43 protein-coding genes and 1 pseudogene (1 of these 44 cut by a window edge) are annotated in these 57,671 nt (G+C 62.8%); 8 read left to right on the top strand and 36 right to left on the bottom strand.

Translation table 11 applies throughout. From position 1 onward, the window contains the following. Positions 1-3,935, bottom strand: partial view of a GH36-type glycosyl hydrolase domain-containing protein gene (locus J2857_RS26880; protein WP_210013148.1) — the start only. It extends 4,570 nt beyond the left edge of the window; the window shows 3,935 of its 8,505 coding nt (coding positions 1-3,935); its start codon is at positions 3,933-3,935; its stop codon lies off the left edge, out of view. A gap of 222 nt (positions 3,936-4,157) precedes the next feature. Between J2857_RS26880 and J2857_RS26875 the strand changes: the two genes are divergently transcribed. Continuing rightward, positions 4,158-4,364 (top strand): hypothetical protein, encoded by a 207-nt coding sequence (locus J2857_RS26875; protein ID WP_210013147.1) that lies wholly within the window; start codon positions 4,158-4,160, stop codon positions 4,362-4,364. 3 nt (positions 4,365-4,367) lie between these two features. Then, positions 4,368-5,531 carry a M20 aminoacylase family protein gene (locus tag J2857_RS26870; protein ID WP_245363919.1) on the top strand — a complete coding sequence of 388 codons (1,164 nt, stop codon included), beginning with the start codon at positions 4,368-4,370 and terminating at the stop codon, positions 5,529-5,531. A gap of 99 nt (positions 5,532-5,630) precedes the next feature. On the opposite strand, the gene J2857_RS26865 is transcribed toward J2857_RS26870, so the two are convergent. The 6 genes from J2857_RS26865 to J2857_RS26840 all read right to left on the bottom strand — a co-directional run bounded on the left by J2857_RS26865 (position 5,631) and on the right by J2857_RS26840 (position 12,364). After that, a complete protein-coding gene (locus J2857_RS26865; protein WP_210013146.1) occupies positions 5,631-5,768 on the bottom strand; it encodes a hypothetical protein in 138 nt (45 codons plus the stop codon). A 179-nt stretch (positions 5,769-5,947) separates the two neighbouring features. Next, on the bottom strand, positions 5,948-6,922 hold the full coding sequence (locus tag J2857_RS26860; RefSeq protein WP_210013145.1) for a threonine ammonia-lyase: 975 nt from the start codon (positions 6,920-6,922) through the stop codon (positions 5,948-5,950). An 89-nt stretch (positions 6,923-7,011) separates the two neighbouring features. Next, a complete protein-coding gene (locus J2857_RS26855) occupies positions 7,012-7,842 on the bottom strand; it encodes an endonuclease/exonuclease/phosphatase family protein (protein ID WP_210013144.1) in 831 nt (276 codons plus the stop codon). A 63-nt stretch (positions 7,843-7,905) separates the two neighbouring features. Beyond that, positions 7,906-9,366 carry a cardiolipin synthase gene (gene cls, locus J2857_RS26850; RefSeq protein WP_210013143.1) on the bottom strand — a complete coding sequence of 487 codons (1,461 nt, stop codon included), beginning with the start codon at positions 9,364-9,366 and terminating at the stop codon, positions 7,906-7,908. 75 nt (positions 9,367-9,441) lie between these two features. Next, complete coding sequence (locus J2857_RS26845; protein WP_210013142.1) at positions 9,442-10,797, bottom strand: aspartate aminotransferase family protein; 1,356 nt, start codon at positions 10,795-10,797, stop codon at positions 9,442-9,444. A gap of 133 nt (positions 10,798-10,930) precedes the next feature. Next, positions 10,931-12,364, bottom strand: coding sequence for a M20 family metallopeptidase (locus J2857_RS26840; protein WP_245363914.1), 1,434 nt, complete (start codon positions 12,362-12,364; stop codon positions 10,931-10,933). 528 nt (positions 12,365-12,892) lie between these two features. On the opposite strand from J2857_RS26840, the gene J2857_RS26835 reads away from it, so the two are divergent. The 5 genes from J2857_RS26835 (at position 12,893) to J2857_RS26815 (ending at position 18,305) form a co-directional block, all read left to right on the top strand. Next, entirely contained in the window at positions 12,893-14,488 is a 1,596-nt protein-coding gene (locus J2857_RS26835) for an ABC transporter substrate-binding protein (RefSeq protein ID WP_210013141.1), read from the top strand. Positions 14,489-14,645: 157 nt separating this feature from the next. Then, positions 14,646-15,650 (top strand): ABC transporter permease subunit, encoded by a 1,005-nt coding sequence (locus tag J2857_RS26830; protein WP_210013140.1) that lies wholly within the window; start codon positions 14,646-14,648, stop codon positions 15,648-15,650. A 26-nt stretch (positions 15,651-15,676) separates the two neighbouring features. Next, positions 15,677-16,594, top strand: a complete 918-nt coding sequence (locus tag J2857_RS26825; protein WP_210013139.1) for an ABC transporter permease subunit — start codon at positions 15,677-15,679, stop codon at positions 16,592-16,594. A gap of 2 nt (positions 16,595-16,596) precedes the next feature. Continuing rightward, complete coding sequence (locus J2857_RS26820; RefSeq protein ID WP_084683129.1) at positions 16,597-17,454, top strand: ABC transporter ATP-binding protein; 858 nt, start codon at positions 16,597-16,599, stop codon at positions 17,452-17,454. Further along, entirely contained in the window at positions 17,451-18,305 is an 855-nt protein-coding gene (locus tag J2857_RS26815) for a dipeptide ABC transporter ATP-binding protein (RefSeq protein ID WP_373426838.1), read from the top strand. Before J2857_RS26820 ends, J2857_RS26815 begins: the two co-directional genes overlap by 4 nt. Positions 18,306-19,183: 878 nt before the next feature. On the opposite strand, the gene pbpC is transcribed toward J2857_RS26815, so the two are convergent. From pbpC to J2857_RS26760, 12 genes and pseudogenes are all read right to left on the bottom strand, one after another. Further along, a complete protein-coding gene (gene pbpC / locus J2857_RS26810; protein ID WP_210013138.1) occupies positions 19,184-21,265 on the bottom strand; it encodes a penicillin-binding protein 1C in 2,082 nt (693 codons plus the stop codon). 16 nt (positions 21,266-21,281) lie between these two features. Further along, a complete protein-coding gene (locus tag J2857_RS26805) occupies positions 21,282-26,729 on the bottom strand; it encodes an alpha-2-macroglobulin family protein (RefSeq protein ID WP_210013137.1) in 5,448 nt (1,815 codons plus the stop codon). Positions 26,730-26,866: 137 nt separating this feature from the next. Beyond that, entirely contained in the window at positions 26,867-27,616 is a 750-nt protein-coding gene (locus J2857_RS26800) for an SDR family NAD(P)-dependent oxidoreductase (protein ID WP_210013136.1), read from the bottom strand. A gap of 2 nt (positions 27,617-27,618) precedes the next feature. Next, positions 27,619-28,098 carry a PCC domain-containing protein gene (locus J2857_RS31145; RefSeq protein WP_245363940.1) on the bottom strand — a complete coding sequence of 160 codons (480 nt, stop codon included), beginning with the start codon at positions 28,096-28,098 and terminating at the stop codon, positions 27,619-27,621. 396 nt (positions 28,099-28,494) lie between these two features. Then, positions 28,495-30,123, bottom strand: a pseudogene (locus tag J2857_RS31140) (acyl-CoA synthetase); the annotation flags it as partial. Then, a complete protein-coding gene (locus tag J2857_RS26790) occupies positions 30,120-31,289 on the bottom strand; it encodes an acetyl-CoA acetyltransferase (RefSeq protein ID WP_210013134.1) in 1,170 nt (389 codons plus the stop codon). The pseudogene J2857_RS31140 and the gene J2857_RS26790, both read right to left, overlap by 4 nt. 16 nt (positions 31,290-31,305) lie before the next feature. Then, positions 31,306-32,187: an IclR family transcriptional regulator gene (locus tag J2857_RS26785; RefSeq protein WP_210013133.1), complete on the bottom strand. Its 882-nt coding sequence runs from the start codon at positions 32,185-32,187 to the stop codon at positions 31,306-31,308. 35 nt (positions 32,188-32,222) lie between these two features. Then, a complete protein-coding gene (locus tag J2857_RS26780) occupies positions 32,223-33,242 on the bottom strand; it encodes a TRAP transporter substrate-binding protein (protein WP_210013132.1) in 1,020 nt (339 codons plus the stop codon). A gap of 49 nt (positions 33,243-33,291) precedes the next feature. Beyond that, positions 33,292-35,148 carry a TRAP transporter large permease subunit gene (locus J2857_RS26775; RefSeq protein WP_210013387.1) on the bottom strand — a complete coding sequence of 619 codons (1,857 nt, stop codon included), beginning with the start codon at positions 35,146-35,148 and terminating at the stop codon, positions 33,292-33,294. Between the two features lie 326 nt (positions 35,149-35,474). Then, positions 35,475-36,278, bottom strand: coding sequence for an SDR family NAD(P)-dependent oxidoreductase (locus J2857_RS26770; RefSeq protein ID WP_210013131.1), 804 nt, complete (start codon positions 36,276-36,278; stop codon positions 35,475-35,477). 163 nt (positions 36,279-36,441) lie between these two features. Then, positions 36,442-37,011 (bottom strand): DUF2239 family protein, encoded by a 570-nt coding sequence (locus J2857_RS26765; protein ID WP_210013130.1) that lies wholly within the window; start codon positions 37,009-37,011, stop codon positions 36,442-36,444. A gap of 59 nt (positions 37,012-37,070) precedes the next feature. Beyond that, the gene (locus J2857_RS26760) at positions 37,071-38,150 is read right to left on the bottom strand and encodes an acyltransferase family protein (RefSeq protein WP_210013129.1); all 1,080 of its coding nucleotides are present in this window, start codon (positions 38,148-38,150) and stop codon (positions 37,071-37,073) included. Positions 38,151-38,344: 194 nt separating this feature from the next. Between J2857_RS26760 and J2857_RS26755 the strand changes: the two genes are divergently transcribed. Next, entirely contained in the window at positions 38,345-39,148 is an 804-nt protein-coding gene (locus J2857_RS26755) for an MBL fold metallo-hydrolase (protein ID WP_210013128.1), read from the top strand. A gap of 54 nt (positions 39,149-39,202) precedes the next feature. On the opposite strand, the gene J2857_RS26750 is transcribed toward J2857_RS26755, so the two are convergent. The 17 genes from J2857_RS26750 to J2857_RS26670 form a co-directional block, all read right to left on the bottom strand. After that, positions 39,203-40,216, bottom strand: coding sequence for an amidohydrolase family protein (locus J2857_RS26750; protein WP_038546876.1), 1,014 nt, complete (start codon positions 40,214-40,216; stop codon positions 39,203-39,205). Between the two features lie 173 nt (positions 40,217-40,389). Continuing rightward, positions 40,390-41,169, bottom strand: coding sequence for an IclR family transcriptional regulator (locus J2857_RS26745; protein ID WP_210013127.1), 780 nt, complete (start codon positions 41,167-41,169; stop codon positions 40,390-40,392). A 94-nt stretch (positions 41,170-41,263) separates the two neighbouring features. After that, a complete protein-coding gene (locus J2857_RS26740) occupies positions 41,264-42,514 on the bottom strand; it encodes a LysR substrate-binding domain-containing protein (protein ID WP_210013126.1) in 1,251 nt (416 codons plus the stop codon). 80 nt (positions 42,515-42,594) lie between these two features. After that, complete coding sequence (locus J2857_RS26735; protein WP_210013125.1) at positions 42,595-43,518, bottom strand: methylenetetrahydrofolate reductase; 924 nt, start codon at positions 43,516-43,518, stop codon at positions 42,595-42,597. 91 nt (positions 43,519-43,609) lie between these two features. Continuing rightward, on the bottom strand, positions 43,610-45,022 hold the full coding sequence (ligM, locus tag J2857_RS26730; RefSeq protein WP_210013124.1) for a vanillate/3-O-methylgallate O-demethylase: 1,413 nt from the start codon (positions 45,020-45,022) through the stop codon (positions 43,610-43,612). 161 nt (positions 45,023-45,183) lie between these two features. Then, positions 45,184-45,918 (bottom strand): GntR family transcriptional regulator, encoded by a 735-nt coding sequence (locus tag J2857_RS26725; protein ID WP_370689391.1) that lies wholly within the window; start codon positions 45,916-45,918, stop codon positions 45,184-45,186. A gap of 177 nt (positions 45,919-46,095) precedes the next feature. Then, positions 46,096-46,968, bottom strand: coding sequence for an NAD(P)-dependent oxidoreductase (locus J2857_RS26720; RefSeq protein ID WP_210013123.1), 873 nt, complete (start codon positions 46,966-46,968; stop codon positions 46,096-46,098). A gap of 15 nt (positions 46,969-46,983) precedes the next feature. Then, positions 46,984-48,039, bottom strand: a complete 1,056-nt coding sequence (locus J2857_RS26715) for a 4-oxalomesaconate tautomerase (RefSeq protein WP_210013122.1) — start codon at positions 48,037-48,039, stop codon at positions 46,984-46,986. A gap of 54 nt (positions 48,040-48,093) precedes the next feature. Next, the gene (locus J2857_RS26710) at positions 48,094-48,765 is read right to left on the bottom strand and encodes a 4-carboxy-4-hydroxy-2-oxoadipate aldolase/oxaloacetate decarboxylase (protein ID WP_210013121.1); all 672 of its coding nucleotides are present in this window, start codon (positions 48,763-48,765) and stop codon (positions 48,094-48,096) included. Positions 48,766-48,780: 15 nt separating this feature from the next. Next, on the bottom strand, positions 48,781-49,509 hold the full coding sequence (locus J2857_RS26705) for a PIG-L deacetylase family protein (RefSeq protein ID WP_210013120.1): 729 nt from the start codon (positions 49,507-49,509) through the stop codon (positions 48,781-48,783). A 15-nt stretch (positions 49,510-49,524) separates the two neighbouring features. Continuing rightward, on the bottom strand, positions 49,525-50,481 hold the full coding sequence (locus J2857_RS26700; protein WP_210013119.1) for a VOC family protein: 957 nt from the start codon (positions 50,479-50,481) through the stop codon (positions 49,525-49,527). A gap of 280 nt (positions 50,482-50,761) precedes the next feature. Then, the gene (locus J2857_RS26695) at positions 50,762-51,418 is read right to left on the bottom strand and encodes a TerC family protein (RefSeq protein WP_210013118.1); all 657 of its coding nucleotides are present in this window, start codon (positions 51,416-51,418) and stop codon (positions 50,762-50,764) included. Positions 51,419-51,779: 361 nt separating this feature from the next. After that, complete coding sequence (locus J2857_RS26690; RefSeq protein ID WP_210013117.1) at positions 51,780-52,661, bottom strand: ABC transporter permease; 882 nt, start codon at positions 52,659-52,661, stop codon at positions 51,780-51,782. Positions 52,662-52,673: 12 nt separating this feature from the next. Next, on the bottom strand, positions 52,674-53,600 hold the full coding sequence (locus J2857_RS26685) for an ABC transporter permease (protein WP_210013116.1): 927 nt from the start codon (positions 53,598-53,600) through the stop codon (positions 52,674-52,676). Positions 53,601-53,610: 10 nt separating this feature from the next. Next, the gene (locus J2857_RS26680) at positions 53,611-54,594 is read right to left on the bottom strand and encodes an ABC transporter ATP-binding protein (protein ID WP_210013115.1); all 984 of its coding nucleotides are present in this window, start codon (positions 54,592-54,594) and stop codon (positions 53,611-53,613) included. After that, complete coding sequence (locus J2857_RS26675) at positions 54,591-55,604, bottom strand: ABC transporter ATP-binding protein (RefSeq protein WP_210013114.1); 1,014 nt, start codon at positions 55,602-55,604, stop codon at positions 54,591-54,593. Before J2857_RS26675 ends, J2857_RS26680 begins: the two co-directional genes overlap by 4 nt. Positions 55,605-55,714: 110 nt before the next feature. Next, positions 55,715-57,352, bottom strand: a complete 1,638-nt coding sequence (locus J2857_RS26670) for an ABC transporter substrate-binding protein (protein ID WP_210013113.1) — start codon at positions 57,350-57,352, stop codon at positions 55,715-55,717. Positions 57,353-57,671: the final 319 nt, after the last annotated feature.

The following is a 57,671-nucleotide window of genomic DNA, read 5'->3' as shown; positions in this document are numbered from 1 at the left end:
CCCTTGGCAATCCCGAACAGGCTGGTCAGACGCGCTTCGGATGCGAGCAGGTCATAGCAGGCTTCGTCGATCTCGTTGGTTTCGACACGATAGCCGATCGACAGAAGGCGGCGCTCCTTGCGGAACAGGAAGCTGAAATCCATCGCGAAGGCGAGGCGACGGGTTCGGTCGCGCAACACGCCGAGCCGCTCCCGCAGCGATTCGATATTGGCATTGTCGAAGACGCTGTCGGCGATATGCGCCTCGCAGGCGGCGACGAGAGACGCGGACCAGCGGGTAACTTCGTCGCTCTGCGCCGAACGGACTTCCTGGTCGAGGTTGACCGCGAGCTTCTGGATGTCGCGGGCAAGCACGGCGAGGTTGATGATCCGGATCGATGCGAATTCATGCTCGCGCTTGACCGCGGCAAGCGCATTGCCGAAGCCGATGATACGCTCTTCGAGACGGCGACGCAGCGGGCGCACGGTCTTGCGGTCGTCCGGCAGGGCCTTCAACGTCTCGGCCAGAATACCGGAGACGTCGCCGAGGCCGTCGAGATTGCCCTGGAGATGCGCGGAAGGGGCTTCCGCCCAGATACGCAAGGCCGACGAGATGGCGATCAGATGCCCGGCGAAATTGCCGCTGTCGACCGACGAGACGTAGCGCGGCATCAGCGGCTTCAGCGTATCGGTATGGTACCAGTTGAACATGTGGCCGCGGAACTTGTCGGCTCGTTCAACTGCCGAAATCGTCTGTTCGATGCGCTCGATCGTGTCGGTGAAGCTGATCCAGCCGAAATGCCGCGCCGAGATCGTCGACAGCAGATAGACGCCGATATTGGTGGGCGACGTGCGCTTGGCGATGACCGGGTTCGGCTTCTCCTGGAAATTGTCCGGCGGCAGGTAGTTCTGTTCCTCGGTCACGAAGGTCTCGAAATACCGCCAGGTGCGGCGGGCGATCTTGCGCAGTTCGACGGACACGGGCTCCGGCACGAACAGCCGGTCTTCGGTCTCGGCCGACTGGCTGACATACCAGGCGACGAGCGGCGAGAAGATCCACAGCACGGCGAACGGAATACCGACCAGGAATGCGTTGTCGCCCGGCATGGCCGCCAGGATGATGCTGAGCACGGCGATCGCCGGCGCGTGCCACATCGTCTTGTAGTAATCCTGCGGGCTCCCTTGCGCGCTCGACTGGATCGAGGCGGCGGTGCGCCATTCCAGCATCAGCTTCCGGCTGAAGAACAGGCGGTAGAGGGACCGGGAGATCGCATCCGTCATGATGCAGGCGGAATCCGCAATGAAGACGACGCGCAGCGCGACCTGTGCGTTGGCGGAACGCATGTCCGACCAGACGGAATAGAAATGCGCTCCCGGGACGATGTCGGTAGAGCCCGGCAGCAGGCCGGTGACCAGGCTGAGGGTCGGGGCGACGAACAGCGAGAAGATCAGCAGGATCTGCCAGACGAGAGCGCCGAGCGGATCCATGAAGTACCAGCCGAGCACGGAAGCGAAGAACCAGGCGATCGGGGTCAGCGACCGGCGCAGGTTGTCGATCATCTTCCAGCGGCCGAGCGCAGTCACACCGCGCTTCGGATCGAGGATGTAAGGCAGCAGCTGCCAGTCGCCGCGGGCCCAGCGATGCTGGCGCGAGACTTCGACCTCGTAGCGGACCGGAAAGTCCTCGACCAGCTCGACGTCGGTGACGAGCGCGCAGCGTGCGAACGAACCTTCGAGAAGGTCGTGGGAGAGGACCGAATTCTCGTCGATCCGACCTTTCAGCGATGCCTCGAAGGCATCGACGTGATAAAGGCCCTTGCCGGTGAAGCTGCCTTCGCCAGTCAGGTCCTGGTAGACGTCGGAAACGGTGAAGACATAAGGGTCGAGACCGCGGCCGACCGAGAAGACGCGCTGGAAGACCGAGGCTTCCTTGCCGGTCGTCAGCGACGGCGTCACGCGCGGCTGCATCAGCCCATAGCCATGGATGACGCGATTGGTTTTCGGGTCGAGCACCGGCTGGTTGATCGGGTGGTGCATCTTGCCGACGAGCTTGGTCACCGCGTCGCGCATCAGGCGCGTATCGGCATCGAGCGTCATGACGTACTGGACGTTGGCCGGCACGGTGTTGGCGCCCGTAAGATAGCTGGTATCGCGATCGCCGCGCAGCAGCATGTTGAGCTCATGCAGCTTGCCGCGCTTGCGCTCCCAGCCCATCCATGCGCCTTCGTTCGGATTGAACAGACGGCGGCGATGCAGCAGATAGAAGCGCGCCTTGCCGTCATCTCCATACTTGGCGTTGAGCGCCGCGATCTCGCGCTTCGCGTAATCGAGAATTTCGAGGTCGGTATCGGTTTCCTCGAACTTGCTGTCGCGCCAGTCGCTGAGCAGCGAGAAATAGATCTCGCCGTGCGGATTGGCGAGATAGTGGACTTCGAGGTTTCGGATGAGCTCGTCCACCGTGTCCCGGTCGGTGATCAGGCAGGGGACAGCGACCAGCGTCCTGGCCGCTTCCGGAATGCCTTCCTTGAATTCGTAGCCGACCAGCCGGGCCGGCCGCACCACATAGGTCACCAGCGTGTTGAACAGGCCGGTCGCGCCTTCGGAAGCCGGCAGCGCGAACATCAGCAGGAAGCAGAAGACGACCGGCAGCGGAATATCCGCCTGCACCAGGAACCAGCCGGCAATCGCCATGGCGAGCACCGTAATGAGGATCACCGGGCCGGCGATGGCAAACCAGTTGAGGCGGCGGACGAGGCGAACAAACCGCTGGACGAACAGCAGATTGTAACCGACTGCCGCTTCCAGCTCGCGGCGGCGGCGGCCGACGACGAAGGCACCGACATTGGTCTCGCGCGGATCGGCATTTTCTTCGGCCGACGCCTTTTCGGCGAGCTGGATGGCCGCCTCAGCAACCTCGGCCTCGCTCTTGCGGGAGCGGCGGGCAATCTGCTCGATACGGTTGCGATAGGCGTTGCGCGAGCCGAAATCGAGCGCCTGATAATCGGTGCGCTCGCGGAAGATCTTGTCGATCTGCGAGACGTCTTCGAACCAGACGCTCCACTCCGTATCGTCGATCTCGCGCAGGCTCTTGATGATGTTGCCCATCGTCACGTTGCCGGACGAAAGGCGGTTCTGCTCTGCCAGCATCACCTCTTCGACGTCGGTGCCCGCCTGTTCGAGACGCTGCTCCAGCCAGGCGACGGCAAAACCCGAGGTCTGCGAGGCGTTGCGAAGGCGATAGAGGAACTGCGCCGTGAACGTATTGTCGTTCGTCAGGTTCTCGATGCCCCTCAGGACATCGGCACTCGCCTCCTCGTTATTGAGGCGGATGATCTCGTCGGCCGTCTCGTTGGCGCGGCGGCGCATGTTGCGCGAGCGATCGACACGGGTGGCGATGCGGCGCAGGTTCTCGATCAGCACGAAACGGATGAACGAGGGCAGCGCCCAGAGTTCGCCGATCTCGAGCGGTTCCTTGACCTGGAAGCCCTGGACCATGGAGGCCAGCGCCTCGCGGGAAACACTGCTGTGCGTATGGGCGACATAGAGCCAGGCGAGCACCAGCACACGCGGCAGTTCCTGGCCGCCAACCGTCATCGTGGGCAACTGGCGGAAGAACTTTTTCGGGAAGTCGCGGCGGACTTCCTGGATCGCCTCTTCGACGATGTAATAGTTGTCGAGCAGCCATTCGGCGGCGGGCGTGATCGACGCGCCCGCATCGACATCGGTCGCCGTCGCCCGGTAGACCCGCAGGATCTCTTTCTCGTTCTCCTGGTGCCGCTTGAAGAATTCGAACTCCAGGCCGCCCGGCAGGCTGGGCGTGCCCTCCTTGCCGAGTTTCTCGCCGCATTCCCTCAATGCATCGATGTTGAAATAGGTCGAGCGGATCGAGTCGTTGTGATCGATCTGCTTGGCTTCGGTTTCGCGCGAGGAAGCTGACGGCGTAGTGTGAAATGACATGGATACGGGCTTCTGGTGAAAACTCTAAGGGTTTGTCGGCCTCGCCTTACTCGGCCTGCATCGGAAGCGCCAGTCATCATTTGGATTATGGTGACCGGCCGGATGCAAACCCGCGAGGATGGGAAATAGAGAGCAGTCCGGATATTGCAAACGACTGACGGGAATCTATTGCTCACTTCCTGCGGATTGACACATGTTCCGGCTCTAGCGAGGATAGCCTGAATGGAACCTGAACGGAAGCAGCCCATTGATAATGCGACGAATTTCGCCCTTGCACGACAGGCCCGCCTGAACGTCTTGCGGCAGCTGATCCGAGGGAATTTAAACGCCGAGGGTTACCTTCCAAAGGCGGCGCTGCTATTTATCTCAGACACAAGGGCGATCTCGTCGTGCCCCGCAACCAATCCAATCGAACTTTCGGTGTTTTGAGCAATGACGATCCAGTTTTCCAATGACATGGCCGACGTGGTGGCCACCCGCCGTTACCTTCATCAATATCCGGAACTCGGCCTCTCGGAGTTCAACACATCCGATTTCATCGCCAGCCAGCTTGCCGACCTCGGATATGAAGTCACCCGCGGCCTCGGCCAGACGGGTGTGGTCGCCACCCTGAGGAACGGCACCAGCAGCCGGTCGATCGGCATCCGGGCCGATATGGACGCGCTGCCGATCGAGGAGGAAACCGGTGCGGAATATGCGAGCAAGAACAAGGGGCTGATGCATGCCTGCGGCCATGACGGCCACACGGCCATGCTGCTGGGCGCCGCCAGGATCCTTGCCCGGAGGAAGAATTTCGACGGCACGATCCACCTGATCTTCCAGCCGGCGGAGGAAAATTTCGGCGGCGCCAGGCTGATGATCGAGGACGGTCTCTTCGAGCGTTTCCCGTGCAATGCCGTCTTCGGTCTGCACAACGATCCCAGCCTGCCCTTCGGCCAGATCGGCGTGAAGGAAGGCCCGATGATGGCGGCCGTCGATGAATGCCGCATCACCGTCAATGGCCGCGGCGGCCATGGCGCGGAGCCGCAGGATACGTCGGACCCGATCGTCTGCGGCGCGAGCATCATCATGGCGCTGCAGACGATCGCCTCGCGCAACATTCATCCGCTCGACCAGATGGTGATCACCGTCGGCGCCTTCCACGCCGGCATGGCGAGCAACGTCATCCCCGAGCGGGCGGAAATGCTGCTCACCATCCGCTCCTTCGATCCCGGCGTCCGTGACGAGCTGGAAAGGCGCATCCGGTTGGTCGCCGAAGGCCAGGCCGCGAGCTACGGCATGAGCGTCACGCTCGATTACAAGCGCGGTTACGAGGCGACAATCAACCACAAGGCGGAAACGGATTTCGTCCGCGACCTCGCCAGGCGGGTGATCGGCGAGGACAAGGTGATCGACCTGCCCCGTCCGTCCATGGGTGCCGAGGATTTCGCCTATATGCTGGCGGAGCGGCCGGGCACCTATTTCCTGCTCGGCACCAGGCGCACCGACAACGACCCGCCGCTGCACCACCCCCGCTTCGACTTCAACGACGACGCGCTGCCGATCGGAACGAGTTTCTGGGTGGAGCTTGCCGAAGCCTATCTCCCGCCGAGATAGGCCTTTAAACGAAAACACCTCCCGGACGGCGAAGCGCGGGAGGTGCTTTCGGTCTTGGGAGGACCAAGCCCGAATTTGAAAAGGCGAAGCCCGAAGGCCTCAGGGGAAAAGGCCGAGTGTCACGGCGCCGACGAAGATGAAGGCTGCCGTTACCAGGGCCGTATTCGCCGCCCATTGCCATTTGCCCGCAAAGCCGCGAGCTGGGAAAGACCGTGTCTGATGCTCGATATGACGCATGGATGTCTCCCGGGTTCTGGTTCCGCCCTTTTCGAGCGCTATCCCTATGCTAGCTTATCTCTACCAACCCGATAGAGATAATGTTCCAAGCATCCACCAGTTCCGTAGAAAATCCTTTTTTCTTAACGGCGGTTTCGGGCAGTTAACGGTTTATTATGCCTCAGGGTCTTCAGAGCACCTCAGGCGCCAAAACGATCCAGCGCCATGCGGAAAATGTCCGGGTCGATATTGCCGCCCGAGCAGACCGCAATCACCGTATCGCCCAGCGTTTCGCCATGGAAAAGAGCGGCCGCCAATGCCACCGCGCCGCCGGGTTCCACGACGATCTTCAGCCGGCTGAATGCGAGCGCCACCGCATGCAACGCTTCGTCGTCGCTCACCACAAGGCCGGTACCGCAGAGCTTCGACATGATCGGGAAGGTGATGTTTCCCGGCTGCGGCGTGACGATCGCATCGCAGAGCGAACCGCCCTGGGTCGCGTTGCGCTCGATCTTTCCGGAAGCCAGCGAACGCGTCACGTCGTCAAAACCTTCCGGCTCGCAAGGATGCACCAGAAACCCCGGGGCCTTGGCGTTCAATGCCAGCGCGACGCCGGAAATGAAGCCGCCGCCACCCGTCGGCACCAGCACGTCGGCCTTCTCGATGCCTTCCTCCCTGGCCTGTTCGGCGATTTCGAGACCGGTCGTGCCCTGGCCGGCGATCACCAGCGGCTCGTCGAACGGCTTGATCAGCGTCAGGCCTCGCTCCTGCGACAGCCGAGCGCCGATCACATCGCGATCCTCGTTGAGGCGGTCATAGAGCACGACTTCTGCGCCATAGGCGCGGGTATTCTCGATTTTGATGCGCGGCGCATCGGACGGCATGATGATCACGCTCGGAATGCCGTGCATCCTGGCAGCCAGCGCCACACCCTGGGCATGGTTGCCCGATGAGAAGGCGATGACGCCCTTGGTCCGGACATCGGGCGACAGCGCCGAGATTGCCGACCAGGCACCGCGAAACTTGAACGAACCGGTGTGCTGCAGGCATTCCGGCTTCACGAAGATGCGCCGCCCGGCGATGTCGTCGAGGAAGGGCGAAGACAGCAGCGGGGTGCGGCGCGCGTGACCATCGAGACGGGCGCGGGCGGCTTCGATCATGGCGATATCGGTCATGCGGGGAATTCCGTTCGGAAACAAAAGGGCGGATGGAGCCGCAAACCTATCGACGCTTTCCGCTTCGGTAAAGGCCGGAAAAAGCAGGCTTACCCGACTTCCGCACGTTGAGAAAACGGCAAGGAACCGAGCTTCACCACGGCCTTGATGGGCAGATGGTCGGAAGCGAGCCGCGCAAGCGGACTGTCATGGGTTTCCACCGTATCGATCAGCCCGGGCTGGTTCGCCATGATGCGGTCGAGCGCCAGAACAGGCAGGCGCGACGGGAAACTCGGCACAGCGGCCGGCAGGCCGAAAACGGTCGCGAGCGTGTTCAGGGAAGAGCGGTCGCCAAGCCGCCATTCGTTGAGATCACCCATCAGCACGGTCGGCTGCTCGTCACGCGAACGCAGAATGTCGAGGATCATGCGGGCTTGCTGCTGCCGCGAACGGTTGAGCAGGCCGAGATGGGCGGCGATGATCCGGAATGCGCTGCCGTCCTTGAGCTCCAGTTCGGTGATCAGAGCACCACGCGGCTCGAGCCCCGGCAGCTTGACCTGATGAACGTCGCGCACCAGGCCTTCGCGAAAGAGGATCACATTGCCGTGCCAGCCATGCGCCTTGGCAACACCGGAAACGGGCACCGGGAAAAGCCCCGTCTCCCGCTCCATCCAGGCGAGGTCGAGCAGGCCACGCCGCTCGCCGAACCGGGAATCCGCTTCCTGCAGCGCGATCACATCGGCGCCGATCTCACGGATCACGTGGCTGGTGCGGGCGGGATCGAACCTGCCGTCGATACCCACGCATTTGTGCACGTTATAGGAGGCGATCAGCATGCCCTGCCCGCGTTCGCGCCCCTCATGCGTTCCGGCACCGCGGTTCCTTCGAGCCCGGATGGAAGCCAGAATGCTTTTCGGAAGATTGGGACGTTTTTCCCGCATGGTTCTTTTGACTATTCGCCGATCAATGAAATTTATAGGGCAAGCGGCCCATCTATCCAGCAACTAGAGATAGGGAGAGCCCAGCCAGAACACGCGCTCGATGAGCCGCACGAGGAAGGGCCTTGCCATCAACCCGTCGAGCGTCACTTCGGTTGCGGAAGAAATTGCCAGATCTATCCTTCGTTCCAAAGCTTGCGCGAAAGGGCAATCCAGAACTTCGAGATCGACCTCGAAATTGAGCCGGAGCGAGCGCGGATCAAGGTTCGACGAGCCGACATAAGCCCAGCACCCGTCGATCACCAGAAGCTTGGAATGGTTGAACGGGCCGGATGCCCGCCAGATCCGGCAGTAGTTCTTCAGCATCTGGTCGAACTGCGCCGTCATCGCCCGGTCGACCAGAACCAGATTGTTGGCGGTCGGCACGACGATATCGACCTCCACCCCGCGCCGCGCGGCGGTGACGAGCGCGGTGATCAGTTCGCGGTCCGGCAGGAAATAGGGCGACACGATCCGGATCGAGGAGCGCGCCACGGAAAACGCGCCCATCAGCATCTTGTGGTTCGTCTCGACGCTGCGGTCGGGCCCTGAGGAGACGGCACGCATGACGACCGGCGAACCGGCCTCCGTCTCCGGCGGCTGCAGCGCCCAGGCCTCGCCGTCCAGCGCCTCGTCGGCCGAAAATCGCCAGTCCGCCGCAGCAATCGCAAAGAGGTCGGCGATGATTGGCCCGGTCACCTTGAAATGTGTGTCGAACGAGCATTTGTCGCCGCTGATTTCGCTCGAGAAACCTTCGCGGATGTTCATGCCGCCGGTAAATGCCACCAGGCCATCGATAACCAGGATCTTCCGGTGGGTGCGCAGGTTCGCATAAGGCAACCGCAGGCCCATGATGACGTTGCCGTTGAAGACGTCGACAGTGACGCCCCCGTCCCTGAGCATGCCCAGCACGCTCGGCACGGAGTACCGGGCGCCAACCGCATCGATCAGCACGCGCACTTCGACGCCGCGCTTGACCGCGGCGATCAACGCATCCGCGAACCGGCTGCCGATCCGGTCCCGGTCGAAGATATAGGTTTCGAGGATGAGGCTGCGCTGCGCTTCGCCGATCGCCTTCAGCATCGCCCTGTAGGCCTCGTCACCGGTATCGAGCGCGACGATCGTATTGCCGGTGGTCAGCCGGTGGCGCGTCACCCGGTCGCCCAGCGTCTTCATCGCCCGAAACCGATGCCCGAATTCCCCGATGACCATGTCGTTGGTCGCGTCGTAGGAAACCACATGCGCACGGATTTCTCCCTGCAGCAACGCCCGCCGATCACTGATGACGGCGCGGCGGATACGGTTTATCCCCGCCACAAGGTAAAGCAGCGCGCCGATGATCGGAGACAGAACGATGACGCCGACCCAGCCGATCGCCGAGCGGACCTCTTCCTTGGTCATCGCCGCGTGAATCGCAGCGGCAGCCCCCATCAGGACCGACAAAACGAAAAGGATATGCGGCCAATAGGGTTCGATGAGATCCAGCATGGCGAGCAATATAGGCGCGCTTCGCTCAAGCGCAATCGGAGCCGCACCAATAGGTTAGCGCAGCTCCGGGATGTTTCAGACAGCCAGTTGCTTCTCGAAGACCTCGAGTGAAGCTTCGAACGTGTCGAAGATCGTGTCGATCTGTTGCTCATTGATGATCATCGGCGGGCAGAGCGCCAGCGAGTCGCCGATCGCCCGCGAGATCAGGCCTTTTTCGAGCATGATCGCCAGCAACTTGGGGCCGAGCTGGCCGGCTGCGAAACCGTCTCGCGGCTTCAGCTCAAGGGCGCCGATCAGGCCGACGCCGCGTGCTTCGATCGCCAGCGGATGGCTTTCCAGCGCCTTCAGCCGGCTCTGGAACTTCGGTGCCAGCGTCCGCACATTGCCGACGAGGTCGCGTTCTTCGATGATCGCCAGGTTTTCGAGCGCAACCGCTGCAGCGACGGGATGGCCAGCGGCGGTCACGCCATGGCCGAACGTGCCGATCTTCGCCGATTCATCGGCAAGCGGGCCATAGACGTTTTCGTTGATGAGCAGCGCCGAGATCGGCTGGTAGGATGACGAAATCTGCTTCGACAGCGTCATGATATCCGGCTGCAGTGCATAGGTCGTGGTGCCGAACATCTCGCCGGTGCGTCCGAAACCGCAGATCACCTCGTCGGCGATCAGCAGGATGTCGTATTTCTTCAGCACCTTCTGGATCGCATCCCAGTAACCGGCCGGCGGAACGATGACGCCGCCCGCCCCCATGACCGGCTCGCCGATGAAGGCGGCGACCGTTTCCGGGCCTTCCTTGAGGATCAGGTCTTCGAGATCCTTGGCGCAACGCTCGACGAAAGCCGCCTCCGTCTCGTTTTCCTGCTTGAAGGCGCGGTAATGCGGGCAGGTCGTGTGGAAGATGCCGGCGAGCGGCAGGTCGAAGGAACGGTGGTTGTTCGGCAGGCCGGTCAGGCTGGCGCTGGCGATCGTCACGCCGTGATAGCCCTTGATGCGCGAGATGATCTTCTTCTTTTCCGGCTTGCCGAGCGCGTTCGAACGGTACCAGACCATCTTGATGGCGGTGTCGTTGGCTTCGGATCCCGAATTGGTGAAATACGCCTTCGACATCGGCACCGGCGCCATCTGGATCAGCTTTTCGGCAAGATCGATCGACGGGCCGTGGCTGCGGAGCGTAAAGGTATGGTAATACGGAAGCTTCGCCATCTGCCTGGCGGCCGCTTCGACGAGCCGGCTTTCGCCGAACCCGACGCCGACGCTCCAGAGCCCGGCCATGCCCTCGATATATTTGTTGCCGTTCACGTCATAGACATAGATGCCCTCGCCGCGGTCGATCACCAGCGATCCGTCGCGCTCAAGCGCGCGGGCATTGGTGTAGGAGTGGAGCTGGTAAGCCTTGTCCCGGGCTTCGATGGAATTGGGCTGAATAGTCACGAAGGACCTCCTGTGAGACACGCAACGGCGTTTAAATTTCATAGGCGGAAACGGCGATATTGGACAGCCCAAATCGCCGTTTTCAGAGAAGCCGACCGTTCAAAATAGTTGACGCGTCGATCAGTTTATTTGGTCATTTCAGCGTCATCGCAGCGACCGGAGGCTCGGCGCCTGCAGGAATGGGGCTCTTGTAGTCCTGTCCCTTGCGGCGCTTCCTGAGATCAGCCCAGGCCGCCTCGCGAAGCTGATCGCTTGTCATGGCGGCAAGCCCGGTCGCGGCCATCGCCTTGGCGACGGAAACCATGCCCTTGTGGGCGAGCGGGCTCTTGCCCTGTGCCACCACCTGCCAGGTATGGAGCTGGGTACCCACGGCAAGCGTCGCGCCATAGGCCTGCACGGTCGGCACCACCCAGCTGACATCGCCGACATCCGTCGAGCCGCCCATTTGGCGGTTCTCGGTGTGGGCCGGCAGGATGAAGTCGGCAAGCGGGATATCCCGCTGCTCCAAGCGCTCCTGGTTCCAGCTCGCCGCAATGTCTTCCGGCGTCAGCGTGGCACGGATCTTTTCCGCGAACTCGACATCCGCCGCGTCGAACGGCGGCGGACCCATGCTGTCCCAGACGTCCTGCATGACGTCCATCAGCGGGGTGTTGACGACCAGATTGGAAACACCTGCCAGGATCGTGCTCTCGACCTTGGTCTCCGTCATCAGCGCCGCACCTTCGGCAACCTTCTTGACCCGCTCGATCAGGGCAAAAAGCCCCGGCAGGTCCGCCGAGCGGACGACGTAGCGCACCTTGGCATGCGCCTGCACGACATTCGGCGAGATGCCGCCGCTATCCAGGACCGCATAGTGGATACGGCTCTCGGACGGCATGTGCTCGCGCATATAATTGACACCGACGCTCATCAGTTCGACGGCATCGAGCGCGCTGCGCCCAAGTTCCGGCACGGCGGATGCATGCGCCGCGCGGCCCGTGAACGTGAAGTCGATGCGGCAGTTGGCAAGCGAGGTTTCCCGCTGCACGCCGGCGAAATTGCTCGGGTGCCAGCTGATCGCGATATCGACGTCCTCGAAGGCCCCGGCCCGCACCATGAACGCCTTGGCGGCCCCGCCTTCTTCCGCCGGGCAACCGTAATAACGCACGCGGCCGGGCGTGCCGGTTTTTTCCAGCCAGTCCTTGAGCGCGGTCGCGGCAAGCAGCGACGCCGAACCGAGAAGGTTATGGCCGCAGCCATGGCCGTTGGCGCCGGGGATCATCGGGTCATGCTGGGTATGGCCGGCCTTCTGGCTGAGTCCCGCCAGCGCGTCGTATTCACCGAGGAAGGCGATCACCGGGCCGCCCTCGCCCGCCTCGCCGATCAGCGCGGTCGGAATGCCGGCGACGTTTTCGGTGATCTCGAAGCCCTGCGCCTCCAGCATCTCGCGATGCGCGGCAGCCGAAAGCGTCTCCATGTAGCAGGTTTCCGGCGTCTCCCAGACGCGGTCCGCAAGTTCGGTAAAAACCTCTTTCTTGCGGTCGATGAAATCCCAAACGAGCGGGAGATTGGAATTGCCTGTCGTCATGAAACCGTTGCCTCGATACATCTATGCTGGTCGGAAGGCCCGAACCGTACCCCATTCTGAGCCGATGGCAATGCGGCATTGCAGCGGAAATCGGCACTACGGGAAGATTGGACGGAAGGAATGGGGATGTGACCAGAGCGCGAATCTTCGCATCTCGACAACGGGATCATAATCGCTATGCTCGCGCCCCACGGCCCGCAGGCAAATCTACAGCACGAGCCGAAAACAATAAAAATAACCGGGATTTTGCCGATTTTGTGGAAAATTTTCTAAAAATAAAGCGGGCGTGAAATCCGATACGGCGCAACGCCGTTGATCGGGATCGGCAACAATGGGAGATGCGCGGCTGAAGGCCGGAGCGGACCCGCCAGGAGAAACGCATTTGAAGGCCGGCCGCAGCGAAATATCGCCGGCCAGGAGGTGAACACAGGAATACCGGTCCTTGGGCGCTATATGGCGCACCATTCCAGCTGAAGACATCAACCGGGCACGGCACATAAGCCGGCCACAGGTCATTGGGAGATCCATATGAAATACAAACTCGCCCTTGCCGCAGCGCTGCTGTCGGCAACATTCTTTGCAAGCGCCGCCAGCGCCAAGACCTTCGTATATTGCTCGGAAGGTTCTCCGGAAGGCTTCGACCCCGGCATCTATACCGCCGGCACGACCTTCGACGCTTCGGCGCATCCGATCTACAACCGCCTGCTCGAGTTCAAGCCGGGCACGACCCAGCCGGAAGCAGCGCTTGCCCAGAGCTGGGAGATTTCCGCTGACGGCACCGTCTACACCTTCAAGCTGCGTCCGAACGTCAAGTTCCAGACGACCGACTTCTTCAAGCCGACCCGCAACCTGAACGCCGACGACGTCGTCTTCTCGCTCGGCCGCCAGATCGACGAGAAGAACGCCTGGAACAAGTACATTTCCGGCGCGTCCTGGGAATATGCCGAGGGCATGGGCTTTCCGAAGCTGATCAAGTCGATCGAGAAGGTCGATGACCTGACCGTCAAGGTCACGCTCAACCGTCCGGAAGCACCGTTCCTCGCCAACGTCGCCATGCCGTTCGCCTCGATCCTGTCGAAGGAATATGCCGACAGCCTCGACAAGGCCGGCAAGAAGGAACAACTGAACCAGATGCCGGTCGGCACCGGTCCGTTCACCTTCGTCGGCTACCAGCAGGACGCCGTCATCCGCTACAAGAAGAATGCCGATTTCTGGGGCCCGGCTCCGAAGATCGACGACCTCGTCTTCGCGATCACCACCGATGCCGCCGTCCGTTACCAGAAGCTGAAGGCCGGCGAATGCCACCTGATGCCCTATCCGAACGCCGCCGACGTGAAGGCCATGAAGGCTGATCCGAACCTCCAGGTTCTGGAGCAGGAAGGCCTGAACGTCGCCTACCTCGCCTACAACACGACCAAGGCTCCGTTCGACAAGGTCGAAGTCCGCAAGGCGCTGAACAAGGCGATCAACAAGAAGGCGATCGTCGATGCCGTCTTCCAGGGCATGGCGACACCGGCCGTCAACCCGATCCCGCCGACCATGTGGTCCTACAGCAAGGCCACCCAGGACGACACCTACGACCTCGAGGCGGCCAAGAAGATGCTCGCCGATGCAGGCGTCAAGGACCTCTCCATGAAGGTCTGGGCGATGCCGGTATCGCGTCCCTACATGCTGAACGCCCGCCGTGCTGCCGAAATCATCCAGGACGATTTCGCCAAGATCGGCGTCAAGGTCGAGATCGTCTCCTTCGAATGGGCCGAATACCTGCAGCGTTCGAAGGACAAGAACCGTGACGGCGCCGCCATCATGGGCTGGACCGGCGACAACGGCGACCCGGACAACTTCCTTGATACGCTGCTCGGCTGCGACGCCGTCGGCGGCAACAACCGCGCCCAGTGGTGCAACAAGGAATTCGACGAACTGGTGAAGAAGGCCAAGATCACCTCCGACCAGGCCGAGCGCACCAAGCTCTACGAACAGGCTCAGCTCGTCTTCAAGAAGGACGCTCCCTGGGCAACCATCGATCACTCTCTCGCAGTCGTTCCGATGCGCAAGGGCGTGACCGGCTTTACCCAGAGCCCGCTCGGCGACTTCACCTTCGAAGCGGTCGATATCGCGCAGTAATTTCTGCTTCACGACGATTTTGCCGCGGGACGCGTTGCGTTTCCCGCGGCATTTTCTTATGAGACGCCAAAATTTGGCGAAGACGCCACGATTGCCGCCTTCATGGCTTGACAGATCCATGAATCGGCCACGAACCAAAAACCACTAAAGGTTTCGAATGTTTGGCTTCCTTTTGCGGCGTATCGCCGTGTTGATCCCGACTTTCATCGGGGTCTCGATCATTGCATTTTCATTTATCCGACTTCTGCCGGGTGATCCGGTTGCACTTCTTTCCGGCGAACGCGTCATGTCGCCGGAGCGCCATGCCCAGATCAGTGCCCAGCTCGGCATGGACCGGCCGCTGGTCATCCAGTATTTCGATTACCTCGGCGGCGTGCTGACCGGTGATTTCGGCTCGTCGATCGTCTCCAAGAAGCCGATCCTCGACCAGTTCTGGGCGCTTTTCCCGGCGACCGTCGAACTGTCCTTCTGTGCCATCGTCATCGCCATCGCGCTCGGCATTCCGGCCGGCGTGATCGCGGCGATCAAGCGCGGCTCGATCTTCGACCAGGGGCTGATGGGCATCGCGCTCGTCGGTTATTCGATGCCGATCTTCTGGTGGGGCCTGCTGCTGATCATCCTCTTCTCCGGCACCCTGCAATGGTTCCCGGTTTCCGGCCGCATCTCGCTGATGTTCTTCTTCCCGCCGGTCACCGGTTTCATGCTGATCGACTCTCTTCTGTCGGGGCAGAAGGGCGCCTTCGCCTCGGCGATCAGCCATCTGGCGCTTCCCTCGATCGTGCTTGCGACCATTCCGCTCGCGGTCATCGCCCGCCAGACGCGTTCCGCCATGCTGGAAGTGCTCTCGGAAGACTACGTCCGCACCGCCCGCGCCAAGGGCCTCTCGCCCTTCCGCGTCGTCGGCATCCATGCGCTGCGCAACGCCATGATCCCGGTCATCACCACAATCGGCCTGCAGATCGGCGTCATGCTCGCCGGCGCCATCCTCACCGAGACGATCTTCTCCTGGCCGGGCATCGGCAAGTGGATGGTCGACAGCGTCTTTCGCCGCGACTACGCGGTCATCCAGGGCGGCCTGCTCCTGATCGCGGCCATCATCATGTTCGTCAATCTCGTCGTTGATCTGCTCTACGGCCTGATCAACCCCAGAATCCGACACTGATCCGGCACCAAGAAGGAGAAAATCCCATGGCCGATACCACTGTTAGCAAGATCGCCGAACCGGTTTCCAGCGCCGCGATGCGCCGCCAGATGCTCCGCGAGTTCTGGTTCTACTTTTCCGAAAATCGCGGCGCCGTTCTGGGCCTCATTATTTTCGTCGCCCTCGTCATCGTGGCGATCTTCGCGTCGTTCATCGCCCCGCATTCGCCGTTCGAGCAGTATCGCGATTTCGCCCTGCTTCCGCCGGCCTGGGCCGAGGGCGGCAACCCGTCCTATCTGCTCGGCACTGATCCTGTCGGCCGCGATATCCTGTCCCGCCTGATCTATGGCGCGCAGTATTCGCTGTTCATCGGCGTCTTCGTGACGACGCTGTCGCTCACCGGCGGCATCATCGTCGGCCTGATCGCCGGTTATTACCGCGGCTGGATCGATACGGTCATCATGCGCCTGATGGATATCATCCTCGCCTTCCCGTCGCTGCTGCTCGCCCTCGTGCTCGTCGCGATCCTGGGCCCAAGCCTCACCAACGGCATGATCGCCATCGCGCTCACCCTGCAGCCGCATTTCGTGCGCCTCACCCGCGCCGCCGTGATGGCCGAGAAGAGCCGCGACTACGTGACCGCAGCAAGGCTCGCCGGGGCCGGTCCCATCCGCCTGATGTTCCGCACCATCCTGCCGAACTGCACCGCACCACTGATCGTCCAGGCGACGCTCTCCTTCTCGAACGCCATCCTCGATGCAGCCGCCCTCGGCTTCCTCGGCATGGGCGCTCAGCCGCCGGCACCGGAATGGGGCACGATGCTTGCCGAAGCGCGTGAATTCATCCTGCGCGCCTGGTGGGTCGTCACCTTCCCCGGCGTTGCCATTCTCGTCACCGTCCTTGCCATCAACCTGATGGGCGACGGCCTGCGCGATGCGCTCGACCCGAAACTGAAGAGGTCCTGATCATGGCGCTCTTGCAAATCGACAATCTCACCGTCGAATTCGAAACCGCGACCGGCTGGTTCCGCGCCGTCGACGGCGTCTCCATCTCGGTCGAAAAGGCCGAGGTCCTGGCCATCGTCGGCGAATCCGGCTCCGGCAAGTCCGTCGCCATGCTGGCCGTCATGGGCCTTCTCCCCTGGACTGCCAAGATCACGGCCGACCGCATGCTCTTCGAGGGCCGCGACATCCAGAACATCAGCCCGGCCGAGCGCCGCAAGCTGATCGGCAAGGATATCGCGATGATCTTCCAGGAGCCGGTCGCCAGCCTCAACCCGTGCTTCACGGTCGGCTTCCAGATCGAGGAAGTGCTGAGCATCCATCTCGGCCTCGACGCAAAAGCCCGCCGCGCCCGCGCCATCGAACTGTTCAGCCAGGTCGGCCTGCCCAACCCGGAAGAGCGGCTGAACCACTTTCCGCACCAGATGTCCGGCGGCCAGTGCCAGCGCGTGATGATCGCCATTGCGATCGCCTGCAATCCGAAGCTCTTGATCGCCGACGAACCGACCACCGCACTCGACGTGACGATCCAGAAGCAGATCCTCGACCTCATCATGGCGCTGCAGGCGAAAAACGGCATGGGCCTGATCATGATCACCCATGATATGGGCGTCGTCGCCGAGACCGCCGACCGCGTCGTCGTGCAGTACAAGGGCCGCAAGATGGAGGAGGCCGACGTGCTCTCCCTCTTCGAAAGCCCGAAGAGCAACTACACCAAGGCGCTGCTGGCGGCGCTGCCGGAAAACGCCACCGGCGACCGCCTCACCACCGTTTCCGCCTTCTTCGACGGCAATCCGGAACCCGCACCGGGGGTAAGCGCATGAGCGAGACCATGACCGACAACACCATGCTCGAAGTGCGCAACATCAAGCGCGATTACGAACTGCCGGGCGGCCTCTTCAAGCCGAAGAAGATCATCCATGCGGTGAAGGGCGTTTCCTTCAAGCTGGAACGCGGCAAGACGCTGGCGATCGTCGGCGAGAGCGGCTGCGGCAAGTCCACCCTTGCCCGCATGCTGACCTTCATCGACGAACCGACCGGCGGCGATTTGCTGATCGACAACAAGAAGGTCGACACCCGCCCCGGCCACCTGACCCAGGAGATGCGCCAGAAGGTGCAGATCGTCTTCCAGAACCCCTATGGTTCGCTCAATCCGCGCCAGAAGATCGGCGACGTGCTCGGTGAGCCGCTCGCGATCAATACCGACATGTCGGCTGCCGAACGCCGCGATCGCGCCAGCGAAATGCTGACGAAGGTCGGCCTCGGCCCGGAACACTACAACCGCTATCCGCACATGTTCTCCGGCGGCCAGCGCCAGCGCATCGCGATTGCCCGCGCGCTAATGATGAACCCGAAACTGCTGGTCCTCGACGAACCGGTTTCCGCCCTCGACCTTTCGGTCCAGGCCCAGGTGCTGAACCTGCTCGCCGACCTGCAGGACGAGTTCAACCTCACCTACGTCTTCATCAGCCACGACCTGTCGGTGGTGCGCTACATCGCCGACGAGGTGATGGTGATGTATTTCGGCGAAGCGGTGGAATACGGCACCCGGGAAGAAGTCTTCTCGGACCCGAAGCACGACTATACCCGTACGCTTTTCAAGGCGACGCCGAAGGCCGACATCGAGTCCATCCGCGCCCGCATCGCGAAGAAGAAGGCCGCAGCGGCGGCCTAAAACCTCCTTCGAAGCGGCCGCATCAGGCTTTCCGAAAAGCCGATTTTCGGGTGCGGTCGTGAGGCAATTTGAGAGAGGCCGTGCCGTGAGGCACCCCCTCTGCCTTGCCGGGCATCTCCCCCTCAAGGGGGGAGATTGAAGGAGGCATGCTCAGCGGTCTCCCTCTAGTTTGTAAGGGCAGGAAGGGACCTCGGCAATCTCAAGACTTTTGGTCGGGTAAGACCTCGCTCCCAGCCGATCTCCCTCCTTGAGGGAGATGTCCGGCAGGACAAAGGGGGTATCGCGGGCACGCCTTTCAATGCTGTCTTCGGTTTTGCCCCGTGGACAATCCATCGCCTCCGCCCAGCATCTTCAATGACTTAACCACGTCATCATTCACGGCCTCCCATCCCATGCCTACAATCCCCCCGCTTCCGTCGCCGGAGTGTTTCGCGAGACGTTCGCGGGCGGGCGGAGGCCGGCGCCCTTATTGGATCCGTAACGTGCGGGGAAGGTGAGGGAGGTGAAAGCCATGGCGGCGATGTCTTCGGATGAAGCTGCCTATCAAGCCTCCCCCTGGCCGCCGGGCCGGGTTCGGATTGGCCGTGCAAGTGGCAAGGTTTCCCGAAAGGAAGCCGCGAACAAAGCCACGCAGTGGGGCGAGGTGATCACCTGTAGGGGCCGGAAGCCCCGACAAGACGCCGAAGGCCACGCGAATGCGGAGCCACTTAACTAAAATCTATTGAGGTTCCGCATTCGTGTGGGCTCTCCGATCTTTGAAAAGCCACGGCAGGAGACTGCGCGGGCTCCAGAGTGTTGGCCGAAGGCCGGAAATCAAAGTGTTTGATTCCGGAACCGGACGCACTGGATCATCCCGCCGGCTTCACCGAATCCCGATCTTACTCGACGAAAACCCGAACGCTGGCGGCGCGGCCGGCGGCGTCGATCACCGTCAGCGTCGAATAACCGGCGCCGTCCGGCGTCCATTCACTGGTGCGGCGACGGGATAGTTCGCTGAGCGGTTTGCCGTTGGCCAGCCAGCGGAAGGGCGCCCGGCCTCCCTGCAGTTTCAGGACCAGCGGCGAGATGTCTCCCGATTGCGCCCCGAGATCGAGGCGGGCGCCTTCCGGCGGATAGACGATCTGCGGCGCCGGCTCGCGCGTCGAGGCGGAAAACAGCCCGCTCGCCGTCATCGAGAAACGCCGTTGGCTGATCGGCAGCTCTGTCTGCGCAATGCGGACCGCGCCCGATGGCGCCGATGGCAGCGGCGTGATCGGCACGCCGGATTTCGAAAAGGCCTCGAACAGGATCGGCGCCGCCGTCTGATAGCCCGCAATGCCCGGCACTGCGCCATTGTCCGGCCGGCCGACCCAGACGCCCAGCACATAACGCCCGTCGAACCCGACCGACCACGCATCGCGATAGCCGTAGCTCGTGCCGGTCTTGTAGGCGATGCCGAGCCTTCGGCTGCCCTGCGGCGGCAGCACGTCCGAGAGAATGTCTGCGACGTTCCATACCGCCTGCGGCTCGAGCAGCGGCTCGCCGTCGATCATGCCGGGCTGGTCCTCGATACCGTTGCCGATCCGCATCGGATTGCCGCGATTGGCGAGCGCCGCATAGGCCTGCACCAGATCCTTGAGCGTGATGCCGACGCCGCCGAGGCCGATCGCCAGACCCGGTGCCTCGTTGGCCGGCAGGACAGGTCGTACATCCGCCCGGCGGAACCGGATCATCAGCCGCGAGGGGCCGACCGCATCCAGCAACCGCACCGCGGGCACGTTAAGCGACAGTTGCAGCGCCTGCCGGACGCTGACATCGCCCTGATAGGTCATGTCGAAATTTTTCGGCCGGTAACCGAAGAAATCCGCCGGCCGGTCTTCGATGATCGTTTCCTGGGACACCAGCCCCTGCTCGAAGGCGAGCCCGTAGATGAACGGCTTGAGCGTCGAGCCCGGTGAACGGTTGACCCGCGTCATGTCCACCCAGCCCGACCGGCTCGCATCGAAATAATCGGCAGAGCCGACCTCGCCGACGATCGCACCTGTGGTGATGTCCGCCATCACCATGGCAACCGAAACCTTGGGGCTGAGCTTCACCGAAGCTTCCCTCGCGACTTGCTCCAGTCCCTGCTGGATGCTGCGTTTCAAGGTCGTCTTGTGCTGCTCGATCTTCGGCTGCTTGCGGATCGCCGCTTCGGCGAGATGCGCAGCGTAGGCGGGCAATTGCAGCCGGCGCGTCGGAATGCCATCGCCCACCGCCCGCTCCGCCTCGCCGTCGCCGGTGACGGCCGCCACGGCCGAACGCATCAGCACCCGCTCCCGCGCCGCCTTGGCTATCTTGAAATGCCGGTCCGGCCGCCGGCCTTCCGGCGATTGCGGCAGGGCGACGAGAAGGGCAGCTTCCGCCACCGTCAGCCGCCGCGGCTCCTTGCCGAAATAGGCAAGGCTTGCAGCCCGCACGCCCTCGAGATTGCCGCCATAGGGCGCATGCGTCAGGTAGAGCTCGAGGATTTCCGTCTTGGACAGGCGCCTTTCGATCTGGATGGCTCGGACGACCTGGCGGAGCTTTGCCGTCAGAGAGCGGCTCTCGCGGGGCTCGATCAACCGCGCCACCTGCATCGACAGTGTCGAGGCGCCCGAGACGACGTGGCCGTTGGTGACGAGTTGCACCACGGCACGACCAAGCGCCCACGGATCGACGCCGGCATGCTCGTAGAAACGCTGGTCCTCATAGGCGACCAGCATTTTCAGGAACCGCGGATCGACATTTTTGATCGTCGTGCGAAGCCGCCAGCGGCCTTCGGGCGTCGCAAAGGCGCGCAGGAGTTCGCCATCCGCATCCAGCACTTCGGCGGAAACCACTCGCGCCTTTTCGAGCGGCGGCGGATAGGCCCTATCGGCGGCGTCGAGGCCGACGATCAGCCCCGCCGCAGTGACGAGGCCGACAGCCAGACCGATCGAAAGTTTCCCCCTGAGCTTCATCGGAACGAGCTGCCGCTTACTGGGCGGCCAGCACCTCCATCTTGCCGGTTGCGGTACGAGCCGAGAACTGCGGACGATACATGTCCTCGACCTGGGCAGCCGGATGATCGTAGACGCCGGGCGTCACGGCGCGGACCACATAGGCAAGCGTGATCTCGCGGTTGTCGCCGGCGCTCCGGTCGAAAGCCGCGACGAAACGGTCGTTGCGGAACTCGGTATGGGCTGCCTGCACCTCCTCGATCCAGTCGAAGTTGGTGAGGCTCGCGCTGTTGACGATGCTCGGATTGTCGATCTCGAATCCGGCCGGCAGAAGGTCGGTGACGACGATACGCGACGGCCAGCTGTTGCTCTCAGTGATGCTGATCACCGCCACATAACGCTGGTTCTGCTGCGCTTCGCTGACATTCGTCTCCTCGCCATCCATCGAATAATAGGTCCGGGTGATCTGGAAACCGTCGCCGCCGGCGGGCAGCGGTTGGGCAGGTGCCGCGACCGTCGTGATCGAGGCCGACAGCGGATCGGCGCTGTTGTTCTTGACGGTCAGCGGATGGCCGATCAGCGCATCACCGGCCATCTGCGACATCAGCGTGCCGCGATGATCGGCGCCGTTGACCTGCAGGCGCAGACCGTCGTCGCCGTTCTGCAGCGCGCGGGCGGCCAGCAGCATCCAAGTCTGTTCCTGGGTGCTGGTATATTTCTTCTGCCCCCATTCCTTGGCGACGATGGTGGCGAGCGCCGGAACGATCGGCGGCACCGGCCGGCTTTCGGCGGCAAGCGCCAGAACCGCGGCACCATCACGCAGCGACGAGCCGTAATCCGAACGCGACAGGCTCACCCGGCGGATCTGCGCATCTTCCGACATCTGCAGCGAGGCCGCAAAAATATTCCGGGACCGCTGCGCATCGCCGTAGAGCGCCAGCGCTGCAGCGATATGCGCCTTGGCGAGCGGCGTCGGGAAATCGTTCAGCATCGTATCGGCGTAATAGCGCAGGTCGCTGATCGCGGCCTTGCGGTTGCGGGCGAGCACATAGAGCGCATAGGCGATCTCGTTGCCCTGGTCCTTGACGTTGTTGGTGAAGCCGAGCGAGTTCTGCAGGCTGTCGAGGGCCTGGACGAGTGCCTGTTCCGGCACGTTGTAACCCTGCTCGCGGGCACGGCTGAGGAAGTCGCTCACGTAGGAATCGAGCCACAGATCGCCGCCGCCCGGACCCCAGAGACCGAAACTGCCGGCCGAGGACTGGTAGGACAGCACGCGATAGATCGCATCCTGCACCCGCTTCTTGACCTCCGTATCATCGGCCAGACCGTTCTGCACCGCCATCTGGCTGAGATAGAGAAGCGGCAGGGCGCGGCTGGTGGTCTGCTCGGCGCAGCCATAGGGATACCGGCTGAGGCTCATCAGCAGTGCCGGGATGTCGAAGGCGGTCGAGCGGCTGACATTCACGCTGATCGAGGCGCCCGGCAGGATGCTGTCGGCGAGCAGGTTGGAATCGACCGTAACGCTGGCGCCCGGCTTCAGCTCGACGAGCCGCTGCTGGGTGATCGGCATTGCGGCCGGTCGCACCGGAATATCGAGCACCTGGTCCAGCGACATGCCGGAGGCATTCGAAAGGCGGATCAAGATCGACCCGTCGCCCGGCTCGACACCGCGCAGCGCAAGCGTGACATCCGACTTGCCACCGGCGGCGAGCGTGATCTTTCCGGTCCCCTTCTGATCGACGGCGACCGGTCTGTTGGTGGTGACGGCCAGCTGGTAGTCGCCGGCCGGCGCATCGGTATTGGCGATATCGAGCCTCAGATTGGTCTGGTCGCCGGGGGCGAGGAAGCGCGGCAGGCTGGCGGTGATTACCACCGGATCGCGGATCACCACGTCCTTGACGCCATGCCCGACGCCGGTCTTCGACCAGGCTACCGCCATGACGCGCGCCGTGCCGTTGAACTGCGGAATGTCGAAGGAGACATTCGCCTTGCCCTGTTCATCGAGCTTCACCGGACCGGAGAAGAAGGCGATCAGCTTTTCCTTGGGCGGACTGCTCTGCAACGCCGTGCTGCCGCCGTCGCCGCCGGTGCGCAGCCGCCCGGTCGCGCCGAGCGAACCGTCGATCAGACGGCCATAGAGATCGCGGATTTCGAGGCCGAGGCGGCGCTGGCCGAAATACCAGTCGTCCGGCGCCGGAGGCTGGTAACGCGTCAGATTGAGGATGCCGACATCCACCGCAGCGACAGTGACATAAGCGTCCTCATTGGCGCCTGCTCCGGCGACCTGCAGCGAGATGTTGAGCGGCTGGCGCGGCAGCGTCTTTTCCGGCGCCGTGATCGATACCTGCAGATCGCGATTTTCCGGATCGACCTTCAGCCAGGTGACGCCGATGGCGCGCATCGGCATGCGGCTTTCCTGCGCCTGGCCGGGACGATAAAGCGTCGCCGTGACATAGGAACCGGCGCCCCAGGCGGCGGTGACCGGGATTTCCACTTCGCCACCACTGGCGCCGATGCTTGCGGTCTTGACCGCAATCAGGCTCTCGGAACCGGACGTGATCATCAGCTCGCCGGCGTAACGCGACGACACCTTGAGCTTGGCCGTCTCGCCGATCTTGTAGCTCTGCTTGTCGAGCGCGATTTCCAGCGCGTCCGGGGTTTCGGTCGAGGTCGCGGTCACGAACCAGCCGGCATCGAATTCGACGCTGGAGGTGGGGCCGCCGATTTCGGCGGTTTCGACCTCGAGCCGGTAGCGGCCCCACTTGACCGGAACGGAAACCTTGCCGCCATCCGCCGTGACATTCACCGTGCCGTTGGCAGCCTGGCTGGTGCGGGTCACCGGCTCATACCGCCAGGACGAACCGTCACGGTACCACTGGTAATCGCGGTCGATCTTGATCAGCTTCCAGGGCAGGTTCTGTACCGCCTGCTTTTTGCCGGCCTCGTCCACCATGATCACGGTGAAATTACCGACCGAGTTCTCGCCGAGATCGCCGGAAAATTCCGGTTTGATGCCAATCCGCGCGCCTTCTGCCTTCACCGGCAGGGTGATCGAACGCTCGATGGCACGGCCGCCCGCCTCCTGCATGCGCACGACGATATCGGCATTCACCAGCTGCGTCGTCGAAGGCGCCTCAGTAACGGTCGCGTCGAAGGTCGCCTTGCCGTCGTCGTCGAGCGGTTCGAGCTCCTCAAGCGGAATGCGCACCGCTTCGCTCGCCTCTTCATCGACGAGGCCGAACTGATAGCCCGGGAAGGCCGGATTTTCGCGCGTCGTCTTCAGCGCGATCTCGCCCTCCAGATTGAGGCCGGCCGCCGGCGCTCCATAGAGATAACGGCCATCGATATTGACCGCCACCGGCTCCCCGACCGCGATTTCCTTGGCGTCGCTGGTCATGTCGAATTCGATGCGATCCGGCACGAAATCATCGACGAGGAAGGTCTTTTCTCCGATCGCCGAACCCTTGGGATCGGTAAAGATCTGCATCGTCCATGTGCCGCGCATCGAGGTGGCCAGCAGCGGCAGGTCGAGCGTGTAACCGCCGAGCGAACCGTTGTTGACCATCCGCCGATCCTCGACGCCATCCGGCCGTAAGAAAACGAAGGTGAGCGGCAGGTTCTCGATCGCCGTCGCGTCGATATTGCGGGCGAGCGCCGAGGCATGCACGGTTTCGCCGGGGCGGTAGATGCCGCGTTCGGTCCAGGGCAGGATGTCGATCGCGCCTGGCGCCGGACGGCCCGTGACGCCGCGGTCAGACAGATCGAAACCGGCACGGGCCATGTCGAGGAAGACATAGTCCTGGCCGTTGTTCTGGGCGGCCAGCACGGCCGGTACCATGGCCGCCGTGCCACGCATCAGGCCTGCGGTGAACACCGCGCGGCCATCCGCATCGGTCTTCGCCGTGCCGAGGATTTCGTTGTTCTTGGCGAGAAGCTGCAGATCGACGCCTGCCATCGGCTTGGCGCTGCCGAGCGAACGGGCAAAGACGTTGAGACCGTCCGTGCCGGCATAGGTGGTGAGCCCGATATCCGAAACGACGAACCATTGCGTCGCCTTGGTATCCCATTCCTGGCTCGTGGCGTTGGCGGCAGCCGCGGTCAGCATGTAGACGCCGGGCTTGCGGGTCGGCAGCGCCTCGTCGACCGGGAAGCTCGTCACCACGTCCTTGTTGAGATCCTGGGCAATATCGATCGTGCCCTGCCAGACCAGTTCCCCGCTCTGCTCCTCGATCTGGGTGGCATTATAACCGTCCATCTGGGTCAGGAACTGCGAATTGGCGAGCAGCGGGGCGATGCTGCGGTCACCGACGCGGTAGAGCTTCAGATTGGCCTTCTCGGTGTTGACCGAGACGATCGGGATGCCGCGGCGCGCAGTCGACGGCAGTACGAAACTGTCGCCGGTGAAACGCACGCTCGCCGAACGGTCCTTGACGTAGATGTCGATATCGACCTGTGCAACAAGCGGCTCGTCCACGGAAGACGGCAGGCCACGGCGCAGCGACAGCTTGTAGCGCTGCCCATGGGTGAGGCCTTCGACGCAGATCTGGTTGTCCTTGGCTTCCATCGCCTTCGGCGCCTGGCCGTTGAGCACGACAAAGGGCGCGTAATCGACGCCGATCTTCACCAGCGGTTCGGAGAACTGCACGCAGACGCGCGGGTTGGCGCTGTCGGCATCGACCGTGTTGCCGGTCATGCGGAAGCCCTGGCGCTCGCGCAGGTCGTTATAGGCAGCCTGCACGGTGCGGGCGTTCACCAGCGCGAGGCTCGCCTTGTAGGCATTGAGCGCGGCACGATAATTCTGCTGCTTCGCAAGCGCTGCAGCAAGCACCGCCAGCGCATCCGCGCGGGTCTGCGTCGTGCGCGAAAGCTGGTAGCCATTGACCGCGGCAAGTGTGCCTTCGCCATCGGCGGTGCCGTTGTTCTTCGCGGTCCCGGCAGCGCGGGCAAGCTCGATCCACAGCGCACCGTCGTCGGGGATGATCGAGAGCGCGCCTTTGAAATTGTAGATCGCCGTATCGACATTGCCGGCCAGCAGCTGTCCCTGGGCGATCGTCTTGAGGTTCTCGACGCCGTAACCCTTCTGATTGTCGCCGAGCGTCAGGCCGTCCTTCTGATCGCGCGCCTGCTGAAGAACCTCTTCCGAGAGGAAGGAGAGTTTCGGCGGCGCGCCGATATCGGGCTCCACCGCCGTTACGACGATCTTGCCGGCAGTCGCGCCCGGGAACGGGTTGAGCTGGCTGTAATCCGACTTGAGAAAGCACCACTTGGCTTTCTCGTTATAGGTGAAAGCCTTGCAGGCGTTGTCGCCGATGCAAGCCGCCTCGCACTGGGGCTGACTGACATTCTTCACGGTTCGCAGATCGAAACCGAGATAATCGCTGTTCGGAGTGCTTTCGATCCGCCGGTCGGCCGCAGTCAGCGGCGAGACGAAAGCGAATGCGGAAACGATGAGAGCGAGAAAGCCGAAAAACGCGCGCCTAGACATTGAAAGTCCCCCCGTGGCTGCAGTCGGAAGTTGGCAGTTTTCTAATCTATCCCGTGACTTGTCAACGAGCCTCGACGCGCCCAGCCGCCTATTTTCGTGAAGAGATTGTCATATGACGAACGTCGTGCCGGAACGGTTCAGGCCATTAGCCCGGCAGCGGTGAATCCGCCGTCAACGGCGAGAATCTGGCCGGTCACATAGGAGGACTGCCGCTCGTCCACGAGGAAGGCTATGGCCGCGGCGATCTCCTCCGGCCGGCCGTAGCGACGCATCGGGACGGTGCGGTTCCACTCCTCGCGCGTCACGGCCGTATGGTTCTCCTTGACCATCGGCGTCTCGATCGGTCCAGGCGCAATGGCGTTGACGCGGATCAGGTCGTCGGCCAGCTCGACTGCCATGATTTTGGTGAGCGTGACCAGTGCGCCCTTCGAGGCGCCATAGGCGGAGCGGCCGAGATTGCCCTTGATGCCGGAGACCGAAGCGATATGGACGATCGAGCCGCCACCGTTTTCCCGCATGATCGGGGCGAGCGCCTGCGACAGCGCGAACGCGCCGACGACATTGACCTCATACATCCGCCGGAGCTGATCGGTCGTGGTATCGGCGAAGCGGACATTCGAACCGATTCCCGCGCTGTTGACCAATGCCTGCAGCGGGCTCTGGAGGGTTTGGCAGCGACGGCCAAGTTCGGCGATCGCTTTTTCGTCGGTGATATCGAGGAGGACGGTGGTGAGCAGACCGGCCCGATTGCCGAGCCGTTCCACCAGCCGCTCGAGCGCTGCGGCGTCGCGGTCGGCCGCCAGCACATGCCAGCCGGCTTCGATCAGAAGCTCCGTCGTCGAAAGGCCGATACCCGATCCCGCACCCGTGACGACGACGCTTCGCATGTTCAGCTCTCCTGGTTTTCGATGATGACCAGTTCGAACGTGACGCCGACCGGATTGTCGCCGCGCGCCAGCCGGCCGTGATAGATCGCGCCGTCCGTATCGACGACCGCGGCGTCGATCGAGGCTCGGAGCCCGTCCGACGTGTTTTCCAGCACGCCGTTCTCGATGGCGATCTCCGTCGCGAGGCAGACCACGCGACGCCCGTCCTCGAAGACGGGCTCGTTGATGCTGCCGATGCCGTAGATGCGGGCACTCTCGATGCCGTGGTCCCGGCAGACGTCTTCGATCGCTATCCCGACATCCTCGTTCGGGCGAACCCGCAGCAGGATGCCGTTGCCCTCGCCGCTCTCGCCCTTGGCGGAAAACAGCGTGAAATTCGTTTCCGGATCGGGGATCGACGAGAAGGTCGCAGTGGCGCTGCCATAACCTCTGGCTGCGATCGGCCGGCTGACGATACTGTCGAAGGGCAGCACATGCCCCATGCACAGGGCGCCTTCCCCCGTATCCCAGATGCCGTGGCAATGCAGGAACGGCGCACCGTCCCGTTCGCCGACCATTGCGGTCGCGGTCTGGAATCTGCCGCCCGCTTCCGGCGCGAACGTGGCGCTGTACCAGGCGGCATGGTCCTCGTCCGGCGAGAAGGCCGGCAGGACATAACGGAACGGATCGCAGGCGCCGCCCTCGACAGTGAGGAAACCGCCCTTGCAGCCTGCCTCCGCGAAGATGCGCGCCACCTCGGCCATGAAAATCTCGCCGGGCCGCAGCACACCCTCGACCGGCTTCAACGCGGTCCGCACCGCCTCGCGCCTGATCGGCGCGACAGGCCCCGGATGCCTGAGCTGGCGCAATGCCGGCAGATCATTAGCCGGCTTATTGTCGAGCTCGCCGCGCGCCTGCAGCTCTTCGCGGATCATCTTCTTGGTGATCTTGCCATAGGCGGATTTCGGCAGCGCGTCCCAGAAGAGGAAGCGCTTCGGCATCTTGTAGCGGGACATCCTGCCGTCGATGAAGGCAAACAGGTCCTTCTCGGTCACCGCCGAACCGGGCTTGGCGACGCAGACGGCCACGCCGACTTCGCCCCAGAGCGGATCCGGCACGCCGAGCACCGCCACCTCGCTGATGGCCGGGTGGGTGAGAAGCTTCTCCTCGATCTCGCGCGGATAGACGTTCGAGCCGCCGGAAATATACATGTCGGAGGCGCGGCCGGTGATGTAGAGAAAACCCTCCGCATCCATGTGGCCGAGGTCGCCGGTGCGGAACCAGCCGCTGCGGAACGCCTTCTCGTTGGCCTCCGGATTGTCGTAATAGCCCGCGAAGACCGCCGGGCCGATGCAGCAGATCTCGCCAGTCTCGTAAGGCCCGACCTCCTCGCCCGCATCGTTCTGGATCGACACCTGCATGCCGGTGCGTTCCATGCCGCAGGTACCGATCCTGGCCGCCTCGCCGTCCTCGGTCGAATGCAAGGCCGGTGGCAGGACCGTGATCGCACCGGTCACTTCGCCGAGCCCGAAATATTGCACGATCACCGGACCGAGGCTCTTCAGCGCCCGCTTCTGGTCCTCGCGATACATCGGCGCGCCGGCATAGATGACGTAGCGCAGCGAGGAATGGTCGTATTTTTCGGCAGCCGGATGCTCGACGAGCAGCTTCAGAATGGTCGGCACCGTGAACATGGTCGAGACGCGCCACTTTTCGATCAGCGCCCAGGCGGCATCGATATCGAATTTTTCGGTCGGCAGCAGGATGGTCTTCACTCCATGAGCCACCTGGGTAAGCTGATGCACGCCCGCGCCATGCGAGAGCGGCGCGACGACCAGCGCCGCATCGGCCGATGTCACGCCTGGCATCAGGTCGCAGAGATGGTTGTTGATCACGAAAGCCATCTGGCCGTGGGTCAGCACCGCCGCCTTCGGGCGGCCCGTCGTGCCCGACGTGAAGAAGAACCAGCAGGGATCGTCGCGCTCGACCCGCGCCTCGACCGGCTTCCTGCCTCGAAACTCCTCGACAACGGCATCATAGGACGGCCCGAAATCCGCTTCTCCGATGGCAAGGACGAAACCGACCGCCGGGGTGCTCTCCCGCACCACCCACGCATGATCGGGGCACGAGGCGTTGCAGATCAGGCCGGTCGCGCCGCTCGCCTTGGCGAGATAGGCGACCTCTTCCGGCGTCTGCCGAAAATTGGTCGGCACCCAGACGGCGCCGATCCGAAAACAGGCGAACATGCTCTCGAACATCTGGTTGCAGTTCTGCGACTGGACCAGGATGCGGTCGCCCTTCGTGACCCCGAAACGCTGCTGCAGCGCCGCAGCCATGGCGTCGATGCGCGTCTCGAACTCTTCCCAGGTCCACGTCTTTTCGGCCCAGACCAGCGCGACGCCCTGCGGTTCGCGACGCATCGCCTGCGTCACGAAACGGGCAAGGTTCATCACCCGCGTCGAACGGGGGCTTAGGCCACCCTTCGGCTCAGTCCGATCGCCGACGCCAACCGAGGTCGTCGCATTCATTTCGTCCGCTCCAGGATCGACACGTAGTTGGCGACGGCAGCGCCGCCCATGTTGAAGACGCCGGCCATCGTCGTCTTCGGCAGCTGCATCTCGCCCGCCTCTTCGCAGAGCTGCATCGCCGCCATCACATGCATGGAGACGCCGGTCGCGCCGATCGGATGACCCTTGGATTTCAGCCCGCCGGACGGGTTGACCGGCAGCCGGCCATCCTTGCGGGTGATGCCTTCGCGGATGACGCGATACCCCTCGCCGGGTTCGGCGAGCCCCATCGCCTCGTATTCGATAAGTTCGGCGATCGTGAAGCAGTCGTGGGTTTCGACGAAGCTCAGATCGTCGAGCGACGCACCCGCCTCCGCCAGCGATTTCTGCCAGGCCATGCGCGCGCCCTCGAAAGCGATCGGATCGCGCCGCGACATGGCAAGGATATCGTTGACATGATTGTGCGCCCTGAAGGCGACGGCGCGCTTCATGCCGGCCGCGACTTCCGGCGAGGCGATCACGATCGCGGCCGCACCATCGGACACCAGCGAGCAGTCGGTGCGACGCAGCGGGGCGGCAACGTAGGGGTTCTTGTCGGACACCGTGTTGCAGAAATCGAAGCCGAAATCCTTTTGCATATGCGCATAGGGATTCTTCATGCCGTTGGCGTGGTTCTTCGCCGCGATCATCGCGAGCTCTTCCGAGCGGTCGCCATAACGCTGGAAATAATGGCTGGCGATGCGGCCGAAGAGACCGGCGAAACCGCCCTCCACATCCGCCTCCTCCTCGCGATAGGAGGCCGACAGCAGGATGTCGCCCGTCTCCCTGGTGGGCAGCGCGGTCATCTTCTCGGCACCGACGACGAGCGCGATCTTGCCGCGCCCGGCGGCGATGAAATCGAGCGCCGAATAAAGCGCCGCCGAGCCGGTGGCGCAGGCATTCTCCATCCGCACGGCCGGCACATGATCGAACCCGTCGGCCGCCATCGCCACCAGCGCACCTTGGAAATCCTGCTTGGAAAACCCGTTGTTGAACACGCCGACGAAAATGCCGTCGACATCCCTGGCGGTGATGCCGGCGTGTTCGAGGGCCGGATTGATCACCTCGGCCATCAATTCCCGCGTCGAGCCCGCTTCGGACTTGCCGAATTTGGAATGGGCCCAACCGACGATCTGCGCTCCTGCCATGACCTTCTCCTTTGTTTCAAACACGTTCCGGTGTTCTCGACCGGGCCGTCTGCGGCGCCTTTCGGAGCGCCGGTTTTTCCGAACTGAACAGCGATTTCAGCTTGCCCTGTAACCGCTCGACCTCATGGGCGAGCTGGGCCGCAAGCTCCTTCTGGCGCGCATCGCCCATGCGGCTGTCGATCGCGGCGATCGACAGAGCCCCGGCGAGCCGCCCGTCCGGCAGCAGGATCGCCATGCCGATCCCCCAGGAATTGGCAATCACCCGCCCGGGATTGAGCGCATAGCCCAGCTCCCGTGTGCGGGCGACATCCTCGCGGATGATCTCCGTCGAATAGCCGGGATACTGGGCGGCAATGACGCCCTCAATGCGGCCGAGGATGGCCTCCACGTCCGCATCCGGCAATGCCGCCAGCATGGCGAGCGAGCCGGCGCCGACGCCGAGCGGGTTCTGGTCGCCGGTGAGCAGTGCATGGGTGCGAACCGGATGCGTGCCCTCCTCGCGATGCAGGCAGACGGCATAGTCGTCCCGCCGCATCGACACGAAACTTGTATCGGCGGATTTGGCGGAAAGCCGCTTCAGGCTCTCGCCCGCCATTTCCAGGAGGCCATGCCGGCGCGAGGCCAGCATGCCCAGCACATAAAGCTCCCCGCCGAGATAATACCGGCGGGTCAGCTCGTCCTGTTCGACGAGGCGGGACCGCATCAGCGCCATCAGCAGCCGCCGGGCGGTGGGTTTGTTGAGGCCGCTATCGGCGACCACATCGGCCAGCGCCACGCCTTTTTCCGCCCCTCGACCGACGATGGAGAGAAGCTGCAACGCCCGCTCCACCGCCTGCGCACCCGAGCCGGAAGCAGCACTTTCCCGAACACCAGACAGGTTTTCGATCACTTGTTCCATAGGCCGCTTCCCACCCGATGCATGTCCGCCACCGATCAGCTCAACGACTTGCCGATGGCCTTTTCGAGAATGGCCCAGGCCTCGTCGCCATATTTCGCCTTCCAGTCCTTGTAGAAATTCGCAGCGCGCAGCTTTTCCTGGAAAAGCGCGCCGTCCGGCTTGTTGAACTTCATGCCCTTGGCCTCGAGTTCTGCCTGAACGGTGGCGTTGAGGCCCATCACGTCCTTGCGCTGCAGCTCGGCGGCGGCGTTGAAGTGCTTCGAGACGATCCCCTGCAGATCCGCCGGCAGCGCCTGCCAGGAGCGGCGGTTGAGGAGGATCCAGAAACCGTCCCACATGTGGTTGGTCATCGAGACGTATTTCTGCACCTCGAACAGCTTGGCCGTGGTCAGGATGGCGAGCGGGTTTTCCTGCCCGTCGACAATGCCGGTCTGCAGCGCCGTATAGGTCTCGGCAAAATTGATGCTGGCGGGCGCCGACCCGAAGGCGGTGAACATCGAGGTCCAGAGCGGGCTCACCGGCACGCGAATCTTGAAGCCTTCGAGATCCTTCGGCGTAGTGATCGGCCCCTTGGACGAGGTGATCTGCCGGAAACCATTGTCCCAGATCTTGTCGAGCGTCAGCAGGCCCTTCTTCTCGATCTCGGCGCGAACATATTTGCCGAGTTCACCGTCCATCGCCGGCCAGACCTTGTCATAGCTCGGGAAGGCGAAACCGACGCCGTTGAGCGAAGCATTCGGCACGAGCGTCGACAGGATGATCGGCGACAGGCTGAACATTTCGACGCCGCCGGAGCGCACCTGGTTCAGCATGTCGGTGTCGGCGCCGAGCTGGCTCGACGGGAAGATGTTGATGGCCATGCGGCCGCCGCTCTCCTCCAGGATCTTGGCGACGGCTTCCTTGGCGCGGACGTTCATTGGATGCGTCAGCGCCTGGTTGTTGGCGAACTTGTAGGTGAATTCGGCGGCGTTTGCCGGCCGTGTTCGGATCGAAAAGGTGGTGGCGATGCCGGTCGTGGCCGCGCCCAAAAGAAGCGTTCTGCGATTGACGTTCATGAAATCCTCCTCCGATTTCAGTTCCCAGGTCTTTTTGGTCTCACGGCGTTCAAAGGAAAACCGTCGAGAAATAGGGCACGGCTGCAATCACCAGGAGGCCGATCATCAGCGCGCCGATATAGGGCCAGATGGCCTTCATGGCGTCATCCGGCGAGACATTGCCGATCTTGCAGGCGATGTAGAAACCGATGCCGATCGGCGGCGTCATCAGGCCGATATTCATGGCCGTCACCACCACCATCGAATAGTGGATGTCGTTGATGCCGAGCGAGCGGGCCACCGGAAACATGATCGGCGCCATCAGCACGATCGCCGGCAGGCCTTCCAGCACGCAGCCAAGCACCATGAAGATCAGGATGGTGACGCCCATGAAGGTCATCCATCCACCCGGCAGCCCCTGGACCGCCTGCACAAGCTGCGCCGCAAACCCGGTCTGGGTCAGCGCCCAGGCCATTGCGGAGGCGGCCCCCAGGATCATCAGGATCGCGCCGGAAAGGGCTGCCGTCTCCACCAGCATGGAATAGAGCTTCTTCAGGCTGATGCCGCCATAAAGCGTCGCGCCGATGATCATCGCGTAGAGAACGGCGATCGTCGAAACCTCGGTCGCAGTGGCAATCCCCTCGCCGACAGCCGTGCGGATCAGGAAGGGCAATACCAGCGCCGGAGCGGCAACCAGAAACGCTTTCTTGATCACCGAAAGCGGCGCCCCGCGCACGCCGGCCATGGATTCGTGCCTCGCCTTCCAGCGCGCCAGGATGGCAAGCACCAGAAGCAGGACCATGGCGATCGCGAAACCCGACGTGAACAGCCCGGCGATCGAAACGCCTGCCGCGGACCCGAGCACGATCAGGACGATCGACGGCGGCACGGTTTCCGCCATCGCCGCGCCGGTTGCCAGAAGCGCAATCATCTCCGGCGGCTTGTGGCCGCGGCGTTTCATTTCTGGAAACAGCGCCGGCGCCACCGTCGCCATATCGGAGACCTTGGAGCCTGAAATGCCGGACACCAGGAACATCGAGCCGAGCAGGACATAGGACATGCCGGCGCGGACATGGCCGAGCAGCGAGGCCAGAACCTCGACGATCGCCCTGCCCATGCCGGTCGCATCGAGCACGCAGCCAAGCAGCACGAAGATCGGCACCGAGAGCAGGATGATGCTCGACATGCCCTCGTCCATGCGGCCGATCATCACGAATACGGGCACGGAGGTGGTAAAAGTCAGGAAAGCCAGCGTCCCCAGGCCGAAACAGAAGGCAATCGGCACGCCGAGAACCAGGAACAGCGCCACGAAACCGACGAGGAAGATCGGGATATTCCAGTTGCCGATCTGCTTGAGGCTCGGTCCGACGAGCCAGAGCAGCGCGGTCACAGCGGCAATCACCGCCACGGAGATCGCGACCTGCCTGAGGTTCGATCCCTTTAACGCATTGGCGACGGCGAGGATCAGCATCAGCCCGACGCCGACCGGCAGGGCCGCGGCGCGAAAGCTCATCGGAATGTTGAGCGCAGCCGAGGTGATGTAGGATTCCTCGATCGCGTATTCATAAGCCGGGCGCAGCATCACGCCGAGGAAGAGCGCCATCAGCAGCAGGGCGAGCGTGTTCGCCAGCGCATGCACCTTCTCCGGTAGCATGCCGACGAAAAGCGTCAGCCGCAGATGTTCGCTGCGATCGACGGCCATGGCAGAACCGAGCATGGCAAGCCAGAGGAAGGAGATCGACGCCACCTCGTCGATCCAGACGATCGGCAGCGAGAAGACATAGCGGGAAATGACCCCGGCCAGCAAAAGCGCGATGATGCCGACGAGAAGTGCTGCGGCAACCGCCTCTACCGGCCGCATCCAGACGGAACCGCTCTGCTGCGGCGCCACGCCTTCGAGGCCGGCGAGCAGCGAAGCCTCGTCCATGGGCTCGATCGTATTACGGGCTGCCGTCACACGTCATCCTCCTCTGTGCTGCGCAGGGGACAGACGGGAGAAACGCTCCGGATCGATCGCGGATCAAACCGCAAATCCATGCGGACCACACCCCTCTCCGGCGTGACCGCTTCTCCTCCCGGCGTCCGGCTCCTCCAGCCATCCGCAGTGGTCCATGATCTGGATCTTATTCTTCTTCAAGTTGCCGGAGTTTGCTGAAGACCAGCAGATTAGGCAAGCATAAATTTGTCACCAGAGCAAAAAATTTTAAAACTGATCCACATCGTGGATCTCATCTGGCGGGGCCTGCAATTGCCTCAATTCAAACTGCCGGACACGGTCACATGCAGCCCGCCATCGATCGGGAGCTCGACCCCCGTAATGTATTTCGCCTCGTCGGAAGCAAGGAAAACCGAGGCCCAGGCGATGTCCCAGCCGTCTCCCTGGCGTTTCATCGGCGAAAGCGCATCCCTTTTGGCTTTCATCTCGTCAGGAGAGCCATAGTAGCCACTGATCTGTTTCTGGATATGCGGCGTGTCCATCACGCCCGGCAGAATCGCATTGGCGCGGATGCCCTTGGCCGCATATTCGATCGCAATCGCGCGCGTGAAGTGATTCAGTGCCGCCTTCGATGCATAATATGAAACGTAGGGATAGCCGGTCCATCGGATGGAGGCGAGCGAGGAAATATTGATGATCGCCCCGCCACCCTGCTTCTCCATGATCGGCAGAACGGCCTTGCAGGTGAGGAAGGCGCTGGTCAGATTGACGTCCATCACCTTGCGCCAGCTCTCTTCGGTCGCCTCAGCTGCCCCGCCCGGCAGGTTGATGCCGACATTGTTGTGCAGCACGTCGATACGTCCGAAGCGCTCCATGGTCCTTTCGACGACGACGGCAATATCGGAGGATTGGGTGACGTCGGCGGCGAGCGCCAGGCCCGTGCCGCCTTCGGATTCGATGACGTCGAGCGTATTCCTAGCCGCATCGAGATTGACGTCGACGCAGACGACGCTGCCGCCCTCGCGGGCATAGGCGACGGCAGCGGCCTTGCCGTTCCCGAAACCCGGGCCGACCGAACCGGCGCCGAAAACGAGAATGACCTTGTTCTTCATGCGATCCATAAATTGCTCCTCCGAGCCACCCTCCCCGGTGACTCGAACAACTTACGGTGCGGTTTTCGTTCGGTCCATGTTCAATCGCGGACAGAACATGTTCAAAAAGTACATAACCGCTCAGAAATGCCCGATGTCCGCGCATTTTCGCCGATATGCCGCAATGAGAAAGTTATTTCGCACCTGCCGGGCTGGTTTCGAATGCGGCTCGGGCGAGGTATCGGGCATGGTCCCGGACGTCGATCGGCCAACTGTCCGTCAGTTCCTTGAAGCGGCCCTCCTGTCCGGCATAAAGCGCCCGCGCCGCTTCTTCGTATCCCGGCTGATCCCCAGCGAGCGCCCGCATGAAACGATCGGCGGTCTCCTGAGCGCGGCGCCGATCATCTCCAGAACTGCCGGCTGCACGCGCCGCATCGACGAGCCTGCGCAGAGCAACCGACGCGCCGCCCGGCTGCTGGCCGAGCCATTCCCAATGCCGCGGCAGCAGCGTCACCTCGCGCGGCACCACGCCAAGTTTGGGGCGCCCGGGCCGCCGTTCCACCGGCTCCGCAATATCCCTGGGAAGGCGACCGAGACAGTCTTCGAGTGTGCCGCGGAGGTCGAGATCGACCGGCTTTCCCGTCGCATCGTCAAAAACCAGGACGCTTCCATGTTCACCCTTGATCGCCGTCACGACCTCGGCCGGTGATCCGCTCGCGATGCGGTTTTCGCCTCGAAAAGCTGTCCAATGAAAATCTGCCATCTGCTTCCTCGAAATTGAGACGCAGATTTATCCGGGTAAAATATGCCCGTCAATCCGGATCAGGCGGTCCGCTGTCTCAGGCGGCCGAGACCTTCGCGAAGATGACCCGCGGCGCGGATGATCGCCCGCCGTGCCGACGGTTCGATGGTCCGTGCGATGATCCAGGCAACAAAAAGCAGGACGGCGATCAAACCCAGAGCGACGAGCCAGCGGTTCTGCTCGGTCCCGAAACGGGCAAATACGGCATAGCCGATATTCTGATGCAGCAGGTAGAGCGGATAGGTAAGACCGCCGAGCCCGACCGCCAATGCCGGAGAAATGCGCAGCGACGGGGCCGCCACGCAGACCGCAACCGCTGCAAGGGCCAATGGCCCAATGAGGGCGAGCCCGACAGCGTTGCGGCTCAATGCATATGTTGCGACAAAATCCGGTTCGGTCAGGAAGGGCGTGGCGATTGCCCAGCAGACTGCGGCAGCGAGCACGCAGAGGCTTGACAGGGAAGCGCGCTGCCTAACCTTGTAGAGCGCCAGACCGAAGGCGAAATAGCCGGAATATTCGGTGATCAGCAGTTTCTGGATCGCGCCGCTGCCGATAAAGGCCTCGTTGACGACGGAAATCGCCAGCCATGCCGGCACGACAACGCGCCAGCCGCGCTCGAAAAAGCCGGTGGCGATCAGCAGGAAAACCCAGAAGTAGAAGATGATTTCGTAGGCGATCGTCCAATAGGCACCGTCAAGGAACGGTTGGCCGAGGCCGCGCGAGATGATCACCACATGCGCCAGCCATTGCCTGACCGTCGGCGGATCGAGGGTCGGCACATGCCAGACGGCGAGCACGGCGGCGGTGATCGTCGCGCAGACGATGAAGGTCGGCCAGAGCCGCGCGAAACGACCAGCCGCGAAATCATAGGCCGAGCGCCCTTCCGCCGACATGGTGATGACATAGCCGGAAATCGCAAAGAAGATCAGCAGGCCCATATCGAACCACATGGCGAAAGGCGCGAGTTCCGGAAACCCGATGCCACCGCCTTCACCGGAAATCCTCATGCGGAAACCGTAATGGAACGTCAGCACCATCAGCGCCGAGACGAGGCGCAGGATATCCAGGTTCAGCAGCCTTGGCGTCTTCGCGGCCGTCATCCGATCCTCGGGGCGTGGAACAAATCCGCCTGACCCTATCGCACCGGCCTTTGGAAAACGTGAATCCTTCCGGGAGAATATGAGCGGTTCCGGCTGGAAGACGCCAGCGACGCCGGGACTTCCCTTCCCTTGACGAATATCGTTTGTTGTCAAATTCATGACAGGGCCCACAGAAGGTCCCGAGGGAGGTTTCGATGTCGATTTTTCTCTGCGGCGCCTGCGGCACGTCCTTCGAGGAGGCTGAGGACGCGCCGCAAAGGTGCCCCATCTGCGCGGACGAGCGTCAGTATGTGCCGCCCTCCGGGCAGGTCTGGACCACGACGGAAAAGCTTGCGCGGACGCACCGGAATGCCTGGAGGCAGCTCGAGCCGGACCTGATGGAGATCCAGACCGTTCCCGCCTTCGCGATCAACCAGCGCGCCCTGCTGCTGCGGACGCCGGCGGGAAATATCCTGTGGGATTGCATCGCGCTGCTGGACGACGCGACCAAGGCGATCGTCCAGGCGCTGGGCGGTCTCAGCGCCATCGCGATATCCCACCCCCATTATTACACGACCATGCAGGACTGGGCAGCGGCCTTCGATGCGCCGATCTACCTGCATGCGGCCGACAAGGAATGGATCTGCCGTCCCTCGGATCATGTCCGGCTGTGGGACGAGGATGCGCTGGTGCTCTCCTCTTCCGTTACGCTGGTGCATGGTGGCGGCCACTTTGCCGGCGGCACCGTGCTGCACTGGACGGGCGAGGACGGCAAGGGCGTGCTGCTGGCTGGCGATATCGTCCAGGTCACGCCCGGCACCGACCATGTCTCCTTCATGTGGAGCTATCCCAACATGCTGCCGCTGAGTGCCGCTGAAGTTGCCGATGTCGCGGAGCGGCTGGCACTTTGGCCCTTCGAGCGCATCTACGGTGCCTTTTCGCACCAGAATGTCCGAAAGGATGGACAGGCGATCGTCGCACGCTCCGCCAAGCGTTATATCGACCGCCTCTCACAATAAAAAATGCGCGGGCGTTTGCCGCCCGCGCATTGGATAAATGCGAAAACCGACCCCTTACTTCAGGCCGAGAAGCTTCTTGGCATTGCCTTCGTAGATCTTCTGGCGAGTGGCGTCGGAGATGTCCATGTTGTCGAGAACCTTGATGGTCTCGCGGATATACATCGGGCCGCCTTCCGGATCGAACGGCGCGTCGGATGCGAACAGCACGCGGTCTTCGCCGAAGAATTCGATGGCGTGCTCGATTGCCTTGGTCGAACCGAAGCTCGCCGTATCGGCATAAAATTCCTTGAAGTATTCGAGATGCGGGCGCTCGAGGGCCTTCAGCACGGTCGAGAGGTCGCGGTCGGACGTGCGCTTGCCCATCTGGTCCCAGCCCGCTCCGACGCGGCCTTCGAAGAAGGGCACCATGCCGCCGGCATGATGGGTGACGACCTTGAGACCCTTGTACTTGTCGAAGATGCGCGAGAAGACGAGGCGTGCCATCGCGGCCGAGGTTTCATAGGGCCAGCCGAAGGTCCAGAAGATCTCGTATTCCGAGCGGTCTTCGGTCAGGTAGTCCGGGAAGTTGGCGCCGCGCGACGGATGCAGGAAGACCGGCTTGCCGGACTTGGCCATATATTCGAAGAAGGGCTCGAACTGCGGCAGGTCGAGCGGCTTGCCGCTGTAGTTGGTGAAGATCTGGACCGCGCAAGCGCCGAGATCTTCGACGACCCGCTTGGTTTCCGCCATCATCCATTCCTGGTTTTCCATCGGCACGGTGGCGATGAAGGCCGGGAAGCGCTCCGGATATTTGTCGCAGAGTTCCTTCTGGGAATCGTTGCCGATCCGGCCGAGGTCATAGGCGCGCTCGGGGCCGGCCAGCTTTTCGAGCGGCGGCGAAGCGAGCGACAGGACCTGCTGGTAGTCGCCGCCGAACATGTCCATCACCTGGAAACGACGGTCGAGATCGGTCATCATCGGCACCGCGCCCGAGCGCATGGTGACGTCGGTCATCGTGCCGATATAGCCGATCAGCTTGTCGAAAAAGGGCTTTGGCCAGATATGGTTGAAAGCGTCGATCTTCTTCATGGAATGCTCCTCCTGCCTGTCCTGCTGCGGCACCGCGAACTTAAGGGATGTCCAGTGCCCTGAGGGGTTTAAAAAATCCGCAAGCGGAGAACTGCCAAGGTCCAGCCACGCTCCGCCGCGGCAAGATGCGAAGGCAGGCGCCGAAAGTCAACACATTTTCTTGTAATATGAGATTATCGGCTGGAAATTCTATGTCGATGCGAGGCGAGCGCGGCGCTGATCTCGCCGGCTGCAAGCAGGACTTCATGACCGATCTTCTCTGCGAGGGGGCCGCCGACATGATCCTGGGCGATCGTTACGGAAAAACTTGCAATCGGGCTCTGCCCCGCGTCGAAGATCGGCGCTGCGAAGCCGACGACGCCGGGCGTCACTTCGCCATAGGCCACGGCATAGCCCTTCTTGCGAACGGACTTCAGGCCGTCCAGGACCGCTTCCACGGTGTCGCCGGCGCCCGCCGCCTGCCATTCGTCGAGCGTGCGCGTGATCAGCGGCACCAGATTGCGGCGCGGCAGGAAGGCGACGATGGACCGGCCGATCGCGCCGCGGCTGAGCGGCATCGGCCGACCGCGCGGATAGCTGCTGATCGCCTCATGGCTGGAACTTATCGAATCGACGCAGAGGATCTTTTCGCCGTACCAGCGCACCAGAAGCGCGGTGCATTCATATCGCCCGGCGAGCTTCTGGAGATAGGGCGTGCCGGAGAGGATGAGGTTGTCGGATTTCCTTAAAAGATAATCCATCTCCACCACCCGCGGCCCGAGCGTGAAGCCGGTATTCGGCATGGAGGTCAGAAAACCGCTCTCTTTCAGGATCTTCAGATAACGGTAGAGCGTCGGCCGGCTATAACCCAGCTCCTCCATCAGCTCTTCCGGCGTCCATTCCAGACGATCCTCGGTGAAAACCTCAAGGACTGCCTGCAGGCGCTCGAGACTGTTGACGGCCTTTTTTCTCAAAGATGCTCCCGCTCCCTGCTGGCGGCGCGTGACATCAGACCGGCCGGACATTCGGCAATAACGATAATCCCGAAAACTGCAATGGCAAGTGGCGCTACTCGGCGGCCTTGAGCGCGGGAAGGCGGGCACCATCTGGAGCGCTGACCGTCTCCTCCGTCGCAACCACGCGGCGGATCGCTGCCAGATATTCGGCCTGAAGTGCGGTCGGCTGCCAGTTGCGGCGGGTGGTGACGCCGATCGACAGCGGTTTTCCGGGCACTTCATAATTCAGAAGCGTCAGGAACCCGGCCTTCAGCTCATGCCGGAGCTGGTGGCGGGAGAGCAGCGCCAGCCGGTCCGTCTGCATCAGGATACCGCGCAATGCCGTCAGCGAACCGGTCTCGACGGTTCCCTGCATCTGCGGTCCATCGGAAAACTGCGCCGCCAGCGCATCGAAGGTGCTGCGGTTGGGCGTACCCTTGCGTGCCACGACCCATGGGTAGGAGGCAAGTTCGGCAAGCGAGACATCCGTCTTGCCGGAAAGCGGATGACCGGCACCGGCGACGACCGCCAGCCGGAAATCGAAAAGCGGTTCCTGCACAAGCGACGGCGTCAGGCGGCTGCGCAACGCACCGATCAGAAAATCGATATGCCCCATTTCCAGATCGCTGAGCAGCTGCTCGTAGCTGCCTTCGAGGATCTCGAACCGCGCCAGCGGATGGGTGAGGGACAGCGAGGCGATTGCGTCGGGCACGATGGTGGTGCGCGCCATCGGCAGCGCCCCGATCGATACCAGGCCGTCGAACTTGCCGCGCAGTTCCTGCACTTCCTCGGTGGCGTTGCCGAGCTCTTTCAGCGAAAGGCCGGCCCAGCGGGCAACGGCACGGCCGGCGCTCGTGAACCGCGTCGCGCGGCCGTCGGCTTCGAAGAGGCTCGTGCCGAAGATCGCCTCGGCATTGCGCGCCGTGCGCTGAACCGCGGCACCCGATTGTTCGAGGATGCGCGCCGCACCCGGAAACCCTCCGGTCTGGGCAAACGCCTGCAGGGCGCGCAGGTGGGAGATGGTCAGCCTTGCGTCGGCGGCGGAGCCTCGCGACCCCGTATCCGCCTGGAGTTTTTGGCAACCGGTACGAATAAGTTCAAGCGCGCGCAGCGAACGAGCCTGAACGACGCGGCCTGCCGGCGTCGCCATGGCATGCCCCGAACCGCGCTCGAGAAGCCGGGTGCCGAAAAGGTCTTCGAGACGGGAAATCGCCTGCGACGCCGCAGGCTGAGTAACGCCGACGACATCAGCCGCCTGCGTCAGCGAGCCGGTGCGCAGGCAGGCGCAGAAAAGACGAATGTGGCGCAGATTGGGATAGTCCACGTATCTGTCCTCCCCTGCCGGTCTCCTCCCGGCAGCGGGTCAAGCGGGGCAAGCCTATCGCCTGTCCCGCTTCGGTTAAATCACGGTGCGACGTTGCGCTCGCCGGTCTGCTGTTCGTTCATCCATTCCGCGCTGGCACGAATGCCGCCGAGCGGGAAGACATGGATCTTCTCAATCAGGCTTTCCGGATGGGCGGTCTTGTAGTTGGCGATGTCGGTCAGCACTTCAGTCGGCTCGTAAGGAACCAGCAGCTTGCTGATATCCATGGCACGCTTCTGCAGCACGCCGAGCGACGGGCCGACGCCGCAGGCGATGGCAAACTTGATGAGTGTCTGCAGTTTGGTCGGACCAGCAATCCCAAGGTGGATCGGCAGCTTGACGCCTGCGGCGGCAATCCGCTCTGCCCAGGCGATGACCGGCTTGGCGTCGAAGGCGAACTGGGTGGTGATCGCCATCTCCGCATCGGTGCGTTCGGAATAGGCCTGCTTGAACTTCAGCGCCTCGTCGACAATCCTGGAACTGCCGTCCTTGTCGATATCCTTGTTGCCCTCCGGATGGCCGGCGACATGCAGGCGCTTGAAACCGTAGCGGTCGAACAGGCCGGTTTCGATCAGCTGGATGGAGCTGTCGAAATCGCCGGCCGGCGTCGACACGCCGCCGCCGAGCAGCAGCGCCTGGTCCACGCCTGCCTCGTTTCTGTAGCGCTTGATCCAGTCCTCCAGGATCGCAAGGCTTGGAATGATGCGGGAAGGAAAATGCGGCATGACGGGGAAACCGTCTTCGTGGAGGCGCCTTGCAGTCTCCACCATGTCCTCGATCGGCGTCCCGTCGATATGGGCGATATAGACCCGCGTGCCCTTCGGCAGCAGCGCCTTGAAATCGTCGATCTTGGCCGCCGTGCGCGGCATGACTTCGATGGAATAGCCGTCGATAAGGTCCCTGAAGCCGGCTGGCTCCGCGGCCTTCTCTTCCTGCTTGCTCCTGAACAGATTCAAAAGTGCCATTGTCGATCCTCCCCCCATTTAGCCAGTGAAAACGTCCGCTCAGAACGGACGGAGCGGCGTGCGAGAAGACTTTTCTCGCACGCCCTGACCATCAGAGGGCCTTCTTGGTGCGCCAGCTTTCGGCGTAATTTTCACGTGCTTCCTGAGCGTAGGGCACGGCTGCCACGCGAACGCGGATCTCGGCCTGCTTGTGGCCCTGCTCGACCGAGGTCTTGGAGGTGCCGCCATCCGGCTCGCCCCAGACGAGCGTCAGGATGTCGTTTTCCTTGATGTCGGCATCGACGACACCGAGCGACAGCATGGAACGCTCGTTGTAGCTATAGCCGTTGAACATCGAGAGGCCGACGACCTTACCGTCCTTCAGGACCTTGTCGAAGCTCGACGAGGCGTAGTTGGAAAGCGGGAAGTCGATCCACTTGGCAGCCTGCTCGCCCGGCTGGAAGGCCGAAGCGATGACCTTGACGACGTCGTCGGAATTCCACTCGAAGGTGACCTTGCGGCGCTGCGGGGTCGCCTTCTGCTTTTCGACGGCGGCGCGACCGACGAAGTCGTGGTCGAACTTGACGTAGACGCCGTAACCCAGCTCGTAGGGGTTCAGGTAGTAGTCTTCGATATTGTCGGAGACGTAGCTGCCGCCGATCGAGCCCGAGGCTTCATAGCTCTGGGCAGAAAGCCAGTCGCGATAAGCCTGCAGTTCGTCACCGGTATAGATCGCCGGAAGCGGCGACGGGATCCAGCCGGATTCCAAGGTGTTGGTGGCGTAGGCGCGGCTGCCGACCGGGCGCAGATCGACGCCGGCTTCTTCCGCTGCCTTCAGGATGGCGGCGCGGACTTCGTCCTTCTCCGCATAAGGACCCCAGATTTCGAGACCCGGAGCGCCGGCCATGCCATGACGCAGGGCCTGGACCTTGCGGCCGCCGACATTGATCCAGTCGACGTGGAAGAACTTGATCTCCGGGATCGGGCCGCCGTTCATCTTTTCAAAGACCTTCGGCGCATCCGGACCCTGGATCTGGAAACGGTAGTGGATGCGGGTGACGAGCTTGCCATCCGGACGCGAAGGCGAACGCGGATCGTGGGTCAGCTTGACGTTGAACTTGCCGAGCGAGGCATTGTAGAGCAGCCAGTTGGCGGTCGGCGCGCGGCCGACGAGAACGAACTTCTCTTCGGTTTCGCGGAAGATGATCATGTCGCCGATGACGTGGCCGGCCGGCGTGACCGGAACATAGTGCTTGGCGCGATCGACGCCGAAATTGGCGAAGCTGTTGATCGACAGGCTTTCGAGGAACTTGGCAGCATCCGGGCCTTCGACGACCAGTTCGTCCATGTGATGCGACTGGTCGAAAAGAACGGCGCCTTCACGCCATGCAGCCTGCTCCGAACGCCAGTTAGAGAACTCCGGAGCGACGACCGGGTATACATAGATGCCGGTCTTGGAGTTGCGCAGATGCTCGACGGTGTTACCCGCATCCTTCAAAACTTGAGTGAGATTGGCCTGAGTCACGGAATTCCTCCCTATGGTTTGTCTGTGGCTTGCGATGTCGTGTATACATGACGGCATCGCGAGACAAATTCAAGGGGAAATATTCGGCAGGCTGATGATCACCTCCGGATAGTAAACCGAAGGCTTCCGACCATCAAAAACCTGCGGCAGGCAGTCGGGTCTCAGGAGTTGAGGAGCACCAGGCCCGGAACGGTCAGCATCAGCTCGGGGTCCTCGAATACGGCGTATTCGAGGTTCTTGCGGGCGATGCGGGCATGCTCGCGGGCGATGAATTCGGCCCTCGCGCCCTCGCGCCCGGCAATCGCCGACACCAATGTGCGATGCTGTTCCTGCGCGATATGCAGCGACTGGCGGAAGGCCGCCACGTGAGCCCGACCTGACAGGAAGGCCGATGGTGAGGCGAACGGCAGCCGTGTCGCCCGCTCAACCTCGCGCTGGATAACGGTGCTGCCGGAAAGCTCGACCAGCACCACATGAAACCTTGCGTTCGCCTCCGAATAAGCTTCCAGATCCACATCGTCCGCAGCTTCGCCGAAACAATCGTCGAGCCTGGCCTGGATTTCCCGAAGCTGATCCAGCCCCGCCTGCGAGACGCCGCGTTCCGCCGCAAGCCGCGCCGCGGTCCCTTCCAGCACGCCGCGCAGCTCGATCGCGTCGACGGCATCCGCATAGGTGAAGCTGCGGACCACGAAACCGCCATTCGCCAGCCGGTCCAGCAACCCCTCTTCCGCAAGGCGCGACATCACCTCTCGCACCGGCGTTCGGGAAATCTGCAGCGTTTCGGCCAGCGACACCTCGAAAAGCCGGGTGCCGCCGGGATAATCGCCGCTCAGGATCTTCTTGCGCAACTCCATCAGCGCGCGCATCGTGTGGGTCGTTCTCGAGGTCTCTTCCAAATCCGCACCTTTGCCCGGACAAGGCGCACAACTTCCGCCTGTCGATCACAAATCTTAGCCATATCTGATGGATTGGCCAAGCCTCATGTATACAGGGGTTTCAGGCTGTGGATGACAGCGGGTATTTCGGGCGGAAACGAACGGCGCGTATACAAGGAAGGCCCTGAAGAGACGGCCTTATTTGCCTTCGCGCCGAGCCGAAAGAACCCGCGCGACCGTATCCCTGAGATCGTCGGCCGGCTTCACGCCGCTTGCCGCCATCTCGTCTTGGACCGCGGCGATCTCGCGGGCGAGGCCACCGTTCAGCCCCAGCGCATCGAGCGTGACACCGCTTTCCCGCATCTCGGCAGCCCTGCGGCGGCCGTGGCGGGTTGTACGTTCGAACTGGTAGTCAGGGAATTTCGACCAGTCGAGGCCCGGAAAGCTGCCGGAAAGCGAAGCCAGGATTTCCTCGAAACAGCCCGACGCCTCTGCCGCCAGCAGCGCCTCGACGGTAATCGCTTCCAGGCCTTTGACGAACACGGAGCGCACCATCTTGATGGCCGTCGCCGCACCGACCGCCTCACCCGCAACTTCGGCGCTGAAGCCCAGGCTTTGAAAGCGCTCCAGAAGCTCGACGGCGTTTTTGCCGGCGAGCAGGACCGGCGTCGCATGGCCCTTCGGATGGACGGGGGCCATGACGGCCATGTCGAGATAGTCGGCGCCGGTCTCGTTGATCAGCGCGGCAGTCTCGCGTTTGCGGCCAGGGGAGACGGAATTGATGTCGATCAGCAGCGCGCCCTGACCGAGATACGGCGCGATGGACTGGGCCGCCTTGAGGCTCTGGTCGGCCGTGACCGCGCTGAAGATCCACTCGGCATCGGCAAGACCCGCAGGCGAAGCTTTCGGCCGGACGTCGCGGCCTGTCATCGCCGCCTGCATCTCGCCCGCCCTGTCGGCATTGTCGAGCAGCAGGTCATAGGCACAGAACTCGCCATCCTGCAGTTTCGGCGCCAGGCTGTCGTGAAAGGCGCGTGCCGCTTCGCCAAAACCCAGAAATGCGATCCTCATGCCCGTATCCCGCTCTCAGTCGCCGAAAACCACGCCGTCGAAAAGCTTGCGCGCCGTGCGCAGCACGGCCGCACGATAGACCTCGCCATCTTTCATGGTGGCGATGACGCTCATCTCGCCGGTCGGATGCTCGACCGACAGCAGCTTCTCGTCGCCGTCTGGAATGACGGCCAGTTCCGAAGCCGGGCCTTCCGGCAGAAGGCAGGCGGTCGCAACGCTGACCGCGCCGAGCACGCCGATCGCGTCATGGCACGTATGCGGGATGAAGGTCCGGGTCGAGATCGCTCCGCCCGCCGTCGGCGCCGAAACCATGGTCATCTTCGGAACGGATTTTTTGGTAACGTCGCCGAGGTTCATCATAGGCCCGGCCTTCAGCCTGATCGCCTCCAGCCTGGCGCGCAGTTCCTGGTTCGCCTCGAGATCCTTGGGGCTCTCGGTGCCGGTAATGCCGAGCACATCGCCGCGCATGACGACGCAGGGCATGCCGTTGTCGATCAGCGTGCAGGCGACGCCTTCGATCACGTCGACCGCATTTCCGGTCGGCAGCAGCGCGCCGCAGGAGGAACCGGCCGTATCGGCGAACACGATCGGCACCGGCGCGGACGTGCCCGGCACGCCGTCGATCCGGGCCTCGCCCTTGTAAGTCACCCGGCCGCCGGGCGTTTCGATCGTCGCGATGGCGATCTGCCCGGTGTTTTCCATGAAGATCGAGACTTCGGTCCTGTCGCCCTTGACCGGCACCAGCCCGCGCTCGATTGCGAAAGGCCCGATACCGGCAAGGATATTGCCGCAGTTCTGCGCATCGGTGACGATCGGCTGGTCGACGAAGACCTGCAGGAAGAGATAGTCTACATCGACGCCTTCCCGCTCGGATTTTTGAACCACGGCCACTTTCGAGGTCAGCGGATGGGCGCCGCCCATGCCGTCGATCTGGCGGGCATCGGGCGAGCCCATCGCCCGCAGCAGGAAGTTGTCGCGATCGGCCGGCAGGTCGGAGGCGAGAAAATATCCGCCCTTGGATGTTCCGCCACGCATCCACATGCAGCGCACGCCGGTTTCAGTGTCAGTCATCTCAATCTCCCTTCTTCTCCCCTGTGGGGAGAAGGGAAAGCGGCCTCCACCGCTTTAGATATACCTCAGGCCTTTTTCGGCGAGCTTGCCGCGCATGTCGTAGATATCGAGGCCGAGTTCACCGGCGGCGAGCCGCTTGCGCTTGTCCTCTTCGGCAGCGACCCTGGCCTCCGCCTTCTTGGCAACCGCTTCGGCTTCCTCGCGGGCAACCACGCAGACACCGTCGTCATCGGCAACGATCACGTCGCCGGGGCGAACATAGGCGCCGGCACAGACGACCGGGATGTTGACCGAACCGAGCGTCTCCTTGACGGTGCCCTGGGCAAAGACCGCCTTCGACCAGACCGGGAATTTCATCGCGGTAAGATCGACCACGTCACGCACGCCGGCATCGATGATCAGGCCCTTGCAGCCACGCGCCTGGGCGGAGGTGGCAAGCAGGTCACCGAAATAGCCGTCCTCGCAGGGGCTGGTCGGAGCGAGCAGCAGGATGTCGCCGGCTTTCAGCTGCTCGATCGCCACGTGCAGCATCCAGTTGTCGCCCGGAGGGGCCGAAATGGTGACGGCACTCGCTGCAAGGCGCGCGCCCGGATAGATCGGTCGCATGTAGCTGGCAAGCAGGCCCCTGCGACCCTGTGCTTCATGGACGGTTGCAACGCCGCAGGCAGCCAGCCGGTCGATGACCGACTGATCCGCGCGTTCGATGTTCTGGACGACGACCGACATCAAAGCTCATCCCCCTTAGAGTTCATCGACAGTGCGCGGGAAGACCGACTGGAAGCCTTCCGCATGGGTGGACTTGCGGCCGCTGGCCTGGCCGCCGGAATTGCGCATGAAATGGTTGCCGCGGTTCTCGGCGACGTTCTTGTAGAAGTCCCAGAGGTGTTCCTGGCCTTCCATGCACTGGATGGCCGCCCACTTCTTGTCCCAGACGGGCGAGATGTCGAGGAAGACGTCCGGCTTCCATTCCATCTGTTCGGTCTGGTGCGGCTCGAACAGGTAGAGCTGCGGCGCCCCAAGAATCTTCTCACCCGGATTGTGGCCCCAGGCCTGGGCGATCATCCGTGCCTCGATCGCCACCTGCGTCGCATACATATGGTCGGTATTGTAGGGGTCCCACTTAGAGTGGGAGAGCATGAATTCTGGCTGCACCTTGCGGATCACATCGACCAGCTTGAACTTGGCGTCCTGGTCGACGACCAGCGGATAGTCGCCAAGATCGAAGAACTGGATGTCGGTGACATCGAGTGCCTTTGCGGCGTTTTCTGCTTCCCTGCGGCGCTCCGTCTTCACCTTTTCGAGCGTCATACCCGGGTTCTTCCAGAGCTTGGCACTTTCGCCGCGCTCGCCATAGGACAGGCAGATGACGGTGACGTCGTAACCCTTTTCCTCATGAAGCGCGATCGCGCCGCCGCAACGCCAGACGAAATCCGCCGAATGGGCGCTGATGACCAATGCTGTCTTTGCCATGGGATGCCTCTTGACTTACTTGTGTGCCACCGGCGGCGTGCCGTGCGTATGGAAGGTTTCGATCGTCTTCATGCCCCAGGCCTGGCCCTTCTTGCGGTCGGCCTCGGTCCAGACGACCGGCTTCCAGTCGGGACGAAGGATCAGGCGCGCGCCTGCATTGGCGAGCTCGACGCGATTGCCGGCCGGCTCCCAGACATAGAGAAAGAACGTGCCCTGGATCGCATGCTTGTGCGGCCCGGATTCGATGTGCACGCCGTTTTCCAGGAAGATGTCGGCGGCGCGCAGGATGTCTTCGCGCTGGTCGCAGGCATAGGTGACATGGTGGAAGCGGCCATGCGAACCGGTATGATCCTCGGAGCAGGCGAGATCATAGGTCTTGTTGTTGATGGTGAACCAGCAGCCGCCGAGGCGGCCGTTGTCGAGCTGGATCATCTCGGTAACCCGGCTGCCGAGCGCCGTGGTCATGAACTCGCGGATCAGGCTGACATCGGCGGCAAGCAGATTGACGTGGTCGAGGCGACGCGGGCATGCGCCGCGGCCATGATAACGCTGGGCGATGTTCTTCAGCGCCGGTTTTTCCTCCGGCGGCGCCACATATTCCCTGGTGTCCCAGTAGAGTTCGAACAGGTGACCGTCGGGGCTCTTGAACTGGTAGGCGCGGCCATGGCCGAGGTCACCTTCGCTCCAGCCAACGCCCCAGCCCTTTTCCTCGATTACCTTTACGCGGCGTTCCAGCGCTTCCGCAGACGACGTGCGATAGGCGATATGACCGACACCGGTGGTGTGATGCCTGGTGAGCTTCAGCGTGTGGAATTCGTAGTCGTCATAGGCGCGCAGATAGACGCTGTCGCCCTCACGGCCGCTTTCGGTCAGCCCGTAGACGCGCGTGAAGAAGTCGAGTGACTCGTCGAAACGATCTGAATAGAGCTCGACGTGGCCGAGATGGGCGACATCATAACAGGGTTCGGTCATGGCTTTTCCTAGATGGTCGATCTGCTGCGCCCGGCGGACAGGCGCATTCTCCTCCAAAATCGAGCCCGCGTCCTCCACTCCAACACGGCCGGCGCATGGGCGCCGCAGCTTGGCATGAAGACATAAAAGCAGATCGGCAGCCTGACGAATAGGTTCTGCTGACGCGGCATAAGTTTTGGTTGAGATCAGGGAAAAGCGGCTCGGCGATTGGCGAGCTGAGACGGGACTTTAAAGGCCCGAAGAAAACGGCGCGGCGGCAGAACCGCCGCGCCGCAAGACGTTATCCGCCGATATAGGGCGCAACTTCATGATAGCCGCGCCAGATCATTTCGAGCGCGACATAGAGGATGACGGCGAGACCGACATAGGCAATCCAGCGATGCTTGTTGAGCAGGCGGGCGATGAAGCTTGCCGCAATACCCATCAGCGCGATCGAGAGGACCAGGCCGAAAATCAGCACGGTCGGATGTTCGTGGGCGGCACCGGCAACGGCGAGCACGTTGTCGAGCGACATGGAGACGTCGGCAATGACGATCTGCCAGGCGGCCTGGGCAAAAGTCTTGCGGGGAGCCCCGCCGGCAACCGTGCCGTCGGCATCGAGATCGGCATTCTGAAGCGCTTCGTTCGCTTCATTCTCATGATCATGATGGGGGGTGCGTAGCTCGCGCCACATCTTCCAGCAGACCCAGAGAAGCAGGACGCCGCCGGCCAGCAATAGCCCGACGATCTGCAGGAGCTGCGTGGTGGCGAGCGCAAAACCGATACGCAGCACAGTCGCCGCGAGGATACCCACCAGAATGGCCTTGGATCGCTGCGCTTTCGGCAGGCCGGCAGCCGCAAGGCCGATGACAATCGCATTGTCGCCGGCCAGTACCAGGTCGATCATGATAACTTGCAGAAGCGCGGACAACGCCTCCGCGCTGAAAATTTCCATCATTTGGCACCCAATCTCTCAAAGGCGGGAGTGCCCGCGTGTGGACCGAGACGAACCTGAGACGCTCACGACCTGCATTTCCGCCTGCCGTAGGTCACCGCCGTTGCCGTCACATGATTTCCACGAACACCAGGCACCCAAGTTGGACTCATCCAGTCCGACATCACAGCTCAAGCATGAACTGTCAGAGGGGCCCGGTCCTGGTGGCGTGAGATTTAGCCGCATGATCGCAGAAACTCAAGTGGCGAGTTTATGAAACGGCCTGCTTGGGGCTGTTTCGCCAGGGATCCTCGACATCCGTTGCAATCTGCCCACAGCGCTAATGGCAGCATCGATGGAAGTGGCTGCCGCGAACCACCGGAGATTACGAAAGGGTGGGGTCGAGCTTATCGCGCAGCCAGTCGCCGACAAGGCTGATCGAAAGGGTCGTCAGCATGATCACAACCGACGGAGCGAGCATGATCCACGGCGCGCGCGTCAGGTATTCGCGGCCGAAACCGACCATGTTGCCAAGGCTCGTCTCAGGCGGCTGCACGCCGAGACCGAGGAAGGAAAGGCCGCTTTCCATCAGGATGATTTCCGGGAAGGTCAGTGTCATCGAGACGATCAGCGTCGAGGCAACGTTCGGCAGGATATGATGGAAATAGACCCGCGCCGGCGTCGCCCCGAGCTGCACGACGGAGGCCGCATACCCTTGCGAACTGGCGGAGATCGCAAGGCCGCGGGCAATGCGGGCGTAACGCTCCCAGCCGTAGAAACCCATCAGGCAGACGAGCAGCACCATCGACGAGCCGAAGAAGGCAAGCACCGCGAGCGACATGATCAGGAACGGCAGCGCCGCCTGGAAATCGGCAAGCACCAGCACGAGATGTTCGACCGCACCCCGGAACTGCGCCGCCGCGAAACCGAGCGCCGTGCCGAACACCGCCGACAGGATCGTCGCGCCGAAGGCGATGATCAGCGATACCCGGACCGACTGGAGCAGGCGTGAAAGCACGTCGCGGCCGAGTTCGTCGGTGCCGAGCAGGTGTTTCAAGGCGCCTGGATGGGAAAGGCGGCTCGACAGGTCCATGGCCGTGATATTGTAGGGGCGGATCTGGTCGGCGAAGACCGCAACCACGACCATCGCGGCCAGCCAGAGAATGCCGAGCCCGACGGTGAACGGCACGTTGCGCCGCAGACGCGTGATGGAAGTCGTATACCAGCCCGGCGTCCGCGAGGTTTCCGAAAGATTGATCGTAGCCATATCTCTTTGTCCTCAATGCGCCGCGTTGGAGCGAAGGCGGGGGTCGAGCCAACCGTAGAGCAGGTCGACGACGAGGTTCGAAACCACCATCGCCGCGGCGATGATCAGCAGGATGCACTGGACGACGGCAAGGTCGCGGTTGCTGACCGAGACGATCAGCAGGCGGCCGATGCCCGGCCACGAGAAGATCGATTCGACCACCACGGCACCGGCAATCAGCGAGCCGACCATGAATCCGACGATCGTCACGATCGGCACGGCGGCGTTCGGCAGCGCATGGTTCCAGACCACGTCACGCCATTTCAGGCCCTTGGCGGAAGCGGTGCGGATATAGGGCTGGCCCATCACCTCGATCATCGCGCTGCGCGAGAAGCGGGCGAGGATGCCGATGCCGCCAATGCTCATGGTGATCGTCGGCAGGATGCCATGCACCCAGGTGTCCTGGCCGCCGGACGGCAGCACGCCGAGGATGACCGCGAAGATCAGCACCAGCAAGAGACCCATGACGAAGGAGGGGATCGTGAAACCGAGAACCGCAAGCAGGATCACGCCGCGATCGGCAAAACTCTGGCGATGCAGCGCCGCATAGACGCCGGCCGGAATGCCGAAAACCAGCTTCAGGAGCAGCGCCGGCAAGGTAAGCTGCAGCGTCGCGGGCACGCGCTGCAGCACGAGGTCCAGCGCCGACGCCTTATCGCGCATAGATACGCCGAAATCGCCGCTGAAGATCGATTTGATATAGGCGAGATATTGGATCCAGAGCGGCTGGTCGAGCCCCCAGGAGCGACGGAACGCATCGACGGCCTCCTGCGGCACGTCCGGGCCGAGCATGACCTGCGCCGGGTCGCCTGACATGCGCAGCACGACAAAGGCGAAGGTGACGACGGCAAAGATGGTGATCATTGCCCGGAGGAGGCGAACGGCTATGAAGCGGATCATCAGGAACTCCTCAGGCTGCAATCGCGGCGGCTTCGCCGGCTACGACATGACAGGCAGCCGTGCGGCCATTGCCGATCGGGCGGAGCTGCGGCACGACGGTGCGGCAGATGTCCTGCGCCAGCGCGCAACGGGGATGGAAGGCGCAACCGGACGGACGATTGGCCGGGTTCGGCGGTTCGCCCTGAAGAATGACGCGTCCTTCGAGAATCTTGCCCGGCACCGGTACGCTGGAGACCAGCGCCTTGGTATAGGGATGCTGCGGCGAGTGGAAAATCACGTCGGAAGAGGCTTCCTCGACGATCCTGCCGAGATACATGACTGCCACCCGGTCGGCGATATTGCGCACCACCTTGAGGTCATGGCTGATGAACACCATGGCGATGCCGTTCTTTTCCTGCAGGTCGCGCAGCATGTTGACGACCTGCGCCTGGATGGAGACGTCGAGCGCCGAGACTGGCTCGTCACAGACCAGAAGTTTTGGGCGGGCAGCGAGCGCACGGGCAATCACGGCGCGCTGCCGCTGACCACCCGACAGTTCGTGCGGATAGCGACCAGCCTGATCCGGACGCAGGCCGACGGCCGCCATCAGTTCGGCGACCCGGGCTTCCTGGTGCTGCTTCGGAATGAGATTGTGGATTTCGAGCGGCTCGCCGATCTGCTTTGCGATCGTCACGCGCCGGTCGAGCGCTGCCAGTGGATCCTGGTAGACGAACTGCATCTTCGCCCGCAGCGCACGCCATTCCGGCGTCTTCAGGTGCGGCATCGGCTTGCCTTCGAACCGCACTTCACCGCCCTGTGCGGCGTCGATACCGAGCAGCATCCGCCCGAGGGTCGACTTGCCCGAGCCCGACTCGCCGACGACGCCCAGCGTTTCGCCGGGCTTCAGCGCCAGCGAGATGCCATCGACGGCGCGCACCGGATGCGCCTTTGCAAACACGCCGCGGCGGATCTGGTAGATACGAACGAGATTGTCCGCTTCGATAAGGGCGGTCATAGCAGCATGTCCTCGGTCACTCTGGCTCTTGGCTCGACAGGTTCATTGGCCTGAACCGGCCGGAAGCAGGCGAGCTGCCGGCCATCGGCCGACGTATCGAGCACAGGACGCTCGCTGCGACAGGCTTCAACTGCTCGAAAACAGCGCGGCTGGAAGGAACAGCCTTCGGGCAGATGTTTCGGGTTCGGGACCGTGCCGGGGATCGGAATGAGCCGCTGGCGGGGACCGTCGATCCGCGGGATCGCGTCGAAAAGACCACGCGTATAGGGATGGCGCGGCTCGGAAAAGAGCTCGGCGACGCTGCCTTCCTCGACGATCCGGCCGGCATACATGACGCAAACCCGTTCGCAGACCTGGGAAACGGCGCCGAGATCGTGGCTGATGAACACCGTCGCCATGCCGGTTTCGGCCCGGAGCTGGATGAGCAGGTCGAGAATCTGCGCCTGGATTGTCGCATCGAGCGCGGTGGTCGGCTCATCGGCGATCAGCAGGTCCGGTTCGCCGGCAAGCGCCATGGCGATCATCAAACGCTGACACTGGCCGCCCGAAAATTCGTGCGGATAGAGATCGAAACGGCGGCGGGCATCGGGGATGCCCACCATGTCCAGCAGCCGCAGCGCCTCTCTTTTCGCCGGGTCACCCCTCAGGCCGCGATGCAGCGACAACGCCTCGACGATCTGGCGGCCGATCCTCAGCACCGGATTGAGCGAACTCGACGGGTCCTGGAAGATCATCGCAATCCGCCCGCCGCGCACCTGTTCGAAGGCCTCGCGGGGGCCGCCTGCGAGTTCCTGCCCATCGAGCCGCACGGAACCGGTGACGCTTGCCTTGCCGGGAAGCAGTCCCAGAGCCGCAAGCCAGGTCACCGACTTGCCGCACCCGGATTCTCCGACGAGACCGACTGCTTCGCCCCGGCCCACATTGAGATCGATGCCGTGCAGAACCTGGACGCCGTCGAAGGCGACCTTCAGATCACGCAGCTCCACCAGATTGGACGATGCCCTATCCATATCCCGCTATACTCCCGCCTCCCGCCGTTTCCGGACCGAAGACATTGCCGTTTTTGAAAACAAATGCTCCGGCGGCCGCAGGGTCGCCGGAGCAGAGGAGAACGATCCGGTCAGATCGCCCAGTTGGAGGCGCGGAAGTCCATCGCAAAGGCCGGAGCGGCCTTCCACTTGAGCGACGACTTCATGCCCGTGAACACGGCGTTCTGGTGCAGGACCTGATAGACGGGGTCTTCGCGCTCGGCGATTTCCAGCATGCGGGCGATCGCCTTCTTGCGCAGCGCGCGGTCGGTGGAGGTTTCCATGACCTGCGCAAGCTTGTTCATTTCGGCGTTCGACCAGTCCTTCTTCTGCTGGATTTCGCCGTTCGGGCCGAACTGCACGACCAGCGGGGTGATCGGGTCGTTGATCGTATTGGAAGCCGACCAGTCACGGACGCCCTTGACGCCTGCCGGATCGTGGATCTGGCCCCAGTTTTCCTTCATTTCGATCTGCACGTTGATGCCGACCTGCTTCCACATCTCGACCATGATCTGGCCGTTGGCCGTCTGGTTCGTGTAGTAGTTGTTGAGCAGGCGATACGGGATCGGGTCACCCTTGTAGCCGGCCTGCTTGATGAGGTCCTTGGCGAGCTGCGGATTGAATTCTGGAGCGGCCCAGCCCTCGATGAACATGTCCGAGGTGCGGAAGGATTCGAACTGCAGACCGGCCGGGGTGACCGTCTGGCCGGCCCAGAGCGCCTCGACGATCGCCTTGCGGTCGATCGAGTGCGTCATTGCGCGGCGCATCAGCGGGTTGGCAAGGATCTGGTTCTGAGTGTTGAAGACCGAAACGCGGTGGTTCCAGATGGTCGAGCTCTGGACTTCAAAGCCCTTGGCAGCCTTGACCGTGGCGATCTGGTCCGGCGGCAGGTCGCAGGCGAAGTCGTATTCGCCGGAGAGCAGGCCGTTGACGCGCGAGGCGACTTCCGGAACTTCGACGAAGCGGATCTGGGCGAGCGGCGGACGGCCACCCCAGTACTGATCGAAGGCGACGAGCGTCAGCGAGACATCCGGCTTGTATTCGGCAACCATGTAGGCGCCGGTCGTGATCGGCTTGCGGGACCACTCGGTAAAGGACTTGGCTTCGTCCCAGGCGCGACGGTTGGTGATCTGGCTGCCGCCGGAATAGAGGCGACCTTCCATCGTGACGTCCGGCGTCGCATTGTGAAAACGGACGGTGTACTTGTCGACGGCCTCGACGCCTGCAAGAGCCGGCCACAGACGGCGGCCAACGCCGGGAACGGAAGCCGGCAGTTCCTTGACGGTGGTCGGCTTGTGCTCGGATTCGAAGATCGTCTTGCCGCCGGCCGGCTCGGTATTGCCGAACACGCGTTCCCTGGAGAACGAGAACACGACGTCGTCAGCCGTCAGCTCGTCGCCGTTGTGGAACTTGACGCCCTGGCGCAGCTTCAGTTCCAGCGTCTTGTCGTCGATGCGCTTCCATTCGGTTGCGAGACCCGGAAGCGGACCTTGGTTGCCCATCCAGTTGCGCAGGATGAGCCCTTCCCAGAGGTTCGGGAAGAAAACGCGCTCGCCGACATTCGACTGTTCGTGCCAGACGTCCAGCGAGTTGTTGTTGGTGATCTTCTGGACGGCGATGGTGATCGAGGGGCGCTTGTCGCTCTGGGCGATCGAGAAGCGCGGCAGGATCAGCGAACCGGCAGCGGCGCCGGCAAGGCCGAGCGTGCTGCGGCGGGTGAAGTTGACCATGGAAATTGTCCTTTGGCTTCGGGTTAATGGACGAGCTCGATCAGCCCCTGCGGGTTGGAGCGGTGACGGTTGAGGGCTCGGAAAGCTTGAGCTGATAACAGCAAGCGACCCGCGCGGGCTGAGGACATGAAAGCCGCTCGGCCCGGTTCGCGATGATGAAAAGTATTGCTGCGGCTCACGACTGACCCCCTGATTTGCAGGGGCTATTTGGCCAGTCTGTGTATCAGTTCCGTGACGCTATCTTGGCGATTCGATGAAATTGAACACGGATGCAAACTTCATGATCCTGCGTTACAAATGTAATATTGCCGACACAAAA

It is taken from the genome of Neorhizobium galegae, from assembly GCF_017877055.1.
Classification (GTDB): Bacteria; Pseudomonadota; Alphaproteobacteria; order Rhizobiales; family Rhizobiaceae; genus Neorhizobium; species Neorhizobium galegae_D.
The sequence above is the reverse complement of the archived record's forward strand: the minus strand, read 5'-3'. Positions and strand labels throughout refer to the sequence as shown.

Excerpts from the sequence above, each read along its gene's own strand:
- J2857_RS26780 (WP_210013132.1), bottom strand. The coding sequence starts at position 33,242 with ATGAACGTCAATCGCAGAACGCTTCTTTTGGGCGCGGCCACGACCGGC.
- cls (WP_210013143.1), bottom strand. The coding sequence starts at position 9,366 with ATGCTGGATCTCATCGAACCCTATTGGCCGCATATCCTTTTCGTTTTG.
- J2857_RS26700 (WP_210013119.1), bottom strand. The coding sequence starts at position 50,481 with ATGACCGAACCCTGTTATGATGTCGCCCATCTCGGCCACGTCGAGCTC.
- J2857_RS26755 (WP_210013128.1), top strand. The coding sequence starts at position 38,345 with ATGTCGATTTTTCTCTGCGGCGCCTGCGGCACGTCCTTCGAGGAGGCT.
- J2857_RS26765 (WP_210013130.1), bottom strand. The coding sequence starts at position 37,011 with ATGGCAGATTTTCATTGGACAGCTTTTCGAGGCGAAAACCGCATCGCG.
- J2857_RS26800 (WP_210013136.1), bottom strand. The coding sequence starts at position 27,616 with ATGCGAAGCGTCGTCGTCACGGGTGCGGGATCGGGTATCGGCCTTTCG.
- J2857_RS26785 (WP_210013133.1), bottom strand. The coding sequence starts at position 32,187 with ATGGAACAAGTGATCGAAAACCTGTCTGGTGTTCGGGAAAGTGCTGCT.
- J2857_RS26690 (WP_210013117.1), bottom strand. The coding sequence starts at position 52,661 with ATGGCTACGATCAATCTTTCGGAAACCTCGCGGACGCCGGGCTGGTAT.
- J2857_RS26670 (WP_210013113.1), bottom strand. The coding sequence starts at position 57,352 with ATGGTCAACTTCACCCGCCGCAGCACGCTCGGCCTTGCCGGCGCCGCT.
- J2857_RS26820 (WP_084683129.1), top strand. The coding sequence starts at position 16,597 with ATGGCGCTCTTGCAAATCGACAATCTCACCGTCGAATTCGAAACCGCG.
- J2857_RS26805 (WP_210013137.1), bottom strand. The coding sequence starts at position 26,729 with ATGTCTAGGCGCGCGTTTTTCGGCTTTCTCGCTCTCATCGTTTCCGCA.
- J2857_RS26680 (WP_210013115.1), bottom strand. The coding sequence starts at position 54,594 with ATGACCGCCCTTATCGAAGCGGACAATCTCGTTCGTATCTACCAGATC.
- J2857_RS26715 (WP_210013122.1), bottom strand. The coding sequence starts at position 48,039 with ATGACTGACACTGAAACCGGCGTGCGCTGCATGTGGATGCGTGGCGGA.
- J2857_RS26840 (WP_245363914.1), bottom strand. The coding sequence starts at position 12,364 with ATGACGACAGGCAATTCCAATCTCCCGCTCGTTTGGGATTTCATCGAC.
- J2857_RS26750 (WP_038546876.1), bottom strand. The coding sequence starts at position 40,216 with ATGAAGAAGATCGACGCTTTCAACCATATCTGGCCAAAGCCCTTTTTC.
- J2857_RS26865 (WP_210013146.1), bottom strand. The coding sequence starts at position 5,768 with ATGCGTCATATCGAGCATCAGACACGGTCTTTCCCAGCTCGCGGCTTT.
- J2857_RS26675 (WP_210013114.1), bottom strand. The coding sequence starts at position 55,604 with ATGGATAGGGCATCGTCCAATCTGGTGGAGCTGCGTGATCTGAAGGTC.
- J2857_RS26710 (WP_210013121.1), bottom strand. The coding sequence starts at position 48,765 with ATGTCGGTCGTCGTCCAGAACATCGAACGCGCGGATCAGTCGGTCATC.
- J2857_RS26825 (WP_210013139.1), top strand. The coding sequence starts at position 15,677 with ATGGCCGATACCACTGTTAGCAAGATCGCCGAACCGGTTTCCAGCGCC.
- J2857_RS26835 (WP_210013141.1), top strand. The coding sequence starts at position 12,893 with ATGAAATACAAACTCGCCCTTGCCGCAGCGCTGCTGTCGGCAACATTC.
- pbpC (WP_210013138.1), bottom strand. The coding sequence starts at position 21,265 with ATGAAGCTCAGGGGGAAACTTTCGATCGGTCTGGCTGTCGGCCTCGTC.
- J2857_RS26775 (WP_210013387.1), bottom strand. The coding sequence starts at position 35,148 with ATGGACGAGGCTTCGCTGCTCGCCGGCCTCGAAGGCGTGGCGCCGCAG.
- J2857_RS26735 (WP_210013125.1), bottom strand. The coding sequence starts at position 43,518 with ATGGCACTTTTGAATCTGTTCAGGAGCAAGCAGGAAGAGAAGGCCGCG.
- J2857_RS31145 (WP_245363940.1), bottom strand. The coding sequence starts at position 28,098 with ATGGGGCATGTGCTGCCCTTCGACAGTATCGTCAGCCGGCCGATCGCA.
- J2857_RS26860 (WP_210013145.1), bottom strand. The coding sequence starts at position 6,922 with ATGACCGATATCGCCATGATCGAAGCCGCCCGCGCCCGTCTCGATGGT.
- J2857_RS26830 (WP_210013140.1), top strand. The coding sequence starts at position 14,646 with ATGTTTGGCTTCCTTTTGCGGCGTATCGCCGTGTTGATCCCGACTTTC.
- J2857_RS26695 (WP_210013118.1), bottom strand. The coding sequence starts at position 51,418 with ATGATGGAAATTTTCAGCGCGGAGGCGTTGTCCGCGCTTCTGCAAGTT.
- J2857_RS26770 (WP_210013131.1), bottom strand. The coding sequence starts at position 36,278 with ATGGATCGCATGAAGAACAAGGTCATTCTCGTTTTCGGCGCCGGTTCG.
- J2857_RS26760 (WP_210013129.1), bottom strand. The coding sequence starts at position 38,150 with ATGACGGCCGCGAAGACGCCAAGGCTGCTGAACCTGGATATCCTGCGC.
- J2857_RS26790 (WP_210013134.1), bottom strand. The coding sequence starts at position 31,289 with ATGGCAGGAGCGCAGATCGTCGGTTGGGCCCATTCCAAATTCGGCAAG.
- J2857_RS26720 (WP_210013123.1), bottom strand. The coding sequence starts at position 46,968 with ATGAGGATCGCATTTCTGGGTTTTGGCGAAGCGGCACGCGCCTTTCAC.
- J2857_RS26705 (WP_210013120.1), bottom strand. The coding sequence starts at position 49,509 with ATGGCAAAGACAGCATTGGTCATCAGCGCCCATTCGGCGGATTTCGTC.
- J2857_RS26855 (WP_210013144.1), bottom strand. The coding sequence starts at position 7,842 with ATGCGGGAAAAACGTCCCAATCTTCCGAAAAGCATTCTGGCTTCCATC.
- J2857_RS26870 (WP_245363919.1), top strand. The coding sequence starts at position 4,368 with ATGACGATCCAGTTTTCCAATGACATGGCCGACGTGGTGGCCACCCGC.
- J2857_RS26875 (WP_210013147.1), top strand. The coding sequence starts at position 4,158 with ATGGAACCTGAACGGAAGCAGCCCATTGATAATGCGACGAATTTCGCC.
- J2857_RS26815 (WP_373426838.1), top strand. The coding sequence starts at position 17,451 with ATGAGCGAGACCATGACCGACAACACCATGCTCGAAGTGCGCAACATC.
- J2857_RS26685 (WP_210013116.1), bottom strand. The coding sequence starts at position 53,600 with ATGATCCGCTTCATAGCCGTTCGCCTCCTCCGGGCAATGATCACCATC.